At 41.9% G+C, this 57671-nt stretch carries 49 protein-coding genes (1 of these 49 running past the window's edge); 19 read left to right on the plus strand and 30 right to left on the minus strand.

The window, feature by feature from the left end; translation table 11 throughout:
* Positions 1-248: glucose-6-phosphate dehydrogenase (locus tag RMZ42_RS22460; RefSeq protein ID WP_322673491.1), on the minus strand; the 248-nt coding region annotated here is incomplete at its 3' end.
* 218 nt (positions 249-466) lie between these two features.
* On the opposite strand from RMZ42_RS22460, the gene RMZ42_RS22465 reads away from it, so the two are divergent.
* From RMZ42_RS22465 to RMZ42_RS22475, 3 genes are all read left to right on the plus strand, one after another.
* Positions 467-1048: a tyrosine-type recombinase/integrase gene (locus tag RMZ42_RS22465; RefSeq protein ID WP_322673492.1), complete on the plus strand. Its 582-nt coding sequence runs from the start codon at positions 467-469 to the stop codon at positions 1046-1048.
* On the plus strand, positions 1045-1227 hold the full coding sequence (locus tag RMZ42_RS22470) for a hypothetical protein (RefSeq protein WP_322673493.1): 183 nt from the start codon (positions 1045-1047) through the stop codon (positions 1225-1227). The genes RMZ42_RS22465 and RMZ42_RS22470 overlap by 4 nt, the downstream gene beginning before the upstream one ends.
* Before the next feature lie 88 nt (positions 1228-1315).
* The gene (locus RMZ42_RS22475) at positions 1316-1501 is read left to right on the plus strand and encodes a hypothetical protein (protein WP_322673494.1); all 186 of its coding nucleotides are present in this window, start codon (positions 1316-1318) and stop codon (positions 1499-1501) included.
* A gap of 61 nt (positions 1502-1562) precedes the next feature.
* Here the strand turns inward: RMZ42_RS22475 and RMZ42_RS22480 are convergent, their stop codons facing one another.
* Complete coding sequence (locus RMZ42_RS22480; RefSeq protein ID WP_322673495.1) at positions 1563-2177, minus strand: hypothetical protein; 615 nt, start codon at positions 2175-2177, stop codon at positions 1563-1565.
* A gap of 13 nt (positions 2178-2190) precedes the next feature.
* Positions 2191-2469: a helix-turn-helix transcriptional regulator gene (locus tag RMZ42_RS22485; protein ID WP_322673496.1), complete on the minus strand. Its 279-nt coding sequence runs from the start codon at positions 2467-2469 to the stop codon at positions 2191-2193.
* A gap of 454 nt (positions 2470-2923) precedes the next feature.
* Here RMZ42_RS22485 and RMZ42_RS22490 point away from each other — a divergent pair, with 454 nt between their 5' ends.
* The 7 genes from RMZ42_RS22490 to RMZ42_RS22520 all read left to right on the plus strand — a co-directional run bounded on the left by RMZ42_RS22490 (position 2924) and on the right by RMZ42_RS22520 (position 7284).
* A complete protein-coding gene (locus RMZ42_RS22490) occupies positions 2924-3373 on the plus strand; it encodes a hypothetical protein (RefSeq protein ID WP_322673497.1) in 450 nt (149 codons plus the stop codon).
* A gap of 394 nt (positions 3374-3767) precedes the next feature.
* A complete protein-coding gene (locus RMZ42_RS22495; RefSeq protein WP_322673498.1) occupies positions 3768-3986 on the plus strand; it encodes a hypothetical protein in 219 nt (72 codons plus the stop codon).
* A 315-nt stretch (positions 3987-4301) separates the two neighbouring features.
* On the plus strand, positions 4302-4613 hold the full coding sequence (locus RMZ42_RS22500) for a hypothetical protein (RefSeq protein WP_322673499.1): 312 nt from the start codon (positions 4302-4304) through the stop codon (positions 4611-4613).
* A 77-nt stretch (positions 4614-4690) separates the two neighbouring features.
* The gene (locus tag RMZ42_RS22505; RefSeq protein WP_322673500.1) at positions 4691-4951 is read left to right on the plus strand and encodes a hypothetical protein; all 261 of its coding nucleotides are present in this window, start codon (positions 4691-4693) and stop codon (positions 4949-4951) included.
* A gap of 9 nt (positions 4952-4960) precedes the next feature.
* Positions 4961-5368: a hypothetical protein gene (locus tag RMZ42_RS22510; RefSeq protein ID WP_322673501.1), complete on the plus strand. Its 408-nt coding sequence runs from the start codon at positions 4961-4963 to the stop codon at positions 5366-5368.
* Positions 5369-5671: 303 nt separating this feature from the next.
* Positions 5672-7051 (plus strand): transposase, encoded by a 1380-nt coding sequence (locus RMZ42_RS22515; protein ID WP_322673502.1) that lies wholly within the window; start codon positions 5672-5674, stop codon positions 7049-7051.
* Positions 7027-7284 carry a hypothetical protein gene (locus RMZ42_RS22520; protein WP_322673503.1) on the plus strand — a complete coding sequence of 86 codons (258 nt, stop codon included), beginning with the start codon at positions 7027-7029 and terminating at the stop codon, positions 7282-7284. Before RMZ42_RS22515 ends, RMZ42_RS22520 begins: the two co-directional genes overlap by 25 nt.
* Positions 7285-7564: 280 nt before the next feature.
* On the opposite strand, the gene RMZ42_RS22525 is transcribed toward RMZ42_RS22520, so the two are convergent.
* A complete protein-coding gene (locus RMZ42_RS22525) occupies positions 7565-8305 on the minus strand; it encodes a Uma2 family endonuclease (protein ID WP_322673504.1) in 741 nt (246 codons plus the stop codon).
* 50 nt (positions 8306-8355) lie between these two features.
* Entirely contained in the window at positions 8356-9153 is a 798-nt protein-coding gene (locus RMZ42_RS22530; protein ID WP_322673505.1) for an HAD family hydrolase, read from the minus strand.
* Between the two features lie 104 nt (positions 9154-9257).
* Between RMZ42_RS22530 and RMZ42_RS22535 the strand changes: the two genes are divergently transcribed.
* Both RMZ42_RS22535 and RMZ42_RS22540 read left to right on the plus strand, forming a co-directional pair.
* Positions 9258-10082, plus strand: coding sequence for a hypothetical protein (locus tag RMZ42_RS22535; RefSeq protein ID WP_322673506.1), 825 nt, complete (start codon positions 9258-9260; stop codon positions 10080-10082).
* Between the two features lie 3 nt (positions 10083-10085).
* Complete coding sequence (locus tag RMZ42_RS22540; RefSeq protein ID WP_322673507.1) at positions 10086-10262, plus strand: hypothetical protein; 177 nt, start codon at positions 10086-10088, stop codon at positions 10260-10262.
* A gap of 10 nt (positions 10263-10272) precedes the next feature.
* Here the strand turns inward: RMZ42_RS22540 and RMZ42_RS22545 are convergent, their stop codons facing one another.
* The 4 genes from RMZ42_RS22545 to RMZ42_RS22560 all read right to left on the minus strand — a co-directional run bounded on the left by RMZ42_RS22545 (position 10273) and on the right by RMZ42_RS22560 (position 15421).
* Positions 10273-10980, minus strand: a complete 708-nt coding sequence (locus tag RMZ42_RS22545; protein WP_322660100.1) for a DevA family ABC transporter ATP-binding protein — start codon at positions 10978-10980, stop codon at positions 10273-10275.
* A 128-nt stretch (positions 10981-11108) separates the two neighbouring features.
* Positions 11109-12263 (minus strand): ABC transporter permease DevC, encoded by a 1155-nt coding sequence (gene devC, locus RMZ42_RS22550; RefSeq protein ID WP_322673508.1) that lies wholly within the window; start codon positions 12261-12263, stop codon positions 11109-11111.
* A gap of 155 nt (positions 12264-12418) precedes the next feature.
* Positions 12419-13843, minus strand: coding sequence for an HlyD family efflux transporter periplasmic adaptor subunit (locus RMZ42_RS22555; protein WP_322673509.1), 1425 nt, complete (start codon positions 13841-13843; stop codon positions 12419-12421).
* A gap of 840 nt (positions 13844-14683) precedes the next feature.
* Positions 14684-15421 carry a phycocyanobilin:ferredoxin oxidoreductase gene (locus RMZ42_RS22560; protein WP_322673510.1) on the minus strand — a complete coding sequence of 246 codons (738 nt, stop codon included), beginning with the start codon at positions 15419-15421 and terminating at the stop codon, positions 14684-14686.
* Between the two features lie 201 nt (positions 15422-15622).
* Here RMZ42_RS22560 and RMZ42_RS22565 point away from each other — a divergent pair, with 201 nt between their 5' ends.
* On the plus strand, positions 15623-15850 hold the full coding sequence (locus RMZ42_RS22565; RefSeq protein ID WP_322673511.1) for a hypothetical protein: 228 nt from the start codon (positions 15623-15625) through the stop codon (positions 15848-15850).
* 91 nt (positions 15851-15941) lie between these two features.
* Here RMZ42_RS22565 and RMZ42_RS22570 read toward each other — a convergent pair whose 3' ends face one another.
* The 5 genes from RMZ42_RS22570 to RMZ42_RS22590 form a co-directional block, all read right to left on the minus strand.
* Positions 15942-16538 carry a nucleoside triphosphate pyrophosphatase gene (locus tag RMZ42_RS22570; protein WP_322673512.1) on the minus strand — a complete coding sequence of 199 codons (597 nt, stop codon included), beginning with the start codon at positions 16536-16538 and terminating at the stop codon, positions 15942-15944.
* A 108-nt stretch (positions 16539-16646) separates the two neighbouring features.
* On the minus strand, positions 16647-17192 hold the full coding sequence (gene psbP / locus RMZ42_RS22575) for a photosystem II reaction center PsbP (protein ID WP_322673513.1): 546 nt from the start codon (positions 17190-17192) through the stop codon (positions 16647-16649).
* Between the two features lie 405 nt (positions 17193-17597).
* Complete coding sequence (locus RMZ42_RS22580) at positions 17598-17927, minus strand: ribulose bisphosphate carboxylase small subunit (RefSeq protein WP_069072884.1); 330 nt, start codon at positions 17925-17927, stop codon at positions 17598-17600.
* A 45-nt stretch (positions 17928-17972) separates the two neighbouring features.
* Positions 17973-18380: a RuBisCO chaperone RbcX gene (gene rcbX / locus RMZ42_RS22585; protein ID WP_322673514.1), complete on the minus strand. Its 408-nt coding sequence runs from the start codon at positions 18378-18380 to the stop codon at positions 17973-17975.
* Positions 18381-18640: 260 nt separating this feature from the next.
* Positions 18641-20071: a form I ribulose bisphosphate carboxylase large subunit gene (locus tag RMZ42_RS22590; RefSeq protein WP_322673515.1), complete on the minus strand. Its 1431-nt coding sequence runs from the start codon at positions 20069-20071 to the stop codon at positions 18641-18643.
* A gap of 876 nt (positions 20072-20947) precedes the next feature.
* Here RMZ42_RS22590 and RMZ42_RS22595 point away from each other — a divergent pair.
* The 5 genes from RMZ42_RS22595 (at position 20948) to RMZ42_RS22615 (ending at position 25687) form a co-directional block, all read left to right on the plus strand.
* Entirely contained in the window at positions 20948-22054 is a 1107-nt protein-coding gene (locus RMZ42_RS22595) for a ligand-binding sensor domain-containing protein (RefSeq protein ID WP_322673516.1), read from the plus strand.
* A gap of 94 nt (positions 22055-22148) precedes the next feature.
* Positions 22149-22919 (plus strand): 3-methyl-2-oxobutanoate hydroxymethyltransferase, encoded by a 771-nt coding sequence (gene panB / locus RMZ42_RS22600; RefSeq protein WP_322673517.1) that lies wholly within the window; start codon positions 22149-22151, stop codon positions 22917-22919.
* Positions 22916-23551, plus strand: a complete 636-nt coding sequence (locus RMZ42_RS22605) for a hypothetical protein (RefSeq protein WP_322673518.1) — start codon at positions 22916-22918, stop codon at positions 23549-23551. The genes panB and RMZ42_RS22605 overlap by 4 nt, the downstream gene beginning before the upstream one ends.
* A 580-nt stretch (positions 23552-24131) precedes the next feature.
* Positions 24132-24968 (plus strand): 4-hydroxy-tetrahydrodipicolinate reductase, encoded by an 837-nt coding sequence (dapB, locus tag RMZ42_RS22610; protein WP_322673519.1) that lies wholly within the window; start codon positions 24132-24134, stop codon positions 24966-24968.
* A gap of 32 nt (positions 24969-25000) precedes the next feature.
* The gene (locus tag RMZ42_RS22615) at positions 25001-25687 is read left to right on the plus strand and encodes a phosphate ABC transporter permease (protein ID WP_322673520.1); all 687 of its coding nucleotides are present in this window, start codon (positions 25001-25003) and stop codon (positions 25685-25687) included.
* Between the two features lie 184 nt (positions 25688-25871).
* On the opposite strand, the gene RMZ42_RS22620 is transcribed toward RMZ42_RS22615, so the two are convergent.
* From RMZ42_RS22620 to RMZ42_RS22645, 6 genes are all read right to left on the minus strand, one after another.
* A complete protein-coding gene (locus RMZ42_RS22620) occupies positions 25872-27287 on the minus strand; it encodes a right-handed parallel beta-helix repeat-containing protein (protein WP_322673521.1) in 1416 nt (471 codons plus the stop codon).
* Between the two features lie 104 nt (positions 27288-27391).
* Entirely contained in the window at positions 27392-28021 is a 630-nt protein-coding gene (locus RMZ42_RS22625) for a precorrin-8X methylmutase (protein ID WP_322673522.1), read from the minus strand.
* A 109-nt stretch (positions 28022-28130) separates the two neighbouring features.
* Entirely contained in the window at positions 28131-28940 is an 810-nt protein-coding gene (locus tag RMZ42_RS22630; RefSeq protein WP_322673523.1) for a TPM domain-containing protein, read from the minus strand.
* A gap of 349 nt (positions 28941-29289) precedes the next feature.
* Complete coding sequence (locus RMZ42_RS22635; protein WP_322673524.1) at positions 29290-29829, minus strand: DUF948 domain-containing protein; 540 nt, start codon at positions 29827-29829, stop codon at positions 29290-29292.
* An 11-nt stretch (positions 29830-29840) separates the two neighbouring features.
* Entirely contained in the window at positions 29841-30191 is a 351-nt protein-coding gene (locus RMZ42_RS22640; protein ID WP_099101749.1) for a YtxH domain-containing protein, read from the minus strand.
* Between the two features lie 324 nt (positions 30192-30515).
* Positions 30516-30851: a hypothetical protein gene (locus RMZ42_RS22645; protein ID WP_322673525.1), complete on the minus strand. Its 336-nt coding sequence runs from the start codon at positions 30849-30851 to the stop codon at positions 30516-30518.
* A 772-nt stretch (positions 30852-31623) separates the two neighbouring features.
* On the opposite strand from RMZ42_RS22645, the gene RMZ42_RS22650 reads away from it, so the two are divergent.
* A complete protein-coding gene (locus tag RMZ42_RS22650; protein ID WP_322673526.1) occupies positions 31624-32616 on the plus strand; it encodes a metal ABC transporter solute-binding protein, Zn/Mn family in 993 nt (330 codons plus the stop codon).
* A gap of 162 nt (positions 32617-32778) precedes the next feature.
* Here the strand turns inward: RMZ42_RS22650 and RMZ42_RS22655 are convergent, their stop codons facing one another.
* From RMZ42_RS22655 to RMZ42_RS22700, 10 genes are all read right to left on the minus strand, one after another.
* The gene (locus RMZ42_RS22655; protein WP_322673553.1) at positions 32779-33276 is read right to left on the minus strand and encodes a DUF427 domain-containing protein; all 498 of its coding nucleotides are present in this window, start codon (positions 33274-33276) and stop codon (positions 32779-32781) included.
* A 109-nt stretch (positions 33277-33385) separates the two neighbouring features.
* A complete protein-coding gene (locus RMZ42_RS22660; protein ID WP_322673527.1) occupies positions 33386-34969 on the minus strand; it encodes an HlyD family efflux transporter periplasmic adaptor subunit in 1584 nt (527 codons plus the stop codon).
* 87 nt (positions 34970-35056) lie between these two features.
* A complete protein-coding gene (locus RMZ42_RS22665; RefSeq protein WP_322673528.1) occupies positions 35057-38068 on the minus strand; it encodes a peptidase domain-containing ABC transporter in 3012 nt (1003 codons plus the stop codon).
* Between the two features lie 809 nt (positions 38069-38877).
* Positions 38878-41343 carry a putative Ig domain-containing protein gene (locus RMZ42_RS22670; protein ID WP_322673529.1) on the minus strand — a complete coding sequence of 822 codons (2466 nt, stop codon included), beginning with the start codon at positions 41341-41343 and terminating at the stop codon, positions 38878-38880.
* 542 nt (positions 41344-41885) lie between these two features.
* On the minus strand, positions 41886-44324 hold the full coding sequence (locus RMZ42_RS22675) for a beta-propeller fold lactonase family protein (protein WP_322673530.1): 2439 nt from the start codon (positions 44322-44324) through the stop codon (positions 41886-41888).
* Positions 44325-44592: 268 nt separating this feature from the next.
* On the minus strand, positions 44593-48888 hold the full coding sequence (locus RMZ42_RS22680) for an amino acid adenylation domain-containing protein (RefSeq protein WP_322673531.1): 4296 nt from the start codon (positions 48886-48888) through the stop codon (positions 44593-44595).
* The gene (locus tag RMZ42_RS22685; RefSeq protein WP_322673532.1) at positions 48885-52151 is read right to left on the minus strand and encodes an amino acid adenylation domain-containing protein; all 3267 of its coding nucleotides are present in this window, start codon (positions 52149-52151) and stop codon (positions 48885-48887) included. The genes RMZ42_RS22680 and RMZ42_RS22685 overlap by 4 nt, the downstream gene beginning before the upstream one ends.
* A 66-nt stretch (positions 52152-52217) precedes the next feature.
* Positions 52218-53360, minus strand: coding sequence for an acyltransferase (locus tag RMZ42_RS22690; RefSeq protein ID WP_322673533.1), 1143 nt, complete (start codon positions 53358-53360; stop codon positions 52218-52220).
* A 225-nt stretch (positions 53361-53585) separates the two neighbouring features.
* Positions 53586-54596 (minus strand): cupin-like domain-containing protein, encoded by a 1011-nt coding sequence (locus RMZ42_RS22695; protein WP_322673534.1) that lies wholly within the window; start codon positions 54594-54596, stop codon positions 53586-53588.
* A gap of 82 nt (positions 54597-54678) precedes the next feature.
* Positions 54679-57671, minus strand: partial view of an aminotransferase class III-fold pyridoxal phosphate-dependent enzyme gene (locus RMZ42_RS22700; RefSeq protein WP_416211831.1) — the 3' portion only. 1930 nt of this gene lie beyond the right edge of the window; only the last 2993 of its 4923 coding nucleotides appear in the window; the start codon falls outside the window, past its right edge; the stop codon is at positions 54679-54681.

The raw sequence follows: 57671 nt of genomic DNA on the forward strand, positions 1-57671 counted from the left end.
CAATTTTTGTTGCTACCACTGGCTTGATCGGGGGAAACTTCCAGCGACAAACGAATGATCATACGTGTCTTTCCGTCGGCTGCCACCCAAAAATTATTCGCTTGGCAAGCCCGTTCCGTGTAACCAGGCCCTTCTACAACAGTCATTCCCGAATTGATAGTAAAAAGTGCCGATCCGAGCCATGCTGCAAGTTTTTCTAAGGTATCTATTTGAGATGGAATATCTGTTGCTGGATTAAATGCTGTCATTTTGAAGAGATTTATAAATAGTTACTCTTCAGTTTTATGGGTCAATCAAATTTGTGTAAATGTTCCACTTTTATGTAGAAGTGGTATATATCCCGATGACGTGTATTCCTTGCCAACAATAGGATTGAGCGAATATTTACTAGTAGTGAATATTTAAGAAATTCCACTTTTACCTGAAATAAAGGTGAAAGCGGAATATACAAAGTTCAAGTTCTTATATGCCTAAAAATAACAGATGCGGAAAAGCGGCGGTCATTGTCGATAGTGATTTTGCCAAAATCCGAAAGCAGATCAAAACTGATAAGTATAAATTACTTTGGGATTTGGCATGGTACACAGGTGAGCGCTGGGGGGCCCTCATTCAGTTGAAGGTAAGTGATGTTTATGATCGCAATGGTTCGCCCAAAGATGTGCTGATTTTTCCTGCCATTATCCGCAAGCATCGACCTGACGGAACAGCAGAGACGGTAGAGATTGCAGTTCACGAAAATCTACTTGAATCGCTTTCTAGATTTGAGCCATCTGACTCTGTATGGCTTTTCCCTTCCCGGTGTGGTACAAAGCCTATTACTTGGCGGAATGCTTACGATATTCTCCAGAGAGCAGCAGACAAAGCTGGAATGGCTACTAGGGGAATTTCCACTCACACTGCCCGCCGGAGTTTGGTAAATAGGTTGCGGAAAAATGGCGTTGATAAAGCTGTAATTCGTAAAATCACCGGACACCGAGACAACAAAGGGTTAGACCCATATTTAGAAGTTGACATCGATGAGGTTCGCGCCGCGATCGCAACTTTATGAAAAATACATTATTCTTGAGAGTTGAAATTTTTTACTGTCGCTTGCAGGCTGGGGAATATGACCATCCCTATGATTTGGCAGTGGCATTAGATTTATTGGCTGATGATGCCTGGGATGACGTAGACCAGCTTTATGAAACAGGATTGCAAGTGAGTGACGAATTTAATGTCTCAGGGTAAGCTCAAACCAGTAAATGTTACTCACAAGCAACTGCGATCGCACTTTCACCTCTGACCAAGTGCGATCGCATTTTCACAGGAGAAAAATATGCCTACTACAACCAAAGAACAAACTGTACAAGAACTGATTCAAGAATTACAAGACTTTCCCAGTGATGCAGTAATTTGTCTGACAGATGCCTATGGTGAAACTTTTACCATCATCGGTTTTGAGGCTGGGTCTGACTGTGTGAATGTTGTCATCTCTGCTGATGATGACGATGATGAGGGATAAACTCTTCTGAGTTTGTCATTTGTCATTTGTCATTTGTCATTGGGGAATGGGGAATTAGGAGTTAGGAGCGCCAGGAGTGAATCAACTTTTCGATCTCACTTGGCGGCTGCCCATCCGCGATCGCAATTTCAACCTCCCCCTTCCTGTGCTGCGCCAACTGCGATCGCACATTCCCCCCGGCGATATGCCGATGCTTAATCTTCCTCCCGGTCTTCCAGCAATAGCGGTAATAATGGTTATCTTTGCGTTTAGAAGGACAGTACTTTTCTACCCAGTGAAGATGTTCTGGAACGGTTTTAATGTGTTCTGGAACATCGGTATAGTCCCCGAATCCTGGGGTTTTTTGTTCTGGAACAGGATTTTTGGTATCACGTTCCAGAACAAATAGTTGGCGAGCGCCCCCGATTTTCTCCAAGTATTCAACTATTGGTAAAACTTCCCTTGTATCCTGTTCCAGAACAATGTCGCCGATTTGTTGTTCTGGAACAGCAGCAGTGCGATCGCCATTGGTTATTTCATCCCAGTAAGAATCGTAATTAGGGGGGAGGGGGGGAGCCGCAGCTTCTTCGATCGACTCCACCGCGAACAATGTCAGCTGCCTGGGGGCCGCTCCGTTGTCGGATTCCGTCATAATTAGGTTAGTGTTAATCCCCGCCACAGTGCTGTAAGCAAGCACTGTGGCGAATTTTTTAGATTTCGGACTTGTGCGATCCGTTTGTGAACGGTTCGTCGTCAGGAATACCCTCAACATCTAATCGAAAAGCTCGTGCAAGAGTTCTAAGAGAAACTCCTAACTCACGAGCCAGAGCCACTGCATTGTCAAATCGTGGTAATTTTCTACCACTCTCCCACTCAGCAATAGTCCTGTAACTCAGGTTGATACGCTGCCCAAGCTGTTCTTGTGACAAATCAAGGTTTTCCCGTAAACTTTTCAAGCTAACTTCCGTTGAGTCATGGTTTTGATTCATGTTACACCAAAGCTCAACACTTTAGTGTTGACAAGACGACCTACCAACACTATAGTGTTGAATGAAAGACAACAAAAGACCAGCCACGTTACTGGCTCGACAAAGAAACAGTTTTTTTGGCTGGTTTCACCTAAAGTGTCTCATCTCAGTAGCTTTTGCCAAATCCGGGAAAATAAGCACTTTGTGCAATAGCCGTTGAAAGCTGATGAAGAGTGTTTCAGGCTACCAGTGTCCCGTAAGTGGTGAAGTCAGCAAGTCGAGAACTGAAGTGTTTGTCTATACAAGTCGCGGCTTAGATAAAAGCTGGTGACGTGCATTTGTATGGGGCCCCAATCTGTAACCGACCTTAGTAGGGCATTCCACATTACCAATGGGCTTATGCCGACGTGGTGACACGGTGGGCTGTGGAAATTAAGACCTGGGTGAAAATCCCGTAGAGGCTGGCGTGTAGGTAATGGCTCACGCACAGATGCACGATCGCGAAATTGCTAATCACCGTGTGGTTATGCAATTGCTCACAGTTCTTATGAATTTCGCGCAAAACTGCGGCCGGTCGCACTTTTTTTATATGACTGAGATTAAGGGAAAGTATGTAACACGAAAAAAACGGATACGCCAACTAGAAACAGAAATTGAGCAGTTGAGGGCCCAGGTTAAAACCTTAACCGAACTGCTTGACGATGCCCACGGGATGATTTATCGTTCCCGCCCTGGCTTGGCGCGTGCCGTTGAGCGAGATTTCCATGAAGAGTTGCTGCCATCAGAATTACCGCCCGCAGCGCTGGTAGCGATCGCTAAAAAAAGGGTACAGCGCAAAATCCGCAATTTGTCAATTGCACCCCGCGCCGACTTGGTGATGGAGCGCGATCCAAATGGGCGTTTAGTTGCTAAACCCAAGAGGTAAAAATGCAAACTGTAATCGTGCAAATTTCAATCAGTAAATATCTGAAATTGAAACTGTTGAAACTTCAAAATTTCATAGGACGAATTAACGAGCAGGAATACGGAGAACTCATATATGACACTTTAGGTCACTTTTTAAATGACCAACTCGACTATATCGAGAGTTCAGGATGCAAAAGTGTTTACCAAATAGTATTTCTAGTATTTCATTTGAACATCCCAAAAATCAAATTTTAACGGCACGGCATATCTTCACCACCGCGCCCTCAAGCTTGACTATTTTTACAGGAGGAATATGCCTATGAAATAACTTTCATTTATATAAGCCGAAGTACTTTAAACCAGTCAATTGCTGATGCTTGACTGGTTTTACTTGTTATCAAAGTTAGGCAATTATGAGGATTACGAAACGAAAATCTGATGTGCTTCTTTCCAATGACTTCCTATCATATTTGGTTGTCGCTTATGCACTCGTCACTGACGATTTAGCAAAACATACAGGACAATCGGCGATTGAACACCGAATGAAATATATCGACGCTGGTCAAAAAAAGTTTCATAGCTTTTCTGATGAGCAACTGCACCAGTTTCTTAAAGAAAACTACCCAACATAATTTAACAACAGCATTTACCTATGACTTATCGACAACAGCTTTTTGATTGGATCGTTGTCAAACAAGTAACGCCTTGCAACTGGGTTATCTTGTCCCAATTTAGAAAACGCAGCGATGCTGATAGTTACCATCAAATGATGAAAAAATTCTCCCCAAACCCGATTGAAGTGGTTTTCCGTGACTGCCTTACAGAGTTTGGGTTGTAGTCATAATTCAAAAACGATCGCGCACCAGGAGGATAGGGCGATCGCAAATGAATTCATCTACCCAAACACTTCAAACGTGTACAAGTAAAAAATATCACATTTTCAGCAAATGCAAGTAACAACCATCACTTACCAAAGAGTTCTGAATCTTGGCGATTACAATTCGTGCAGATTAGAGAAAACTGCCGTAATACCTGATGACTATGAAGACCAAGAAATTGCGACACAGAATCTTATAGAAAGTGTTGAGCGCCAAATTCATGAGGAGAATATACACAACCAACTCGATAAAGAAATCAGAGACAGGAAGAAAGAATTAATGGCACTTAAGGTAGAGGTTGAGAATTTAAAAAATGAACTCCAAAGACTCGGAAAAATCAAGCATGAACCAGACTCAGATGATATCCCCGACGGATTTTAGCTGAAATTTTTTAGGCGAACGCCTCCCTACCAAAGAATGCGATCGCCATAGATTCATACCAAAATTAGTTTACCAAAATGCACACCATTATTAATACTCCATCCGTGTTTAGTTGCAAATTACCGGCCGCTGGCTGGATAAATCTCGCCCAAATCCGCCAAATTCAGTTTGAAGACTTGCCTACCCGGACTGCCGTAGTAACTTGGCACAACGGTGACAAGCAAACATTCTTCGGTGAAGATGCTGCAAGTCTAATCGCTGCTTGGTCAGAGGCAGTCACACTGTTAACTGAACGCCCTGGCAATCACCGCCTTAAAAATCGTAGAGATTTCTCTTAGGTAATAAACATGAAAATCAAAACAATCCATGCACACTTTCTAATTTCAATTGGTAGTTACAGCAATGAGCGAATTGGCTTTTCAGTTGAATTAGATGAAGGAGAATCTATTGAATCAACTGTAGAAGAGTTGCGAGAAAGAGCTAAAAGAATTGTCGGGAAAAAAGCTGAAGACCTTTACGATGAGAGGAGTAAAATTTGGCGCGAATGTACTGAATTAGAAAAGAAGCTCAATACATTGCGTAAAGAATGGGATGCTACGGCTGAATTTTTAAAAGCCCAAGGGCTAAATCCTGCTGCTCCTTCAATGCCTCAATTTAGAAATTTGCTTACTGCTGTCACTGTTGAATCTGAAGTTGTCACACAAACCGAAGATGAGGAAGACGACAATTATGACGAAGATGATGAGGATTATTAAACGCCTGATGATGGCTAGCTGACACACTAGCCGAAACGGTGGCATCGTTGCCACCGTCGCGGATTGTGTCCAAAGCATCCGCAAGTTAATTAGAGAAAGTGCGGCGTTCAGATTGAATTGCGCCCCTTTTCGTGAGGCGTTCCGCGTTTCATGCGCAACACTTTTTCAGTTAACTCCCCGAATGCGTTTACTCCTGAATCGCGCCCCTCAAGCGTGGGGCGTTAGGGTGATTCGTGCGCTATTAAGTTCGGGTAAGTCAAAGGATGCCAGTCCTTGAAAACCACCATTAAGCTACGCAGAACCATGACAATAGAATTAATAATTCTGGGAATTGATGTTAGCAAATCGAGTATAACCACTCATATTTTAACACAATATCCCAAGGGCGGATTACAGGCATATTGGAATAAAACAAGAAATAAAGCATCTACTTTATATCCGGCTTTTTACTCCAATCCTGATGTTAAAAAGAAGCAAAAATCAGCTTTTGACTTTGCTGATTACCTAGCAGAAATCAAGCCAGATTATGCAATCTTAGAGCCAACTGGAAATCATTATTCAAGACTGTGGGCATCTATCCTTAAAAAGCTAGAAATTAAAATTCTCTGGGTTGGTCACGTCGAGCTACGGCGTTACCGTGGAGGTAAAAACCTCCCGAATAAAAGCGATCCAGCTGATGCTTTAGCGATGGCCGCCTACGGTCACGATCCAGATCACCGACTGGAGACTGGGGAATTAAACATGAGATATTTCCTCATGCACCGCCCTGAACCCATAGATGAACTCCGCGACCTCTGCCAACAGCTAGAACATCTCAACCGGGTGCAATCGCCAATTGTGAATTATGCCCGTCAGCTTCTGGCTTGGCAGTTTCCAGAAATGGCGCACACCAAGAGCGCGTCTAGTAAGCCAGGATTGCTACCGCCCCTGTGGGCATGGTTAGCTAAGAGGCTGGAGATTTCGCCCGCCGGGAAAACCAGAATCGAAAATCGCTATAAAATCTCCATTGCCAAGGACTACGAGATTGAGTTTGACCCGATTCTAGAACTACACGCTGGCTGGATGTGCGATATCTCACTTTTTGAGCAGCACTTAGAGGCAAGAATCACTCAAATGCTCTCCGAAGATGAATTTAAGCCTTACATGAGCGTGTTTGATAAGTTTGGTTTTGGGTTACGAGTGCGATCGCGACTCCTGACGAGAATTTATCCCTTTGAGTCGTTCCTGGGTGTCAACGGCAAGCCAGTCATTGAATATGAGGTGCGGGAGGTCAAGAAAACTGAGCGCGATCGCAAAAATGGAGAAACCACCGTCAGACGTTTGGCTGGCGACACCAAACGAATTAAACGCAACCGCAGCCGCGACACTTTCAAAATGCGTTTGGGGATGGGAACAGTTTTAGAGCAGTCAGGAGATGGTTTAGTTGAAAAAGCTAGTGGTTCATCCTTATGCCGAATTAGCCTTTGGCAGTACGTCTTAACCGGCGTTGAAACGGGAAGGCTACCAAAAAACGAACTAACCAAGGAGTTGATTGATTACCGCGACTCACTCAAAGCTAATGTTAGCGAACAGGGTGAAAAATTACTCGGCGGTAAGCACATACAAGGAAAGCTAATGAGTAAGGTAGTTAACCTACTGTTTCAACAATTATGTCAAATATGTTTAATCGATACTACAAATTAGAGGGTCATACACCCGTTGCCGTCAACTTTGAAGAATGGGCAATCTGGAGAACAGAGGCTAACACGCAAGTTATTCTTTCTGTTTTGAGTGGCTATATCAGCGTTTCAACCGTGTTTCTTGGGGTAAATCTAAATATTGGAACTGCTGATAAACCTCAGATTTTTGAGACGTTAGTAACCGGAGGTAGCTGTAATGGTGAAAGCGCCTTTACTCAACTTGGGACGAGGCGATAGCTGGTCATTACGACCTAATTATCAAGTCCATAGCTACCACACCGCCAACTAACTTGTCTCTAAGTTAACTATGACTTGTCTCTAAGTTAACTCTGAGCTTATGTGACGGTTATGTGACTACCATTCCGCAAAACTTTCAGTTACCCTGAAACGCGCTAGAGATTCATCTATTGTATTCTGTCTCAGGTAATAAATGTGGCAAAGACACAGGTAACAAATTGTCTACTTGTTTGTAACAAGTCCTGTAGCTACAGGAACTTCTAGAATTACACCCTGTATATTACTGAATAGTATCGGGGTCTATATTGAGCGATCGCAACCTTGCCTTTAACTGTTCTATCTGCAATTCTGCTTGTTCTGCTCGTTGGCGTTCTTGTTCTGCTCGTTGGCGTTCCTGTTCTACCAGTTCTTCTGCCTGCTGCCTTGCTAAAACTTCCTGCCCCAAAGCCTCTGCCAGTTCATTAGGGATGAGTAATTTTTCCCCAGTATCTTCTCGATAAAACCCAATTAGCCTTCCCTCAACCACCAAACGCAGTTGTAGCGGTTCACTGCGTCCATCCTCTATAGGTTCATAGATTTCTCCCCGCAGACGATAGCCACGTAGCTGTTGTTCCACCCACTCGCCTTTAGGATCAAATAGCCAGTATTCCTTGACACCCAACTGCTCATAGAGGGTCTTTTTGAAGATTTCGTCTTGTCCTTTAGTACCAAAGGATGTCATTTCAAAAATAACTCTGGGTACTTGACCCTCTTCCCAAATTTTATAGTTGTCTCGACCACCGGGTGCAACATCAAAAATGACCATCACATCTGGGGCTACCCGCAACTTAGGAAAGCCCTGTGCATAGTAAAGGAATTGATTTCCTAATACTGTTGCCTGACGATTTGCCAAATACTGTTTCAGGACTTCTAAGGTAGTTAGTAAGGCATAAAGGTGGTCGTAAGTTTCTGCCACTGGTTGACCATCAGCACTGGGGTAGAAGATTTCTGATTCGACACTAGCAGGTAAAGTAGCCGTCATGGTTGTAAAATCAGTGCTACAAGATTATTGTAGAACAACTCTACTTCTCTCTAAGTTGAGATGTGCAAGCTTTTCAAAATATAACTAGATAACTCACAAAATCCTTCCCCTTCGGCAGCTGCGGTCATATAAGCCGGCTGATGTTGCAATTTATCTGCATATTCCAACACGTTTGCCACGCCTACAGAAACAGGAAAATAACGTCGATCGAATAAACTTTCATCATTAGGACTATCGCCGACAGTGACAATTTGTTCTGATGAATACTGGGGCAAATATTCGCGCAATACTTGCAACAATCCCACAGCTTTATCTTGTCCTTGGGGTTTAATGTGACACTGCACGTTGCTATAGGTAAATCCCCAGCCCATTTGTTGACAGAGATTATCTAGGGTTTGTAGTTCATCTTCACACAAACCAGCTACATCAAAAGTCCAGTCGGTGATGCGAAAGCGATTATCAGCAGATTCTTGGATTTGGGGAAATTTAGTTTGTAAATTCTCAAAAGTCATAGCCAAGTGCTGGCGATGTTGAGCTAAATCAGGAATGGGTGTTAAGACTATTGGTTTCTGATTTCCAGGTGGAAAGTACAAACCGCCATTTTCTGCCATCGCACCTGCCACTGGCATCAAACTACTCAATCCACTTACCCACCCAGCAGAACGTCCGGTGACAATTAGCACTTGAATGTCAGCTGCGGCTAAATCCTCTAAAGCTTGTAGCAGTACGGGAGTAAATTTTCCTCGTCTAGTCAGGGTGCCATCCATATCTGTGGCTATCAGACGAATCTTGCTCAAGCTTGTAGATGAAACCTCAGATAGGGGAGCGAGGCTCAAATGTCTGGACATATACGGTTTGTAAAATGCTGTAAAAAATATTAATCATACAGCAAGATGACCTTGAAGATTTGGGCATCCTAAACATCAGGAGTCAAGTTTTTCAGTTTCCCACCATGTCCACTTCAATGTTTCTTGCCCAATCCTCTGGGAAAAAGGCTACTAAAAAGGCATCCCAGGAAGTACCAGCAAGTAATCCTCAAATACCACCATTATTGTTGGTAACTTCTGGAGGACTGGCTTTAGTGGTGATTGCTTTGATTGTGTATATTAAACTCCAGAAGGATAGGCTGGAGAAAAAACTTAAGTTTGAACAATTCCGCGCGCGAGAACTAGAGAAAAAGTTTAAGCTGGCGCTGGAAACAATTCGCAAAATGGAAACTAATCCCGATTTGGTGAACTCACGGGACTTTAACCTGGATTATCTGCGAATGCGGATGTCAGAGGAGGTGTTTCATTTTGCAATTCTTAATCAAATAAAGATTCAGATCAAAGAAAAAATTTCTCAAGCCTTGCGTCCAAGTCAAGCCCAACAAGGATCGGTTGGAATTGCTAATAGTGCTGGACGGCAAGTAGATGAAATTTTTGATGTCGAGTACGAAACTGGTAGTCCGGGGAATTCTGCTAAACGGGTGCTGTTTCGGATTCAAATCAAATTAATGAAGTTACCGACGCAAGCAACTTCTGCGACTATTAGTCAAATTATTGATTGTATAGAAACTTACCTAAGCCCGATAGAAGACGAAGATAGTTGGCAACCAATAATTCAAGGTCGGATTGCTACTATGCATTGGGATCAAAAGGCTAAACCTACGCCTCTACTAGTGCTAGAACAATCGAATGAAGGGGTGAATGTAACTTTCCGTACTACTCGCCAACCAAATACTCCAACTCCACCAAAGTCATCTGGAATTAAAAAATCAGGCTCGGCTAGACAATAAATTATGGTTGTCATTGGTCATTGGTCATTGGTCATTGGTTATTGGTTATTGGTCACTTGTACAGAGTTTCAACTGCGCGGTAATCGAGCGAAGTCGAGATTCAACTACCGCGTAGTCGCTGGCGTAGCCTCTCCAAAAGTTGTATTGGTCATTCACAAAGGACAAAGGACAAATGACTAATGACTAAAAATCATGACTGAATAACTGTATTGGGGGAATTACGGGTTAAAAGACCATCTTCCATTTCGACGATGCGATCGGCTATGTCTAAAATGCGGTTGTCGTGCGTAACTAACAAGATTGTAGTTCCCTGATTTTTGGCTAGACTCTGCATTATTTCCACGACATCGCGTCCTGATTGTTTGTCTAATGCTGCTGTTGGTTCGTCTGCTAGCACCAAGGGAGGACGATTCACCAAGGCGCGGGCGATCGCAATTCTTTGTTTTTGTCCACCAGAAAGATTGTCTGGGTAGTAATCAACTCGTTCTTCTAGACCGACAGACCCCAGCATAGCTTTTGATTTAGCCACTGCTTCTGTTTGAGAAATATTATCGTTCAATTCTACTGCCATTTGCACATTTTGCTTGGCTGTCAAGAACCCTAGTAAATTGTGAGCTTGGAAAATATAACCAATGTTGCGTCGCATCTGCACTAATTTGTTTTGACTGACGCCAATAAGTTCTTCACCTAAAAATTTTAAACTTCCTTCTTGTACAGACCGCAAACCACCAATTAAGCTCAGTAATGTTGTTTTACCTGAACCCGATGGCCCGGTCATAATCACAATCTCACCTGGATAAATGTCTAGGTTGATATCAAATAATATCTGTTTTCTCAGTGCGCCTTTGCCATAGAAGTGATTGAGATTTTTAATGGCGATTACAGGTTCTTTTTCCATGATATTTTTGTTATTTATAAATTAGTAGTTCCAAACTTTAACTGTAGGGACTTTCAGAAATTAAATTTGCTTGTTTTTTATCATAAGCTAAAATTATTATTCATATTTTTTAATTAACATTGTATTAATTAAAAGATATCTGCTGGATCGGCAGAGCGTAATTTTCTCACTGCGATCGCACCAGAAATAATGCACATTAGCATAGTCAAAATTAATACCATTACCGCTCGCTCAAAACTCATAAAAACTGGTAAAAGTGTTGCATTTCTGGCGCTGCTATACATAAATAAGGCAAAAACTATCCCAGGTAAATAGCCTAAAACTGCTAATAATAAGGCTTCTTGAAGAATGACTGTCAATAAATAGTTTTGTGTGTAACCTATCGCCTTGAGAGTAGCATACTCAGCTAAGTGGTCTGCAACTTCTGTATAAAGAATTTGATAAACAATCACAGTTCCCACAATGAAACCCATGACAGTCCCTAATGTGAAAATAAAGCCAATAGCTGTACTATTCGCCCAGTAACTCCGCTCAAAATCAATAAACTCTTGTTTAGTTAAAACATTCACTTCATTAGGTAAATACTTTCGTAATTGTTGGGCAACAACATTAGCATCGGCTCCTGGTTTTAATCTAATTAGCCCAATATCAATTAATCCTTTTTGACGATTGCTGAATATTCGGAAAAAGTTGAGATCGCTTGTAATTAAATTACCATCTGCACCAAATGATGCACCTAACGTAAATAGTCCTTCTACTTTAATTCGCCGCCTTCGTACTTCTGCTGTTACAGTCTTTCCTTGGTCATAATTAGCAGCGATCGGCCCATACTCTACCCTAGAAGAACGGTCAAAGAGAACTACATCAGGTAGTTTAAGTTTATCTAAATTTTCCTGAACTCCAGGTAAATTAACTAGGTTAGTTTCTGGGTTCATTCCAAAAATTAGGATACTCCGAGGACGCCCGGTTACAGGATTTTTCCAGATTGTAAAGTCCAAATAGATCGGATGTACAGATTGAACTGCGGGTAATTCTAAAGCTTTATATAACCGTCGCTGAGAAAAGCTTCTCATCGCCAATATAGCGTTAGATTGACTATTAATTAAAACAATATCGCCTTGCAAACTATTATGGAATCTAACGTTACTATAATACAGAGCATCTCGAAAGCCGAGTTGCATAAACATTAAAATATCGGCAAAAGCAATTCCTGCTAACGCCACAGCTAGACGAGTTTTTTCCCTTGTCAGTTGTAGCCATGACAGAGGTATTTTTTGATTCATTTTATAAGCATCTCAGCAAGTTTAGCAATTTTAGACTTTAAACTCATTATGATGACATCTAGAATGTTTAAAATTGATTAAACAGACTATTAACGAATATTTTTAATCCAAAATATCAAATCATGGATTAGGGTTACTGCTCATATACAACTTAATTAATTATTAATATCAACAAGAACTTTGGCGTAAGTTAAACCAGAAACTTTCTGGCTATCTTCTGGAGACAGAGCAATTTTAACTTCTACAACTCTGGCATCCACATCTGCGGCTGGATCTGTATTCAGCACATCTTTTTTACCAATTTTTCTGCCAATTTCAGTGACAGTCCCTTTTAATTCACCGTTAAATGCGCCGTTATCACTGGTGATAGTAGCATTTTGACCAAGACGCACTTTACCAATGCTGTCTTCAGCGACTTCAGCAATTACAAACATTTGGTTAGTTTGGCCAAGTTCAGCAATGCCATTTGCGCCGATCGCTTCGCCTGATTTGGCGTAAACTTTTAAAATTTCTCCAGCAATTGGTGCTTGAACATAGCTTAACCTCAGTTCTGCTTCGGCTTTTCTGACATTTGCGATCGCATTGCTAACTTGGGCTTGCGCTACTTGCACATCGGTAGGACTAACATCTAAAATTCTGCTTAGTTTGGCCTTTTCTTCATCGATTTGTCTTTGCAAAGTTGCTAAAGTCTTGTCACGATTAACTCTGGCTTCGATTAACTGCTGTTGCAAAGTTGCTAAATTTTGTATTTGGGTAGCTCTGGCTTCGGCAAGTTGCTGTCGCAAAGTTGCCAATGTCTGCTTTAGGGTAGCTTGGCTTTCAGCCACCTGTTGATTAGAAGTTACTGCACTCAAGCGTCTTCTGTCCCGCTCTTGCTGAGAAATAGCACCTTCTTTGTATAAATAATCATAGCGTCCGGCATCGACTTGAGCATTGCGCTGTTCGGCTTGAATACGTGCAAGCGTTGCTCTGAGAGCATCTCTTTGCCCACTAAGTTCAGCTTCTAGGCGATTCACGGTTGCTTGTTGGACAAGTTTATCACCACTTAACTGAGCTGCAATCCGCGCGATCGTTGCTTGCCCTGCATTCCTTTCGCCAATTAACTGCGCTTGTAGGCGAGCAATAACTGCTCTTTGAGCTTGAATATCTCTGGGAGAGCCAGCCCTGACTTGCGCTAAATTCGCACTGGCTTCTTGGACTTTCGCTTTTGCCTCTTGTAGTCCGGCTACTTGGGTATCGCGGTTGTCCAAAATTGCCACAATTTGACCTTGCTTTACCCGTTCACCCTCTCTCACTAGAAGTTGCTGAATTCGTGACGATGGCGCTAATCCTGATGATGGGGCGGACAATTTAACAACTTCGCCTCGCGGTTCCAAACGCCCTACAGCACTAATGCTATTGGTAGATGGCATTACGGGTGCGGATGTAGTTAGTTTTCTTAACTGCTCGATTTTGGCCGTACCTAGTATCCCAGCAGCGATTACTACTGGCACGGCTACAGCGATACCCCACCAAATCTTAGGTTGTTCATGATTTAGTGTCTGTTCACTTGGTTTCGGCTTTTCAGTCACCCTTGACATAGTATGTTGCCCATTTACCTGAATTGTGCTGATGGAAGTAAAAATAAAAAGGTTTTTAATCAACAGCCAGCTGTTAGGACAAACAACAGTGGTTTCAAGCTGGGTATGGCTTAAAAATCCATTGTGTGATGAACGTTCAACACTATGGCTTTACAAAATGGTGTTTTCTATAGCCGCTCATTATGTATGCAATACACTTTGCTCTCTCCAAACCTCTCTTTTAAAACGAGAGAGGCTTGGAGGCGCTTACTAGGGCGCGGGGTTAGGTCTGTATTGAAACTGAGAAACGCTATAGTAGCTGACTATTTAATAACTTTGAGTATTATTGAGACATGAGTGCAATGGAAGTTAGCTGAATTCACAAGCAGTATGAATTTAGATATAGAGACGCGATATATCAGGTCTCTATAAAAAATTCTAAATTGGTATGATGCGCTACTTTACTGCTACATTTACTACGGCTATAGTTGGTCACAAAATTGAAAAGAAATATCAAAAATAGACTGTTGCCTTTGTTGGACACAATCTTGCTAAAAAAGTTAGTCTTCCTTAAGTCAATCAACGATTAACTAACTAAAAAATGTCTGTCAATTTGAGCATTCCTAACATCACATCAGAGTTTCCTTAACTTTCTGGTCAATGAGTTAGCTGTCTCTAGTTGTTTGCACCTACCAAGACAACAAACCATTTTGTGATATTCGCTTCAAAGACCTTACTATTCTCCTTGTTGCTGTTTTGGAACTCCATAAAACTCTCGTTGAATGAATTCTACATTTATCCATTAGCTGAAAACGTAGCAGAGCCTACAGATGGGAGAGATGAGGGTGATGGAGGAGATGATTAAGTTGGCAGGTCGAATAAAACTGTGGTCATATAATTTTCTGCCCAAGCTGGGCCAAAGGCTTTTTCAAGTACGCGGCGGGTTTTATCGTTTTGCTGCTGTTTAGTGCAGTAGTTGTGTTGTCCGGCAAGATTTTGGGTGACTTGTTCAACTGAAACAGGATGTGACGCGATCGCTTGGATGCAATGAATGTCTAAAAATTCTCGCACCCGCGAGAGAAACATTGTTTCTTCTTCAGGGGAACTGGGGCGGACAAAGATGCAAAAATCAGAAAAAATATTTCCCCATTCTGGTAATTCACGGGGTTGGGAAAAGTTAAGCACTGTTAGCTGTGTCAGCGCCGAAGTATAAGATTCTGGTAAGGTGCGTTCTGCTTGAATAGGAGAAAGGTCTGCGATCGCTGCACTAATTTGACCTCTACCCCCAACTAAATCGCAACCAAACATCGGCAGGTTGTATTCTGGGCGAGGAAACATAACGCAGTGCAAAATATCCAGCATATTTCCGATTTTTGCCAGTTCCAAGTGCATTTTCCGAAACTGGGGCGTTTGATAGCAACGGTTTTCAATCGTCAGTTTTTCGCCTTCTAGTCTACCTTCCACATACCCCAACTCATTAGGCAAATGGTAAGGGGATAAATCCAGGTGCTGATGCCAAGCTGCCTCAATACAATCAGCTAGCTGACGAATTAGGGGATGTTGTTGCTCACGCAGCGAGGGCATAGAAGTAAATGACATATTCTAGTTGGGAATGCGATCTAGTGGCCAGTCTACAACCTGTCGTGCCATACCTGTTGTGGTCTGCAATATAAGCAAACACTTACACCCAGCCAACGTAAATTTATAAGACAGATACTTTTCACAAGGATTATTTATTTTGTAGTCTAGGTTACAGAATTAATTTTGGATTAGCCCATTCGTAAAGGCTAATAGAAAGCTATGAAACTAGATTCTCGTAGACCAGATTTTGCTGTGCAACCAAGAAGGCCGAATCTGGAAGGTTTGCAGCAGTTAAGAGCTTCTACTTGGGTAAAGCTTTTGCAACTTCCCAACCCCTTTAGTTTTGACGAAGCACTTTTATTGTGTCCGGTTTCAGCAGATGAGTGGCTAGCCTGGATTCCAGATCATGGCGAAGCAATACTTAATATCAGGCAATTTAGTTATTAGTTATAGGTCATTGGGCATTGGGCACTGGGCATTGGACACTGGGTATTGGTTATTCACTTTGGACAAATGACAAATGACAAATGACAAATGACTATTGCTGCCAGAAATCAGTGACATCGTATCCCAATTCACTTAACATCTGCCGCAGCAGGGGTAAACTAAGTCCAATTACATTGCTGTGGCAGCCTTCAATTTTTTCCACGAAGAAACTTCCAAAACCTTCAATGGCAAAAGCACCAGCACACTTGAGCGGTTCACCCGTGGCAACATAAGCTTTAATTGCCTTCTCGCTCATTTGAGCAAAGTAAACTCTTGTAACTTGTGACTTGACTAAAGTACGATTTTGCTGGTGGTCAATTAAGGCGTGACCTGTGTACAAGTCGCCAAAGTTACCTTGCATTATCTGCCAACGAGCGATCGCTTCAGAGAAGTCTGCCGGTTTGCCGTAAATTTCACCATTGATGGACAAAACTGAATCACAACCAATAACCAAAGCTGATTGAAACTGTGGGGCTACAGTTTCCGCTTTATACTGGGCAAGAGTTTTGACCAATTCTGCTGGTTCACTTAGTTCAATTTGCGACTCATCAAAGTCACTAGGTTGAACTATTGGTTCAATACCAACAGTTTGCAGTAAGCGGCGTCGGGCTGGAGAAGCTGAAGCAAGTACAAAAGGTGGAATTTTCATGAGATTTTAGAAAAATTATTAATTGGGCATTGGGCATTGGGCATTGTAATTAAGTTTCTTTCTTATTCCCCATTCCCAATTCCCCATTCCCTATTTCCTACTCCCTAATTAATAAACAGAAAAAGAATTAACAACCTCATCAATCATTCGTTTAACTTTTTGCCAGCGTTTTTCAGGAATTGAGGCGTTGAAGGTAAAAAGTTTACCACGGCTCACAGCAACGCTGGCGATGTTGTGTCGTTCCTGTTGATTGGGGAGTTTAACCTCATACTCTAAAAGGTAGTATGTTTTACCGTCTACTTCTCGCTGGGCAGCATTGACTAATTCAGCCGAACGACCAGAATCAGGAGGCGCAAGAGCTGCTTTTCCTAATTTGTATCCTACTTCTGTTGGGGTTCCCAATTCTGACAAAGTTTTGCCTTCAGGAACTGGGCTAATCACAACCGAAACATTTTCAGACACCTCAATCAAATCGTGGAAAACCACATCTGGCCCATCGGCAACTTTAACTGGCAGCCAGCCGTTAGGATATAAAAACTGATAGCCATCACCACTGTCTACAAAGCTTTTGAGTCCAGCCGCAGCCGCAACATCCGAATTACTCAGACTGAAGCTCAACACCAATAGCAAAATTAATACAATTCGTTTCCACATTTCTACAGATTCCTTTGGGCTGGAGATAACACAAGGCTTGCATCATTTCTCGTCTTTATTCTCCCACCAACCGGGACGCTTCGGATAATGTATTAGATGGTGAAGTATAAATGCTTATGTTCCCTAACGTCTAATTTTGAAGAAGAATTCAAAAGTCAAAATTCAGTAGTCATCAAGACGCTTCTGGTAGAAAAGCATCTCCGACAGGAGAAGGCTTTACGCTACGCTATCCGTCAGTTTACAGAATTCCCAACTGAATCCTGGCTCACCTTGACTGCGCTTCGCGGATCGCCTGACTCCTGAATTCTGTTTGAAAAAAAAGGAGAGGCAGATAATTCTACCTCTCCTATACAGGGACAAACAAATGACTTGAACTATCCCATGATTAATTCCAACTGACTAGACTTAGTATCTGTTGGGTTTGTGAACAAGAAAGCTGAGAACTTGGCACTGCTTGATGTTGTCAAAACCCACAACACGGATATAGCTGTTGTTAAATTGAGAACGGCATCCTTGAACTTCGCTCAATACTTCTTGAGTAGATTTAGCACCGAACAAAGGCAACTTCCACATTGTCCAATATAATTCTGTTGGCTCAGAAGTTTCGTTAAACTCGATCGCAGGAATGTAACCTTGATTCAAGATGTACTGGACTTGTTTAGCGATTTGAGCATCAGACAGAGGGGGAAGATAAGAAAGGGTTTCGTAACGACGCTCTTTTGGTAAAGTTTGCATAGCTTTTGATAATGGGTTGCGATTTTTACTAGTAGATTGACCGAACTAATTGGATAAGTTATCCAAATCCCGATCTGAAGGTGTTTGCTGTTCTGGTTGCAGACTGGGGTTAGATGTGTCTATTAGTGTGATGCGTTCTAAATGCTGGCGACGCTGCTCCATATTGGCTTGCTGAATGCCAGTGCGAACCATTTCCGGTAAAAATTCTGCAATTTCTTCCGCAATATGTTCTCTGACAGTCATGATTCGCAAAGCCAAATCTGGTTTTTCTCGCAACAGTTGCTCAATGAATGACTCACCATTTTGAATTTTGCCAGACGAAAAGTTATGCAACCAAAGTTCTAATGGCGGATTAGTTTCACCTAGCTGTGCCAATACTGTCCTTAGAGCCTGATAAGTCAGATAGCTTTGGAGAGTTTTGGCTGTGTCCTTCGCAATTTGCTTAAGATTCATGCTTGACCCCAGCCCTGAAGAGTTATGAGTTATGAGTTACGAGTTATGAATTAATGCAAATCCTAACTCTTGTACAGACGCGATTAATGAGCCAGCGCGTTGCGGTGAATCCAGCGCTGTAGGCAACTGGTGACATCCAAAAGAGGGTTTCCAAGGCAGCCGCTCATGGGGGAAGCCCCCAAAACCGCGCTGCCTTACCGTTGTAGCGACTGGCGTCGCGTCTTTACTTCTAACTCTTAACTCTTAACTGTTAACCCAGATCAGACGGTATCCATTGCTTCAAACTCGAACTTGATTTCTTTCCACAGTTCGCAAGCAGCAGCCAGTTCAGGAGACCACTTGGCAGCTTCGCGGATGATATCGTTACCTTCACGAGCCAAGTTGCGGCCTTCGTTACGAGCTTGAACAACGGCTTCTAAGGCGACGCGGTTAGCGGTTGCACCAGGAGCGTTACCCCAAGGGTGTCCCAGAGTACCACCACCGAATTGTAGTACGGAGTCATCACCAAAGATTTCTACTAGCGCGGGCATGTGCCATACGTGGATACCACCAGAAGCAACTGCCATTACACCAGGTAGAGAAGCCCAGTCTTGGGTAAAGTAAATACCACGAGACTTGTCTTGCTCAATGTAGTTTTCACGCAACAGGTCAACGAAGCCCATTGTGATGCCGCGTTCACCTTCTAATTTACCAACTACTGTACCAGTGTGGATGTGGTCACCACCAGACAAACGTAGAGCTTTAGCCAATACACGGAAGTGAATACCGTGGTTCTTTTGACGGTCAATTACAGCGTGCATAGCACGGTGAATGTGCAGCAAGATACCGTTATCGCGGCACCAACGAGCCAATGTAGTGTTGGCGGTGAAACCTGCGGTGAGGTAGTCATGCATGATGATGGGCATTTTGAGTTCTTTAGCGTACTCAGCCCGCTTCAGCATTTCTTCACAGGTAGGAGCGGTGACGTTTAGGTAGTGACCTTTAATTTCACCGGTTTCTGCTTGAGATTTGTTGATAGCTTCAGCGACGAACAAGAAGCGATCGCGCCATCTTTGGAATGGTGCGGAGTTAATGTTTTCGTCGTCTTTGGTGAAGTCCAAACCACCGCGTAAGCACTCGTATACAGCGCGTCCGTAGTTCTTAGCGGAAAGACCCAATTTGGGCTTAATGGTACAACCCAACAAAGGACGACCGTATTTGTTTAACTTATCGCGCTCAACTTGGATACCGTGAGGAGGCCCTTGGAAGGTCTTGATGTAAGCTACTGGGAAACGGATGTCTTCTAGACGCAGTGCCCGTAGCGCTTTGAAACCAAATACGTTACCGACAATTGAGGTTAATACGTTGGTTACAGAGCCTTCTTCAAATAAGTCCAAAGGATAGGCAACGTAACAAATGTACTGGTTGTCTTCGCCCCGAACTGGTTCGATGTCGTAGCAACGACCTTTGTAGCGATCGAGGTCGGTGAGCAAATCTGTCCACACAGTTGTCCAAGTACCTGTGGAGGATTCAGCCGCAACAGCCGCACCTGCTTCTTCGGGAGGAACACCAGGCTGAGGTGTCATACGGAACGCAGCTAGAAGATCGGTATCTTTTGGTGTGTAATCCGGTGTGTAATAAGTTAGTCTGTAATCTTTAACCCCGGCTTGATACCCAGATTTGCTCTGAGTCTTCGTTTGAGCGTAAGACATAATTTTATCCTTCCCTGAAATCACTCTTTTTAATTATCAAATCACGTTTTGTGCAACTTCCCCTCACCCCGCTCTTGCCCCCCTTGAGCGAGGGGAAGATCGGAAAAATTTTTTGTTAGGAGTTGCCTTTGGCAAAGGTTAGCAGTTTTTTTGCGGCGGACACAATGGATAGCGGTGGTAGCCCTCCTCACCAGTGTTTTCCCCTTCTAGGGGTACACGACCTAGCGCTTCTACTGTTCCCTCTTGCTAAAAATCAAAATTCTTTTTTACCTCTTCTTCGCACCCAACTAAACCTTCTCTTCTCAATTTCACCAAAACTTCCGCACTTTGCGGCTTGATTTAGATAATTCCCCCATAAATTCGGGTATTTAGGGGATTGGGCTGGCTGGCACACATTCCCGCCTTTACACTCCTTATATCTTTCCCTTTGATGGAAAAGACACCAGAAAAGAATTTACTTGACAGAGATTTAGCAGAGTGGTGAGCAAAAGATAAAAGAATTGCACACCACGTAATTTGTAACTTGTTTCACAATATATCAAGAATTCGATAAGTTATTCTTTGAAAGTTTTTAACTTATCTATTTAATTTTGTTATTACATAAAAATTTAAACTTTTTGTTACAAATACTTTACAAAATGTCATTAATGATATCCGGGGACTGGGTATTGGGTAATGAGAAAGTATTCCTAAATATTTATTTCCTAGTTCCCAGTCCCCAGTCCCCAATCCCCAATCCCCAGTCCCCAATCCCCAGTCCCCAGTCCCCAGTCCCCAGTCCCCAGTCCCCAATCCCCAATCCCCAATCCCCAATGTTTAAAAAATCCCAGCTAGGGGAACACTGAAATTAACCCAAAGCCAGTTTAGGTAAATGCTATGGGTACTGTCTCCAAAGGAAATGTCACCGTGGTATTGTTTTACAAGCGTACTAGTTTATTAATTACTTCTATCTTGCTGGGGTTGATAGCTTTGCCAAATATGGGATGGGCGCAAAAAACCCCTGACATTAATTCATCTGATGTAACCCCCGCTTACCCAGCTTCCGCACCGCCACCGCGAGTAGAATCTTTGCCTAATGAGCGGGGAGTTGAAGAAAATTCGCCAAAAACTGATTATCGTGTTGGTAATTTATTGGGAGATGTTACAGGTAATCTTTGGGTAGGTTCTTGGCGGGGATTATCGCGGATCGATCCTAAAACCGGCAAGATTATTTCTCGTGTTAGCTTACCGAATGTTGCCATTGGTGCTTTAGCCCAAGACAAAGTAGGACGTTTGTGGGTAGGAAGTTATGAGGGACTAGTTCGAGTTGACCCCCGCACTAACGAAATCACCGCGCAAAATTTATTTTTGCCTTCTAAACGCGTGTTGTCACTGTTACTTGACAAACGGGGTTATTTGTGGACTGGAACCGATAGCGGTTTAGCTCTCATTAGTCCCGACCAAGGCTTGATTATGACAACATTAAAAAATCTGCCTGGTGTCAGTGCTAATGCCCTGACTTTAGATGCTGAAGGTCAATTGTGGGTTGGTACTCTGGATGGATTGGTACGGGTAAATACTGCTAGTGCTGTGGTTATGAAGCGAATAGCCGATTTACCAGGGACAACTGTACAAGCTTTAGCTATTAGTCCAGAAGGGTTAATTTGGGCGGGAATGCCGAATAATTTGCTAGTTATTAACCCAAAAACTGGTGCAGTGTTGCGGTCTGTAACTCGTCTGCGTGGGCGTGACGTGACAGCAGTACGTTTTGCGAAAGATGGTAGTGTCTGGGTCGGGACTAATAATGGTTTGTTACGATTAAATCCAAATACAGGAGCTGTATTAGACTCAGAAGTTGCTGGACTTCCTTCTAGTCGGGTTCTTACCCTTGCACCTGACATCGGCAATAAATTATGGATTGGTACTAGTGAAGGTCTAGCGTGGTTAATGCCCAAAACGGACAGTGCAAAACCCCATATTGCTTTCAGTCGCGCCGTTAAATGATTAGTCATTTGTCCTTTGTCATTAGTCATTTGCTAAGGACAGAAGACAAAGGACAAAAAATCCAAAATCTAAAATCTAAAATCTAAAATTGGCAATGGCAATCACTACCCAGCAATTAATTCAATGGAAACAACAGGGACGTTCAATTGTGGCGTTGACTGCCTGGGATTATGCGATCGCTCAACTCCTGGACGCAGCTGGTGTAGACTTAATCCTTGTGGGTGATTCTATGGCAGTAGTTCTTGGGTATGAAACAACACTGCCGATAACTTTGGATGAGATTATATATCACGCCAAAGCTGTGCGTCGTGGGGTTAAACGGGCATTAGTAGTTGTAGATTTACCTTTTTTGACGTATCAAGAAAGTCTCCAACAAGCGATGCACTCAGCTGGGCGGGTACTAAAGGAAACGGGCGCTCAAGCGGTAAAATTAGAAGGTGGCTATCCAGCAATGGCCGAAACTGTGGCTCGTTTAGTAGAAGCCGGAATTCCGGTAATGGGTCATGTGGGTTTGACACCACAATCGATACATCAACTGGGTTTGCGACAACAAGGTAAAACACAAGAAGCCAGTGAGAGGATTTTACTTGAAGCGATCGCTCTGGAACAAGCAGGTGTATTTTCTTTAGTGTTGGAGCATATCCCCGCAGATTTAGCAATGCAGATTTCACAAAAATTAAGTATTCCCACAATTGGTATCGGTGCGGGAATTCACTGTGATGGACAAGTTTTAGTTACTTCAGATGTCCTTGGACTTGCCCAAAAGCATCCACCATTCGCCAAAGTTTACACGAATTTGCGCGAGACGATTACCAAAGCCGTGCAAGATTATGCCGCAGAAGTGCGAGAGCGGAAGTTTCCTTGACTTCATCATTAACTATGGCTGAAACTGAAGCAACAAATTTCTTAAGAGTTCTACTTCAACAAGATGCAGAGCATATACAAACTTGGTTGAGAATGGTTTGGGCAGAGCAACAGCAATTACCAGAAAAATTTAACTGGCTTGGTTTGGCTCAAATCTCTACTTTCAATGCTCAAGAACTAGCCGATGAACAATCTAATGAATCTCATTCAAAGAGCCTTGCTTGGGCAGAGATAGCAACTTCAGTTTACGAATTTTTAGCTGAAAATAATCCTAGTTTTTCTGAACGATATCTAGATTCTTTAATGCTATTACGAGCTTACATGATCCTAAAATTTGGTGCTATTCCAGGAAATCCAGTTCTCGATATACATTTAATTATTAATTGGTTTTTCGATAATTTACACATTTCCTACCAAGAAGCATTAATTAAAGCAGCAGATTGGAGAAAAGCTTTAGCAGCCAATAATCCAGAAGAAACTCAAAAAAAGTTTGATAGCGAACTGGAAGATTTCAGAAAATTAAGGTTGATTAAGAGTCGTTTAAGAATCATTAAATATTTATCTAATAGTAAAGATTTTTTTCCAAACGAGGAACTCAATATTTGGATTTCACTTTGGGAGAAATTGCCCTGAGTCTTGCTGCCTAAGTACTTTTAAATCCTTTAATATGCGCAGTAGTACCGCAACCTAAATGATTAAATCAACAATAACTAATAAATAAAAGTTAAACAAAGGGCTATCGAGAACATAAAAAACCCCGACTTGATAGCCGAGGTAAATGGGAGAAGTCCAAATGTCGATGGGATATTGCAAAACCGAAGTCTGTTTTTCTTAGTTAACACCCAATGCAACCAAAACTATATAGGTAATAGACAAGGTGCAATTTTAGCTATGCAGCTTACTCTAGGGCTTTACTAAGCTATGTAAATAAATATAACAATAATATTACAAATGGTCAATTAGACTTGACAAACAAAGGCTAATATAATTTATAAGGAATACTTATCAAAACAGTACGATCGGCAAATAAAACGGGTTACTGGGTGGATAGTGCAATGAAAGCGAGAACCGATGTTTTGGGGAGTAGAAAAACTAAGCGATTAGTTGCACAATTCAGGGTAGGTGGAATTAAGCCAGAGATTTGAGAAGCTAGCTACTAGATCGCGAAAGTCTTTACAATTCCTTTGTTGACTCAAAAAGTATTTCTCGACCTATGACGAATCAAGCTCCTATCCCGGTTATTGTCAACGGTGCTGCTGGCAAAATGGGCCGTGAAGTGGTTAAGGCGGTGGCACAAGCGCCTGATTTAAACCTAGTGGGTGCAATTGACTACAGTTTAGAACATCAAGATAAAGATGCCGGGGAGTTGGCGGGTTTAAGCGAACCTCTGGAAGTGCCAATTACCAATCAATTAGAACCGATGTTGGGATATGTGGCTGGTGACAGACAGTCTCCTCCAGGGGTGATTGTAGACTTTACCCATCCCGATTCAGTTTATGACAATATTCGCAGTGCGATCGCTTACGGTATTCGTCCTGTAGTCGGCACTACTGGGTTAAGTCCAGAACAAATTCAAGACTTGGCAGATTTTGCCGACAAAGCTAGCACTGGTTGTCTAATTATTCCTAATTTTTCCATTGGCATGGTACTGTTGCAACAAGCTGCGATCGCAGCCTCAAAATATTTTGACCATGTGGAAATTATCGAACTGCATCACAACCAAAAAGCTGATGCTCCGAGCGGTACTGCCATTCAAACAGCGCAGTTATTAGGAGAATTGGGTAAAACTTTTAATTCTGCTGTTGTAGAAGAAACGGAGAAATTACCAGGAGCCAGGGGTAGTATCGCAGATGAAGGAATTAGAATTCATAGCGTCCGCTTGCCGGGATTGATTGCCCACCAGGAGGTGATTTTTGGCGCAGCAGGACAGATTTATACTTTACGACATGATACGAGCGATCGCGCTTGTTATATGCCAGGAGTGCTACTAGCGATTCGCAAAGTCTTAGCGCTAAAGTCGTTAGTATATGGATTAGAAAAGATACTTTAAACTCACTATTGGGCATTCATTACTTAGCACTCATGTTAGTACCACTGACTCGCCAGAAATTTGAACAAGTTGTCCCCCTAATTGCCACTGGTTTGCAGTACAAGTACTACTGGGGGAAATTCTCAAATTTTTTGCAACGGCTGTTAATTTCTGTAGTTGCGGTAGTTGTTATTTTGCTTGTAACAGTTATTTTCAAGCTTGAGTTTGCTTCAATAGTATTTGTACTAGGGGTAATTAGCGCTTTTTTTTGGCTGTGGTATCCAGTGTTTCAAGCAAGTATGCGGAATTTACAATGCCGTCGTTATAAGTACGGCGGCTTTTTCCGTGGTCGAGTCCTAGATTGGTGGATTACAGACCAGTTGATAGGTAAAACCGAAACAGTCAACAACAAAGGCGAATTGGTGATTGTAGAAAACCGAGAAAAACAGATAAATTTAGAGGTAGGTGATGACACAGGATTTAGCATTGAGTTTGTAGCGCCATTACGTCCTGCCCACAAAGTTATTACTCGCGGTCAAATTGCAGAAATGGTAGTGATGTCAAATCGCCCAGATTTGAGCAGTATTGATGAATTTAGCGATATATACTTTCCCAATCGTGACCTGTGGGTTAGCGATTATCCTTATCTGCGTCGGGATTTCTTTAACGAAGTCGGTCGTCGCTTGCGTGAAGACCAACAACAAAAGCCGCGTCGGCGGCGTCGTAGAGTAGAGGATTGAAGAAGTGATTACTAGACGACCTACACCTTGCATCTATGTAGGGTTCAAATCATTTAATAATTACGAGATTACGAGCTAAATATCGCCAATATCTCGGCAGGTTGCTCTCAACCGCAAAAATTCTCAATGGTTGTCCAAGAGGTTAGAGCATTTAAATTCGGGATAAATCTTTCCTGCCTGATTGCTAACGAGAGCATCCCACTTTGATGAGTTTTCCTTGCAAGCGATAAGTCACTGTCCCACAGGCAAAACCTGCCGACTTAGATTCTACATAAGGCCGTGTCGGCGGATTTTGTCTATCTAACCGCGATTTCCAATTGCCAGATATTTTTTTTAGAGTGGGATACTTGCTTAAAAATTGTGAGCCTGCAACAATATCGTGAGGCCCTTTAACATTTATTTTAGAGCTATTCATGTAAATATTATAATCATAAACAGCGTTTTTATTTTTAGTCTTATTATTAATATTTTTTCCAGGGAAAGCATAAAGAATGTTCCTAAGAATTCTGACATCAGATGATGTATAAGCAAATATTTGCCCGCCATTAAGTTCTGGACTTTGATTATTTAAAACAGCTGTGTTATTTACAATATCAACATGCTCGCTTAAAAATGCATGAATACCCGATCCACCATTATTAAATGCAAGATTATTTTGAACTAAAGTGTATCCTTTATATGCATCCAATTTGGAGTTATTTTGATCGTTTCTAGAACTATCGATAATAATACCATTACCGTCTGTGATCTTTCCGACTGCAATCCAAGGGATGTACATACGATTGTTGTAGGTTTTGTTGTTAGTAACAAACATCTTGTATCCCCGCTTATTGTCAGAGTTCCAACTATTCAAAATTGAAATGCCACTGTTACCATAAACGCTATACCAGGCATTATCGAACACTTCGTTATTATCTATTGTCACATAGTCCGATTGAATAGCGGAAATGCCTGCTCCTCCACACTTATGTACTTTGTTGTTGACAATACGTATATGGTGACTATGACCATTTGTTCGTCCATCCACACTGATGCAGTTTCCATTTGTTAGCGGGTTTTGTTTGTTAGTCTTCTGACTCATCGCATAATCAAGGGTTATATTGGCATTATTTCCTATTACCTCCAGCCCATTTATCTCGATATATGAAGCTCCATTTGAAATCGAGATACCGTTCCATGTATTGTGCTGAATTTTTGGGAAATGACCGGGATATGCTTTATACTTAATCCATGCATTTGCAGTTCCAGAACGTCTAATACTTACTGCACTACCAGCTTTTCTTAAATTTGTGTACACTCCGTTCATAATCAATACTGTATCGCCAGGGTTAGTCAGATTTGCTGCCTTTTGAATTGTTCTAAAGGCGGATGAAATAGAGAGTCCGCTATTTGTGTCATTTCCAACACCACTAACATAGTATGTTTTTGGAGTTGCCCTAATACTGATTAGCTGACGGTTGGATAAAATAATTTCCTTGTTAGTAGATACCTGACGAACGTTTTTAACTAAAGATACTTTTATTCCCTCTCCATCAGCCAAAAGACTTAATACCACAGGAATTGTAAGATATGCACTTAAATTGAAACCTTGAATTACCACAAGAAAAGGCTCCTTGAACGGCACGACTTCAGAAAAATATCAGGATATTCAATGATTGATGAATACTCTTTTGGATACAAAATATAATAATAGAGTCGACTTTCCTAGCTCCCCCGATTTCCATCTTGTCCATAAGCTTGCCAAGCTAAGTCTACCAACCCATCAACGATCGCAGCTGCTACAACTGCATTTCCTTTGCGGCCGTCAATTATAATGTGAGGTACTAGAGAGTCTTGTAAACGCTCCTTAGCTTCATCAACATTTACAAATCCCACTGGAGTTGCGATCGTTAAAGCAGGTCTAATTTCCTCAAGTTCAATTAAATCCAGCAGTGCAGTCAGGGCCGTTTGTGCTTGACCCACCACAAAAATTCCCTCTGGATAACGCTTTGCTAAGGTTTCTATTCCCCACGCTGCGCGAGTCTTTTCTTTTTGAGGGCGTGTGAGAGCTTCCATGCTGCAATACACTGGATTCGCAAAGGTATTTTGAATATCGTAGGCAATACCTACTTGTACCATCGGGACATCTACCACAATCGTGGTACGTGCGGCTAGCGCTGCTGCTCCAGCTTGCAAGGCACGCTCAGAAAAGCGAATCAAAGACTTATACTCAAAGTCAGCCGTGGCGTAGATTACCCGACGCACAATCTCATACTCTGCGGGTGAAAAGACATGATCGCCAATTTCACTATCAATGATTGCTAAACTTTGAGCATCAGTTACGTGCCATTCCATTTTTGTTGAGCTTCTCAAATATTAGCTTTCAGCTTATCAGCTTCAGAGAGTTAAGAGTTAGGAGTTAAGAGTTATAAGTTAATTAAACTACTCATTCCTAACTACTCACTCATAACTCATTACTAGAAGAAGACCGGCTGAAAATAGGAGATAGGTAGGCAACCAAGACGCCAATGAGAAACCCAGAGATATTGCGAACTAAAGGCAACCAGTCGCTTGTACGTGTCACAACTGGCCCAATGCCGAAGGCAATAAACAAGATTCCCCATAAAGGTGAGAAAATTAAAGCCCATTGCCAAGCAAAAACTTGTCCTTTTTGGCGGGGTTGAGCTGCAAACCCACAAATCACCCCACCAATAACTGAGGTAATCAAGGTGAGAATCCACTGCTCTCGTGGTAATCCGGGGACAACATTGCAACCCCCTTTGAGCAAACAGCCTTTAACCGATTCTAAGGCTTGGAGAATGGCTTGGTCTTCGCCTTGCTCGCGGACAAAATACAAATTACCGAAGCGAGTTTGCAGTTCTATCCAAAAAGTCCGGGGTAAAAGTTTATAAACAGCATCGCCGACGCTAAAACTGAGGATGTTACCGCCGCGAGAATCGGCAACGAGTAGAATACTTTTGTCATCCAAACCCCAATATTTGATCACCGCGCGACCTGGGGTGCGGTCATATTGGGTTAAGACTCGCAATTTCCAGCCCGTGTCGGCTTCAAACTGCTCTAAATCTTTGACAAGCTTTTCTTCTTGCAGTACAGGCAGAGATTTAGCTAAATCTACAACTGGGGTAAAGGTGTCAGGAAGTAACTCAGGATTGTCATAAGCCAATGCTGGGGGAGAATGCATCACCCAAATTGACCCAGCCAGGAAAAATACTGCAATAGATACTAGAATTCGTCGCCAAAAACAAGATTGCATGGACGTTTTTATACAAATATTAACGGTAAAAGCGAACAAGTTGTTTTAAAAGAGTACTAGAAAAATGATAGTCCTTTACACTTGTTTACTTTACTCTAATCTAGGGGATCAAAGCAAAAGGTTTTTGAGTATTGGGCATGGGGCAGGAAACGTAGATTCGGTTAACCGTTCGCGTAGTGTCCCTGTAGGGAAGAGCAACCCAACAAAACAATGTCAATGTTGGGTTGAGGAACAAAACCCAACCTACAATTAAGTCTAATTTGGGGTTTGAAAACACGCTCTAGGGACTAGGAAAAAGTTTTCAAATACCAATGCCCAATGCCCTATGCCCTATGCCCTATGCCCTAATTCAATCTTCGTCATCAAAATTGTTTTCCCAGCTAGTGGCATCGTTATAACCGTCATTAGCGCGGTACACTTCTGCTTTGATTCGGCGATTTTCTTGCCTTAACACTTCTCGTTCTCGCAACGTTAGAGGTGGTTTTTCATTGGTTGGTAAGCGATCGCTCGTCCGCCTTACGGGTTTTTGGCGCGTGAAGTTTTTCCAAGCAGCTTTCGCGCCAATAAAAATGCTGCGCGTACCTACTTGCAGATTTTGAGCCTGTTTTCTTGCAGTATCAAGACTTTGGTCAACTTGCTTCGCGACTTGACTAGCACTTTTTACGCCCTCACTGACATCATCAGTTAAGTCAGTGATTTCTAAGCCAGTCACGCGGATAGCTTCTAGAGTGGGTGGTAACTCCCGCGAGAGAGTATCAAATAGCTTTTCTGCACTGCGAGCCGCGCGTGCTAACTCCTGCAAAGCCGGTATCGCCGCCACTAAAACCGCAGTCAAGCTTGTAGCGACTAAAAGTAAGGAAAGTCCCAACCAAAACAGGGGTTCAATCACGGTTATGTCATTTATGAGCGTTCTAATGGCTGGGGAAGCGAATCTGAGTCTTCAACAGATGTTTGTCGCTTCAAGACTTGGCTTTCTCGCTGGCTGGCATCTACACCTGCTGCGATCGCTTCCCGTAATCGATCTAAAGTCTCATCCCAGTTTCGCAGTGCACTAGCAGAGAGACGATCTGCCTGAATTTGCACACTCATTGATAAATCTTCTGCCAATTCTGGGATAGCATTAGCAGATTTTTTCAAAATTTTACGCGTTTCGCGCCCTGTGCGTGGAGCCACGAGTAAACCAGTCAAAGCACCGATTGTAGCTCCCAGCATCAAACCGCCAAAAAATACTCCAGAACGGTTATTAGACATGTTATTGTTTCTCTCCTTACACCCATTTTAGGTGGGTTTTCTCTCCTTGTAAGACTCAACCGATTTTATTCAGTTAATCTATGGTGACAAAATATCAGCCAGAAATGTTGCTTTTATTCATTAATATCAAAACTATTAATTACTTATAATTTAAAACTCCACACCACTTGCGGGATGGAGTTTTTGGGCATGGGGCATGGGGAAGAGTCTTCAATGCCCAATGCCCAATGCCCCAAGCGGCGGGGCGGCTATCCCTCTCCACGCCACTTGCGGGATAGAGTTTCCCGCCGCTTTCAATAAATGTTCGTGTGAACCTGACATAACTCATTTTGCAACTGTTCTTTTCCGAGATATTAACTCTAGCTTCAGAAAATAACGCTGCCAGATTTGCCGTCCTAGCAAAAGTAGACTGATAATTTGCCGCACTTGTTGAATTTGTATTTGTAGTGCTTGATTTCTCTGCCGTAAGTTATAAATATTCTGTTGGCTGAGATAAATATTTTCGGGTGCTTTATTCAGTGCTGCATTGGTACAACTTTCATAGGCGGTTAACCTATCTGCTATATATGCTAACTGCTGCTTAAGTTGCCACACCCGCCAAGCCACATAGAGTAGTACCAGTGAAATCAGGGTGTTAATTATGACAACTAAAATTACCATTGTTTATCTTGACCAATATTAGCTTTGAGGAATTGTTCTATATACTTGATTTCGCTCTTATTTAATGATGAAGAAACTAAAGGATAAAATTTATGGCACCAAGTACATCCTGAATTCTGGCAATAAAAAGTAGTTAGATGATGCTCTAAGCGATATTGAAAGACTTGACTACGTGAAAATTAGTGTAACAAAGGCTGATAGCTAAAAAATCGCCAATTTGCCAATTTTGTAACAATGATATGTCCACACCTCGCAAAACCACAGCTACAATTGCCTTAGATTCACAACTCGGTTTGCGAAATCAACCCGTATGCTCCATAAGCCCCATCATTACTACTTCCCACTCCTTAACCTGATAATCCTAGTCAATTTGCGAGCTTTGTGGGATGTAAGCACAATGGTATAGACCCTTCAACAGATGGTGAGAGAACTACACTACACTCCTTGGAGACTCCCCAGCATTGCCTTTATTATTGTGCTCCTACCTTTACCAGTTTTCCAGTCTGTCGTGTGCAGTTAACTAATATTTTGCCTGTAAAAACCTCACTAGTGGATCGCCAACCAAAAATTGCTGGGTGTGGACTTGGGAAACAGATAAGTGATAAAGGAGAAAGTCTATTAATTCCTCTTCCCTTAACCTTTACCCCTTTCTTTGCCGAAGGCTTTCCCCTCAGCCCTTAATCTCTTCCCCGCTGAAGACTTTCCCTTGGTATTTTACTAATACTTTACCAATAATGATTATCTTTTTTTATACATCCAGTAGGAGTTGAGGATGTCAAAAAAATCACCATTGAATAATTTCTTCCCAACTATTCTTGCTGCTTTGACAATTGGATTTGTTGGGTGTGGAAATCAAGCTGTAAGAACTACATTCACTCAGACTAACACCCAGATAAATGAGAATCTTCCCCAAGTTGTAGCGACTACAAGCGTACTGTGTGACTTAACCAGGCAGGTTGCTGGAAATACAGTTAACCTCACCTGCTTAATTTCCCCTTCTACCAACCCCCAATTTTATAAACCAAAACCGGAAGATCGTAAAGCCATTGAACAAGCTAATCTTATTCTTTATAATGGTTACAATTTGGAACCAAATCTGATCGAGTTAATTAAAGCGACTAAAAACCCTACACCAAAAATAGCCGTCGCTCAACTGGCAGTACCTAAGCCACAAAAATTTCAGGTAGATGGTAAGAATGTAAGCGATCCTCATATTTGGCACAATACCAAAAATGCTATCAGAATGGTGGAGGTAATTAATAGTAATTTGAGAAAATTACAATCTAGTGATGCAGAGGCTTATAGCAGTAATACTAAAAAAATTACCAATGAACTCACTCAACTAGATAGCTGGATTAAGTCAAGAATTGCCAGTATTCCTACCAAAGAACGTAAGTTGGTTACAACCTCTGATGCACTGAGTTATTACGCCAAAGCATACCGTATTTCATTGACAGGAGGATTGCAAAGTATTAGTACTAAAGAAAAGCTGACAACCGAACGAGTCAATAAGTTAGCTACAAACATCAAACGGGCTAAAGTATCAACAATTTTTGCTGAAGTGGAAATTAATCCTAATTTGATTCAATCTGTAGCCACAGAAGCTGAAGTGAACATTTCTGACAGAAAGCTGTATGCTGAGGGACTTGGTGAACCAGGAAGCGACGCAGACACTTATCAGAAAATGATGATTGCCAATACACGCACAATTGTGGAAGGATTAGGAGGCACGTATTTGATGTTTGAAAGAAAAGCTTCTAGGTAGCCAGAACATCAATTTAGTAATCCGAAAAACTCAGTTTATTAGTAGTAAGTTGGGTTGAACTGCCGTTCAACCCAACCTACATTGATAGATTTTATTATTTAAAATTTAAAATCGTTAGACTGAACCTCACGACAAGTCCAAAATCCAAAATCCAAAATTGACTCACCATCCCCAAGTACCAGGAGCGCCTTTAAATGGCCCAACAATATCACTGGTTATCCAACCGCCATAGAAGTTACCTGGTTGTGGTTGAACCTCTTCGTCATTAACGTAGCATTTATCCATTAAATGAGCATAAAAAGCTACATAGTCCTTCATAGATTCAAAGGCTGGTGTGGGTTTGGGGTAGAACCAAGCAGCATTATGGACTTGTTTATCACCAACTCGGATTGTGTAGTAACCAGCACTTCCTTTCCACTCACAAAAGCTAGATTGCGGAGTCATCTGTAGATATTCCATTTTGATATCCGCTGGGGGAATGTAGTAAGAAGGAGGATGACTAGTTTCTAAAACACGTTTGGCGCTGTGAGTATCTACAATTACTACTCCATTAAAGATTATTTGGATATGTTTGGTTGTGTCCTCCAAAAGAGGAGGACGGGGGTAATCCCAAACTGATTCTTGTCCGGGAGCGGGTTCGATGCGTTGAAAATTAACCATCATCAAGAGTATTGAGTGCTGAGAGAGGAAAAATTACTTAGTACTAATGTAGTTAGTAAAGCAGCAACTCTCCTTGTGAAGTCACTGCGATTTTTTAACTCAACCCTCTTCATCGTACCTGTTTAAGAGCATCAACTTGCTTGGTAAACATTTCAGTGAATAAACTAAGCACAGTCCGTTCTTCGCGCACTTTTATATTGGCACTGATAGACATACCTGATTGCAAGTTAACTTTTTTATCCTTAATCACTAGGGATTGTTTGTCTAATGAGACTTTTGCCGGAAACCTGTAAAACTGATGGGTTTGGTCTGGCGGTAATGCGTCTGAAGCTATCTCAGTCACTTTTCCCTTAATATCGCCAAACTCGCTGTAAGGAAAGGAGTCAATTCTGACATCTACTTTCATACCTTTTCGCACAAATCCAATATCTTTGTTAGTGATAAAAACTTCAGCAATATAGTTTTCTTTGGGGACAATTTGCAACAGTTTTGTAGTTGGAGTTGCGACAAATCCGGGATTTTTTGCTTGCAAATCGAAAATTGTTCCAGCTACAGGTGCGCGGAGTTCTTGATATTTAACGTTTAACTGTGATTGAGATATTTTACTATTGACATCTGCCAAACGCTGCTCATTTTCCAGCACAACTTTCATGAATTGGCTATCGATTGTAGCAATCTGCTGTTTGTTCTGGGCTATCTTATCCAAAATGTTTTTATCAGAAACAGCCACCGTATTGCTTAACTCTTGTTGTCCTTTTTCTATATCAAACTGAAGGCGTTTTAGTTCTTCACCTAGTTGCGCTACTTCTGCCGTGCGGTTTTGAACTTCTTGTTGCTGATTGAGATACTGAAGTTGAGAAATTCCACCTTCTTCTGCTAATATCTTCAGCTTATTTAAAATCCCCTCTTGAATGGCTAAACTTGATTTACTATCTTCCAGCTTAATTTGATTTTGAAGCAGTTGTTTTTTTGTCTTTTCTACTTCTAATCGCGCTGCGGAAGACCGAGAGTCTAATTCTTGTTTGGCAACTCGTAGAAGTTGTTGTTCATCAATCCCTACTCTAGAATCTTGACCAGAATTTTTTAATTGAGTGCGGAATAATTCATTTTCTGCTACTAATGCTGCCCGACTTTTCAACAGAAAAGCAGTTTCTTGTGGCAAGTTACTGCGCAAATATAACATTTCCGAGCCATTGGCAGTACTTGCATTCATCAATCGCCGATAAATTTGATTTTCTTTCATTAATGCAAGGCGAATTTTATTCAAAGAATTTAATTCGGCAACAGAGGCTATGGAATCAAAAGTTAGCAGTAAATCACCTGGCTTCACTTCTTGTCCATCTTTTACATTAACTGTTTTCACCACTCCACTCACAGGAGCTTGAACTTCTTTGACTGTTCCTTGGGGTTTTAATTGCCCGGTTGCTGGCACTACTTGCTCAATTTTTGCAAAATAAGTCCAACCAATACCAAAGCAGGCTAGCCCCACTAGTGTAATCATGATTGTACGCGACCAAATGGGAGATTGGCGCAAGACAATAGATTGCTCAAATTCCAGATTGTTTAAGCTAGTTAAAGACTCTTGAGCAGCTTTTTGTTGTTTTGTCAGTATCTGTGAATCGTGCTTCACTCCATTTTTGTGATTGCCGTTTTTGTGATTGCCGTTGAGGTGATTCCCATTAAGTTGAGTCATAACGATTTTGGGTTTTGGATTTTGAATTTTTTGTGGGTTGGGCAATGTTTCCCGATGCCAAAAACCTTTGCCCTCAAGAATGACTAATTACAAGTTTACATCTTGTTGCTGATACAGGTAATAATAATGACCCTTAGTAGCCATTAATTCTTGATGGCTACCTTGTTCTATAACTCTGCTATTATCCATCACAACAATCATATCTGCATTACTGACAGTATTCAGTCGGTGGGTAATAAAAAATACTGTATCACCCTTGAATGCTTTGGCTAAGTTGAGACATATTTGCCGTTCTGTGGGATAATCTAATGCACTAGTTGCCTCATCTAAAACTAATAATTTTGGTCGTTGTAAAACTGAACGAGCGATCGCAATTCTTTGTCGTTGTCCACCTGAAAGTGCAGAACCCCGTTCTCCCACCCGCGTGTTGTAACCGTTTGGTAAGTTCATGATAAACTCGTGGGCGCACGCAACCTGAGCCGCTTCGATAATTTCTTCGGTTGTGGCATCGGGATTAGTTAGGGCAATATTTTCCTGAACGCTGCCGTCAAACAATAATGTCTCTTGAGGAACTACACCAATTTGTCGTCGCAACGAATAAAGTTCCACTTTGGCGATATCATAACCATCAATCAAAATTCTGCCGGACTCCGTTTCGTAAAGTCTCAGCAGTAATTTCATCATCGTACTTTTACCAGACCCACTTTGCCCGACAATGCCGATAAATTTACCTGGCTCAAATTCCAGGTTGACGTTAGAAAGTTGTAGAGGGCCGCTTGTGCCAAACCGGAAGGAAACATTTTCATATTTCACTGCTCCCTTAATCGTAGGTAAGGGTATATTGTAGCGGTCTGTTTCTCCTTCTTGTGGGGTATCGACAATATCGCTTAAACGCTCTAGAGACAAGGCTGTTTCTTGGAAGCTTTGCCAGAGTTGAGCTAAACGTAATATTGGGCTGGTGACATAACCCGATATAATCCTAAAGGCAATTAATTCGCCTAAAGTTAATTCTTGTTGCAGTACTAAATAAGCTCCTACCCACAAAACTAGTAAGCTGCTGAGTTTGTTGAGAAAGTTGCTGGTAGAGTTAGCGAGGGTAGAAGTAACAACGGTTTTAAAACCAGCAGCGACAAACCGGGCGTAACGTTCTTGCCAGGAAAAGCGCGATCGCAATTCGATATTTTGTGCTTTTACTGTTTGAATTCCTGACATCACCTCCACTAGATAAGATTGAGTTTCGGCGTTGCGTTCGGCTTTACCACGTAACTGTCTGCTAATGGTGGGAGAAGCAACTAAAGTGATAATCACAAATATTGGAATTGTGCTTAAGCCTACTAAGGTGAGTTGCCAACTGTAAATCAGCATTACACCGATATAGACCAGCGAAAACAAAGCATCTAATCCGACTGTTAAAGCAGTACCAGTCAAGAATTGGCGGATATTTTCTAGTTCGTTGATGCGAGTGGAAAGTTCACCCACCGGTCGGCGTTCAAAGTAGCGCAGTGGTAAACGTAGTAAGTGGTCAATAATTTGCGACCCTAAACCCATATCGATCCGGTTAGTGGTATCGACAAATAAGTAGGTTCGTAAGGTAGTCAATACTGCTTCAAATAGCCCGACAACTAAGAGCAAAACCCCCAAAATATGTAGTGTACCAATACTATTTTGAGTGATAACTTTGTCGATAATTAACTGAACGACTAAAGGATTTGCCAACGCTGCCAACTGCACGAAAAAAGAAGCGATAAAGACCTCTATTAGGACTCGACGGTGCTTTGACAAGTAGGGTAGAAACCACCGTAAACTAAAACGTTCTTGGGGTGTTTGGTTGGTCGCAGTCAGCAGTAATACCCGAACTTTGGGCGGAAAGTCAGTTGGATCGACATCTAATTGTTCAACCAATTGAGCGGGTTTGCAGCGCACAATTCCTTTGGATGGAACACCCACAACCACGGTATTGGCATCTACTTGATATAAAACGGCAAAATTATCACCGTAGCGAATCAGCGCAGGTGTCGGAATGCGCGTGACTGAAGCGACTGGTAACTCTATCAACTGCGCCTTCAGTCCAATTAACTCTGCCAGGTAAGCAGTAACTTGAAACGATATAGTCCCTTGACGTTTGATTTGCTCAGTTAAGATGCGGCGAACCACCTCTCGACGAAACGGCATTTCTAGGTGCTTCGCGATCATTTGGAAGCAGGCGAAGGCTGAATTTAGTTCTCCTTTACCGCCAAAAAATGGATATTTTTGTTTTGACGCATTCTTTGAGTTTTGGGGGGCTGGCTGTGGAACTATTTCGTCTGATGCGTAGGGAATAATATCTAAGTCGTCAGCGCTATCTCTATCTACTCTGGTTTCAGTTATTGCAAGTTCTATCTCATGACTATCTTCTAAGATCAAATCTGACGGATGTATACCAAGCAAGCGTGCGGGGTTTTGACCGATGACCTGAATTTTATCTCTGTCATCGTCTGGTTCTAGGCGATCGCCAGGTGAAAAATTCGTGACTGTACCACCGCCACTCACAAACCAAACGCTTTTGCTATCCAGTTGGTTAAATGGAGTTTTTCCTGAAGGTAGATAATATATTTTCGCTTGGGGTAAGGCTTTTTCTGCCAATTCTCTGAAATTTAAAGTGGCGATCGCTTGCTTTTGCCAATAGGAAGCGAGAATATCGAAAACTTCTACCAAATAAATGCGGTTCTTCCGAGCTTCCGCAAAAGCTGGGTATGAAGCCAGAAAGCTAAAATATGCCGATGCACTCAAGGTTAAACATACTACTTCGGTAGAAGCGATCGCTGTTTCACAGGCGACATCGCGTAACAAACCAATTTCACCGATAATTTCCCCCGGTTGTAGTAATTTTAGGGTGATTGGCAATTGCGTCTGGGGATCGTATCCCAACAGCCGCACTTGTCCCTCATAAATGATGGTGATGTTTTCCGGGAGACTTTCTTTACCGATGATTTTCTGGCCTATGCGATAGCGCCAGGCTTGCAGTTGTTCTGATAAATTAGCGATCGCTCCATCTGGCAATTTCTCAAACCCTTCTAGGGTGGTGAGAAATTCGGGAAAAGTGTTCTTAATATAAGTCATATAAAACAAGTTAAAGTGAGGAATTAAGTCGAAAATATTAGGGAGTATCTCTTTTACTAACAGTGGCAGTGTTTGGTTTTATGCCAGCAGTGACAAGACTTCTGTGGAATTCAGGTGTTTAAATGTGTAAAAGCACAGAGGGCAAGTTCGTCTAATTGCAGACCTGTATTTATATCACACGGGGACGATTGTTATGCGTTTTTCAAAATAAAGCATACTATAAATAGATCGAGGACAAGTTATCACTTGGTTAACGCTACATAATTTATACAAATAAAATCAATCTTTATTGCAACTATGCAAGATGGATACTTATCATCAAATCAAAATACATAAACGTGGTTGTTAAATTTAGCGCTGTATATTTCACTTTATGATAGTCAACATGAAAATATCACAGATGCTTTTCTAAGTAAATACCCTAATTAAGAATTATGTAATAAAAAAAACTTTAAATTTCTGAATTATTTTTTACAAATTCTCGAATACAGGGATTGACAATATCATTTATGGCGAAAAAACAGGAGTTTTCCTTGTTAAACATCACCTATACCTAATTATGAAATAATTCTCCATCACTTTTTTGCTAGCTTAATTTAATAAAAATTAACTTGAAAAGTAAAGCGGAAGATTTTTTCACCCTAGAGGAATCAACTATTAAATTTATGAAGGAAAGACAATAACTGCCTTCAGTAAATTTACTAGTTTAATTAATAGCGAGTCCATTTAATCACTACGCATAAAACAACCTCATCCCGGTTGCGGCATGAGGTTGTTTTATTTTTCTAAGTAATTACTCGCCTTCAATACTAGGCAAGATTGGCACTCAAATTGACCTGCACAATCACATCGTTGTAATCTTTGTCACCACCATTTGGTAAATCCTCAAAACCAAAGGTGTTATTTCCCAATAGTCGAATGTGATCTACCTTATCTGAATTAGCACCTAAAAATGTGAAGTAAACATTCTTATTGCTATTGCCATTGAGAATCGTATCGGGTCTGCCATCCACAATAATAAATGGTGCAAACAAAGAATTCGGCTCGAAAGTGCCAGTGTAATTTGCACTGCCTTGGTTGCCTACCGTCAAGTCAATGCCTGCAACACGCCCACGCACAGCAGCTTCGGCGTAGCCAGCCTGGCCAACGAGAATATCTGCCGTACCATCGCCATTGGTGTCAATACCACCATTTTCATCAGCCACCTGATAAAAGCCGACAAAGTTATTGTAAGATGCCTCTCTGTTGACTTGAAACTCAGCTGTTACCGATTGTGTCACACTCCGTAAATCAATCAGTTCGCCTTGATATTCGCCTTGCAGACCAGTACCTAAAGATACCTCTTGATTGGTTGGCTGAATATCCACTACCAAATTCTGAAAATTAAGAGAAAATCCTTGAGCTTCTATGTTGTTATTTGTACCTGAGGAAAAAAGCACACTTGAGAAGGGGGTTTTTCCAGACACTACAGCTTGAGTAGTACTGTTGGATACTAGATAAAATCTGAGTTTAGTATCAGAGTTGAATTCTAATATGTTTTTCAGGTCGGCGGGATTAAAACCATTAGGCAAATTGGCAAGAGTGGAGAAAACCACCTTTGAACGCAAAAGAGCCGCTTGTGTATAGCCTTCTGCACCAGGAGCTATGCCGTTAATCCTACCTTCTTCATCGTCAACAGTAAATACATTTAGTTCATTCACCTCTTTAGAGGTGTTGTTTTTAATCTTGACTGAGAGTTTTGCTTTATCATCTTTAATGTTCAGCTTAGTCTTGACACTAAAGATATCACCTGTAATTGTCACTACAGGAGTATTGTCAGCAACCGTAAGTTGAAACACATCACTGGCTTCCTCTCCAGCAATATCCTTAGCTGTGACTTTGATATTCAAACTACCTACGTCCTCATTCTCAGGAGTACCACTGAAGGTAAAGGTAGTAGGATTGAAGTTCAACCAAGTGGGTAGTAGCTCATCATTTTCCAGGGTTGCAGTGTAGGTGAGGATGTCTCCAGCATCCACATCGCTAAAGGTGTCAGCTGGGAGAGTGAAGTTGAAAAGTGTGTCTTCGGTAACTTGTTGGTCTGCAATTTCTTTTACTAAGACTGGAGGATCGTTGACATTATTAATCGTGATTTTAAACACATCACTGGCTTGCTCTCCTGCAAAATCTTGAGCGGTAACTTTGATGTTTATACTACCTACGTCTTGATTTTCAGGAGTGCCACTGAAAGTCCTAGTAGCAGCATCGAACTTCAACCCTGTCGGCAAAGGCGTATCGTCGGGCAGAGTTGCAGTGTAGGTAAGGGTATTTCCGACATCTGGGTCAGTAAAAGTGTCATCTGGTACAGTGAAGCTGAAGAGAATACCTTGAGTGGCTTGTTGGTCTACGATCGCCTTGGACAAGACTGGAGGAGTATCAACAGTGAGTTTAAACACATCACTGGCTGTTTCTCCACCAACATCCTTAGCGGTAACTTTGATGTTTAGACTACCTACGTCCCCATTATCGGGAGTACCACTGAAAGTCTTGGTAGCAGCATCGAACTTCAACCCTGTCGGCAAAGGCGTATCGTTGTCCAGAGTTGCAGTGTAGGTAAGGCTATCTCCGACATCTGGATCGGTGAAAATGTCATCTGGTACAGCGAAGCTGAAGAGAATACCTGGGGTGGCTTTTTGGTCTGCGATCGCCTTGGACAAGAGTGGAGCAGTTAGTACTGAAGCGTAAACTGCCATTACTTCTGGCTGAAATGCCAGAGTTGGAACAATTGTCCCCGTAGAAACTTCCAGTTCCCAGTCACCACCTAATGCAGTACTCCCCGTTAAGTTATCAGACGCCGCTACTACTGCACCTGTCAATTCACTCAGACGTTGTACAAATGCTTTACCTTGCTCTGTTTGCCCGACTTCGCAACCATACAACAGCAGTTGTGCATCTGCACTCAAAACATTTGCCCAGTCCATGAGTTGCCGAGCATAATGGTTAAGGGTTTGGTAGCTGAGTTGACTGTTCCCCAGATAAACTTGCCCTGGTGCGCCGTGAGAAACAATGTGTAGGCTGTTGATTTCCCGATGAGTTCCCAGCACTTGGCTAATTTGTTCAATGCCATTCTGGTCAGGGTCTAAGACTACAACAGAGGTGTTCGGCAATACACCTGCTACCAGACTTTGGTAGTTCTCAACCTGTGAGTCGATGAAAACTAAGTGAGTAGCAGGTATTGGCTCATACAAGTCTTGAGTTGATTGGGTAGCGATCGCCATCGAGATGGTGTCTGACATAATTACTCTTATTAATTAATAGTTTTTTCGTTGCAGCCGTTGTGTGCTATATCCTGGAAATCACGTAGAAGCAGGATTTTTTTGGCATAGCCAAGGAGTCAATTATTAAACTGATATAAGAATCATATTTGATATCTGAACAAGATTTTAGATAAAATCCTGATAAAACCGGCTTTTCAGTCTCAGGATGTTTTCAAAAATTAAATTGGAATCTTAATATAAATATAAAAAGCTAATGGTAAACTTCAGTAAATATACTGCCTAAACTTTCGGCTCGATATTACCATACCATCAATAATAATAAATGGCGCAAACAGAGAATCAGCTTTGAAAGTCGCGGTGTAATTAACTGTCTTTTGGTTATTCACCGTCAAAAAATGCCTGTAACACGCTGATGCACAGGTTTAGGACTGATGCAAAGGTTTTATTGGCGATCGCATTTATACATATATGATCCCATGTAATCGCCATGCAGAAAACAACCTCACCCCGCAACCGGGATGAGGTTGTATTATTTTTCTAAGTAATTACTCGCCTTCGAGCTAGGCAATATTGACACTCAAATTGATCTGCACAATCATATCGTTATAATCTTTATCACCACCATTGGCTAAATCTTCAAAACCAAAGGTGTTATTTCCCAACAGTCGAATGTGATCTACCTTATCTGAGTTAGCACCCAAAAATGAGAAGTAAATCTTCGGATCGTTATTGGCATTATTATCAAGAAACTTATCCGCTTTACCATTGATAATAATAAAGGGTGCAAATAGCGAATCAGTTCCGAAAGTGCTGGTAGATGTTGCCGAACCTTGATTGCTTACCGTCAAGTCAACGCCTGTAACACGTTTACGCACAGCGGCTTCGGCATAACCTGCTTGTCCAACGAGAATATCTGCTTTACCATCGCTATTGGTGTCAATGCCACCATTCTCATCAGCCACCTGATAAAAACCGACAAAGTTATTCAATGCAGCTTCTCTATAAACCTTAAAGTCAGCCTTTACCGATTGTCCTACACCCCGTAAATCAATCAGTTCGCCTTCCTTTTTGCCTTGCAAATTTGTACCCAAAGATATTTCTTGATTTGTTGCCTGAACCGTTACAGCGAAATCTTGGAAGTTGAGAGAAAACCCTTCCTCTTGTGTGTTGGTATTTGTGGCTGAGGAAAAAACGACACTTGAAAAAGAGGCTTTTCCAGACAGTACAGCCTGAGTAGTACTGTTGGATACGCTATAGAATCGGAGTTTGGTATCAGAGTCAAATTCTAAGACGTTATTCACATCGTCATGCTTGAAACCCTTGGGCATATTAGCAAGGGAGAAGAAAATCACCTTGGAGCGTAAAAGAGCAGCTTTTGTATAGCCTTCTGCACCAGGAGCTATGCCATCAATCTTACCTTCATCATCATCAACATTAAATACACACAGTTCATTCACCTGTTTAAAAGTGCTGGTTTTAATTTTGATGGAGATTTTTGCTTTATTGCCTTTAGTCTTCAGCTTAGTCTTGACACTAAAGATATCGCCTGTAATTAATGTGAATAGAGTAGTAGGAGTATTTTTATCGGCAACTCCAAGTGTAAATATATCACTAGCTTCCTCTCCAGCAATATCTTTAGCAGTGACTTTGATGTTTAGATTACCTACATCCTTTTTTGTCGGAGTCCCACTGAAGGTAAGGGTAGCAGGATCGAACTTTAACCAAGTAGGCAGTAGGTCATCATTTTCTAGAGTTGCAGTGTAAGTCAGGGTATCTTCAACATCTGCATCGCTAAAGGTGTCAACTGGAAGGGTGAAATTGAAGACACTATCTTCGGTGGTTTCTTGGTCAAGAATTTCATTTGCCACCTCTGGCGCATGATTGAAAGGCGTACTAAACAGCGCCACCGCCGAGTCATCATATCCAGCAGTATAAAGGTATTTGCCATCGGAGCTGAGAGTTACAGAAGCCGCACCACCAAGTCCATCGACACCATCTGTATCATCTTTTTGAACTTCAACAAAACTTAGTTTGCCTGTGGTTGTATCCCGTTCAAACACAGCTACGGCCGAGTCATCATATCCAGCAGCATAGAGGTATTTTCCATCGGGGCTGACTGTGACAGAATAGATACCACCAAGCCCATCGACACTACTGATACCATCTTTTTGAACTTCCACAAAACTCAGTTTGCCTGTGGTTGTATCCCGCTCAAACACAGCTACAGCCGAGTCATCATATCCAGCAGCATAGAGGAATTTTCCATCGGGGCTGACTGTGAGGAATTCAGCACCACCAAGTCCATCGACACCATTTGTATCATCTTGTTGAACTTCTACAAAACTTAGTGCGCCTGTGGTTGTATCCCGCTCAAACACAGCTACAGCCGAGTCATCATATCCAGCAGCATAGAGGAATTTTCCATCGGGGCTGACTGTGAGGAATTCAGCACCACCAAGTCCATCGACACCATTTGTATCATCTTGTTGAACTTCTACAAAACTTAGTGCGCCTGTGGTTGTATCCCGCTCAAACACAGCTACAGCCGAGTCATCATATCCAGCAGCATAGAGGAATTTTCCATCGGGGCTGACTGTGAGGAATTCAGCACCACCAAGTCCATCGACACCATTTGTATCATCTTGTTGAACTTCTACAAAACTTAGTGCGCCTGTGGTTGTATCCCGCTCAAACACAGCTACAGCCGAGTCATCATATCCAGCAGCATAGAGGAATTTTCCATCGGGGCTGACGGTGAGGGATTTAGCACCACCAAGCCCATCGACACCATTTGTATTATCTTTTTGAACTTCCACAAAACTTAGTTTGCCTGTGGTTGTATCCCGCTCAAATACCGCTACAGCCGAGCCACTATATCCAGATGCATAGAGGAATTTTCCATCGGGGCTGACGGTGAGGGATTTAGCACCACCAAGCCCATCGACACCATTTGTATTATCTTTTTGAACTTCTACAAAATTCAAGATTTTCTGCGTCATATTTCCCTTGAGATTGCAAAATAGTTTGTAAAAGTAATATTCTTTTCTAGTAAAAGAGAAGAATGTACTATATAGCTTATTGTCTGATTTTTATTCAAGCCTCAGTAGATATACTAAGTATTTTCCAGATTGCGACTGATGTCAGGGCTTGAATGGCGATTGAATTTATACATAGATAGTTAAAGTTATTCCCCACAAATAAAACAACCCCATCCCGGAAGCGAGATGAGGTTGAAAGTTATAACTATTTCTGCAAATTAAATGAATTTCAGATGTCTACAATAGCTCGATCTATACAAGCCCTCATCTTTTCAGCTAGAGTTCGGGCATGGGGTTCTCTAAAAATAGAGTCGTGGTTTCCTGGGACATTTTGAATATCCAAATCTCCCAAGACCATTTCACTCCAACCCATTTTGGGGTCAACCTCCCGTTTTTCCAATGCATTGCGCTCATCTGCTCGGAATACAGTGACTCGACCTGGATAAGCTTTTAGAACGTATTCTCTAGCTGCCTGTTTATTGGCCTCTTCGATTGTTAATTTCCGGTAGTTATAAGGTACAGTCCGCCAGATTCTTAAGGAAAATTTAAAGATAAATTTTCGGAACTTCTCTTGAAGTTTATACTTCAGCCAAGAACTTTTATTTCTTATTTGCTCAAGTACGTAATTAGTCCCAAGTTTTGTCAGGTTGTCCCAATGCTGAGAAACTCGCTTTTCTAATGGCGCTTGTTTAATATAATTTGGGCCAGTGGTATCAAATAAAGCTAACAAAGCTACTTTTTGACCTTGCTTTACGAGTTGTTGAGCCATTTCCCAAGCTACTAGTCCGCCAAAGGAGGAGCCACCCAAAAAATAAGGGCCTTCAGGTTGAATAGTTTGTATTTCTTTGATGTAATGAGCCGCCATTTGTGCAAGCTTGGTAAAGGGAGCTTCTTTGCCGTTTAATCCTCGTGCTTGTAGTGCATAAAATGGCTGATTTTCACCTAAATGAAGTGATAAATCTCGGTAGTAGAGAACACTTAAACCAATTGCATGGATGCAAAACAGAGGTGGCTTAGAACCGTTGGGCTGCATTGGTACTAGTGATGACCAAGGCATCGGTTTTTCTGAGTTGATACTAGTATTACTCTCAACCTGATTATGGCTTTCTGGCAAAAACCCTTGCTGGCGAATAAAATTAGTTAATTGCTCAATGGTTGAAGATTGCAAGAGAATAGCTAAGGGCAGATTTAAACCAAATGTCTTTTCAATCTGAGAAAACAGGTGTACTGCAAGTAGTGAGTTTCCACCCAAATCAAAAAAGTTGTCTTTTATGCCAATAGGATGAATACCTAAAAGATTTTCCCAGATTTTAGTTAACTGAAGTTGTAATGGATCTTCTGCTGTGGCAAATATTTTTTCTATTTTAGAATTAGTTAGATTCAGCGCAGATAAGGCTTTGCGATTGACTTGGTTATTAGCATTCAATGGCAGAGAATCAACTATGAAAAAGGCAGAAGGCAACAAATGTTCAGGTAACTTTTGCTGGAGAAAACTCCGCAGTTGCTCACTTCCAAAAGTCTCTCCTTGTTCGGGGACAACATAAGCAACTAAACTTTTATCTCCAAGAACATCTTCTTTGGCAATCACCACAGTTTTTTGTACGCCTGGATATTGACCCAAAATTGTTTCAATTTCAGCCAACTCAATGCGAAAGCCGCGAATTTTTACCTGATTGTCTAAGCGGCCTAAAAACTCAATATTGCCGTCACTTAAGTAGCGTCCTAAATCACCAGTTCTGTAAAGGTATGCTCCAGATTCGCTGCTAAAGGGATTGGGGATAAATTTCTCAGATGTTAATTCGGGACGCTTAAAGTAGCCTTGGGTAACACCGATACTGCTGATGTAGATTTCACCAGTTACACCAATAGGGAGGAATTGCGATCGCCGATCGAGGATGTAGATTTGGGTATTGGCGATCGCTTTTCCTATGGGAATTTCTGACCGAGTGTTACTGGCTTCGGTGGCAGTTTCCGGATCGTAAACCGTGGCTGTTAAAGTTGTTTCTAGCGCTCCATAAGCATTCAGCCAGCGTACTTGCTTGCCAACTTTTTCTACCCAAGTTAGATAAGCATGGCGTGAGACTTTTTCACCACCAACCATAACTAAGCGCAAGCTGGCTGGTAAGCTTTGGGGAGACACAGATAGCTCCTTGACTAACTCATACCAAAAAGACGTGGCTAGATTAACAACAGTAATTTGTTGTTGAGCAATGAATGGGAAAAACTGCGTCGTCGATTGCATCTCCTGAGATTGGAGAATTGCAGTAGCACCAGTAATCCAAGTGGGAAAGAGTGATTCAATGAAAGTATCGCAACTGATATTAGGTATGAGTAGTAGGCGATCGCTCTGGGTCAACTCCCAAGTTTCGCTAATTGCTAAGCTGTGGCTGACAAGATTATCGTGGGTAATAGCTATACCGTTGGGTTTTCCATTGGAGCCGGACACATACATTACACAAGCGAGAGTCCGATCTGTGCCATAACTTTCTGGATTTTCAGTCACGTGTACGGCAATAACTTCCCAATCACTATCCAAACAGATAGCTTGTGCTTGATGCTCAGAGAGCTTCTTAACTAATGAGCTTTGGGTTAACACCAAAGATATTTGGGCATCTTCTAAAATGACAGTCAGACCATCTTGCCCAGATGTTGGAGCGATCGGTACGTAAGTTCCACCGACTTTCAAAATACCCAACAGCCCCACAATCATCTCCAGGGAAGGCTCTAGATAAAGACCAATGAGTACCCCCGATTCTACCCCTAAAGTTTGCAAATAGTAGGCTAGTTGATTTGCCCGGTGGTTAAGTTCCTGATAAGTTAATTGCTGATTTTTAAAACTGACTGCAATATTATTTGGAGTTCTTTTAGCTTGAGTTTCAAACCACTGATGTATACAAGTATGCTGGGGATAATCAGCTAGTTTGCTATTCCACTCAACTAACAATTGATGTTGTTCGGGTGCTGTCAACAGGGGTAATTCAGCAATCGGGCGATCGGGATTAGCAACAATACCTTCGAGTAAAGTTTTGAAGTGTCCCAACATCCGCTCTATGGTACTGGCATCAAACATCTCGGCATTGTAATCAAATACCATGCCTAGACCATTATCCTGTTCCCGCAAGACCAATGTTAAATCGTATTTGGTTTTGCCATGATAGATGTAGCCAAATAAAGAAGTGATAGTCAAATCAGGTAGTTGCACTGATGCCATGCCACGACCATTCGACCAAGGAGGATTGAGGGAGAATTTTACTTGAAACAGTGGCGAACTATTGCGACTTCGCTGTTCTGGTTTAAGTTCTTCAATTAGCTTCTCAAAGGGTAGGTCTTGATGGGTATAAGCTTCTAAACAATCCTTACGCACTCGCTCTAATAATTCTCGGAAAGTTGGATTTCCTGCAAAGTTACTCCGCAGTACAAGAGTATTAGAAAAAAATCCAATCAGCCCCTCGGTTTCAACTTGTCCTCGACCTGCACTTGCAAAGTTAATTAGTAGGTCTTCTTGTCCAGAATAACGGTAGAGCAATAGCTCGAATGCTGCCAATAGAGTCATGAACAGGGTGACACTCCATTTTTGACTCAGGTCTGTCAGGGCATGGTTCAGCGCCTTTGATAGCAGCAAGGCAGCGCGATCGCCTCGATAGGTTTGCACTCCTTGAGGACGGGGGCGATCGTAAGGTAAATCAATGATCGGTAAATTGCCTTCTAGCTTTTGCTTCCAGTAATTTACCTGTGACTCTAAAACCTCTCCCTGGAGCCATTGATATTGCCAATTGGTAAAATCAGCATACTGCACTGGTAAGGGAGTTAAAGGAGAAACCTTTCCTGCTGATAATGCTTTATAGATGGTAGTGAGGTCTTGATAGAACAGATCGGACGAAGCTCCATCACAAACTATGCAGTGCATATTCCAAATTAGCAGATGTTCGCGATCGCTCAATCGCAGCAGTAACACCCGCAAAATTGGCCCATTGGCTAAATCAAAAGGTTGATGAGCTTCTTTAGTTGCCAGTAGGTGAGCTTCCGCCTCTCGTTGTTCATCTGGTACTTGCCGCAAGTCAATTATTGGCAGTGTCAAGGAAACATCGGTGGCGATGACTTGAGTGGGTTTTCCATTCACTGCTGGAAAAGTTGTCCGCAGAACTTCATGGCGACGGACGACTTCTCTTAAACTTTTCTCTAAGACAGCAACATTCAGATTCCCCGTAAAACGCACCACAACTGGCATATTATTTGAGGAACTATCAGGTTCAAACTGATGGAGGAACCATATCCGTTGCTGACCAAAGGAAAGCGGCAAGTTGCCATTCCGTTCACAAGCGACAATTGGGGGAATCTGTGAACTGGCGGCTGTGTTAATTTGTCGGAGAAAGTTGATGATTTCGGCTTTTTGAGTTTTTAACTCGGTTAGCAATTCTGGTGTGAGACTATCTTTTGCCGCCCGATAGCGTAAGCGTTCGCCCTCTAGCCAAAGTTTGACATCGCGCTGACGTAGCTCAGATAGTAGTTCATCTAATGTTTTCATAGCTCACCTTCCTCGTAATCATCAGCTGTTTCACTCTCAGCAGCCTGAACACCTTGGGCTGCCCACCGCAGAGTTTCCACTCGTTCAGCCAAATCTGCTACCGTTGGTAATTCAAATAAATTGGACATCAAAATTTCTGCTTGCAACGCTTGGCGCATTCGAGAAATCACTTGAATTCCTAGTAGAGAATACCCACCTAATTCAAAAAAGTTGTCGTTAATCCCAACCTGCTTGACATTAAGAACTTGTGCCCAGATATCTGCAATCTGCTGTTCAATGGGAGTGCGAGGCGCTACATAATTTGCCTCCAGTTCCGGGCGGGAAGCATCAGGCTGCGGCAATGCCTTGCGATCGACTTTGCCATTGGGGGTTAACGGCATCGCTTCTAGTGCCATAAAAATCGTTGGCACCATAAAGTCAGGAAGTTGTTGTTTCAAGAATCGACGCAATTGCGAAATCACTTCCAAGCTATCTTGACCAGTTTCGGCAACAATATAACCGACTAAACTAGTCTCATTCGGAATGTCTTCTCGAACAATTACAACAGCTTCTTTTACGCCTGGATGTTGCAGGAGTGCGGTTTCAATTTCACCCAATTCTATGCGGAAACCACGCAATTTTACCTGATAGTCGATACGACCCAAGTATTCAATATGTCCATCTGGTAAATAGCGAGCTAAATCCCCAGTTTTGTATAAGCGCGATTCAGGGTTTGGGCTGAAGGGATTAGAAATAAATCTTTCAGCAGTCAGTTCGGGACGATTTAGATATCCCCTTGCTAGTCCTTCGCCACCAATATACAACTCACCTGATATACCAATGGGAACGGGTTGTAAATGGGAGTCTAAAATGTAGATTTGCGTATTAGCTAGAGGGCAACCAATGCCTATAGGTTTATTTGCCGTTGTCACCTTGTAGCCTGTTGACCAAATCGTTGTTTCTGTAGGCCCGTACAGGTTCCACAGACAAGCTCCCTTGGGTAATAATTGATTTGCGAGGTCTTTAGGTAAGGCTTCACCTGTGGAAATCATCTTGAGTTGAGGACTACCTTGCCATCCGGCTGCCAGTAGTAGCCGCCAAGTAACTGGTGTCGGTTGCATAAAGGTTGCCCCGGAGGTGGTTAGCGCTTTTAACAGTTGTGTCCCGTCAGCCGCAACTTCACGGCTTACCAATACCAACTTCGCACCTACAGACAGGGGTAGAAAAATTTCTGAAACGGCAATATCAAAGGATAGGCTAGTAACAGAGAGGAGAGTATCTTCAGCAGTTAAACCGGGTTCTTGAGCGATCGCATTCAGCAGATTAACAGCACTTTGATGTTGAATTTGAACGCCTTTCGGTTGACCTGTCGAGCCAGATGTATAGATGACGTAGGCTAAGTTATTAGCAGTGACGTTAGGTGTTGGGTTATCTAACCCGTAATCTGTGGATTGCCAGTTGCTATCAAGGCAAACAATCTTTGCGTGATGATTGGGTAGCCCCGACTTTAGCTTCTCTTGCGTTAGTAGCACTGACACCTGAGCATCTTGCAGCATGAAAGCTAAACGTTCTTGAGGATAAGCATAATCTAATGGTACGTAGGCTCCCCCGGCTTTGAGAATGCCTAAAACTCCTACAACCATTTCCAAGCTGCGATCGACACACAGACCAACCAGAACTTCTGAGCCGACTCCTAAGCTTTGGAGATAATGGGCTAGTTGATTGGCTCGCTGATTGAGTTCGCGGTAGCTAATTTGTTCATTTTCAAAAACTACAGCGATCGCATCTGGAGTCTTTTCCACTTGAGTTTCAAACAGCTGGTGAATGCAGATATCTTGGGGATAAGCTGTTTGAGTATTGTTCCATGCTGCTAATAACTGTTGCTCGACTGCTGGCAAAATTGGCAATTTAGCAATAATTTGATTAGGGTTAGCAACTATACCAAATAACAAAGTTTCAAACTCTGCCATCCGGCGGCGGATAGTATCAGCGTCAAATAAATTAGTGTTGTACTGACATTCCAGAATAAGTTCACCATGCGATTCCGTAGCATTGATAAACAGTTCAAAATTCTCGAAGGCGCGGGGATTGGAGAAAAATTCTACTTCTAAATCGATAAACGGAAGTCGATCGCTGTCTAAGGCTTGATCGACATTAAATATAATTGGTACTAAGGGAATGCGGCTGGAATCCCGTGGCAATACTAATTTTTTGACCAGACTGCCAAAGGTAAATTGTTGATGGTCATAAGCATCTAAGACAGCCGATCGCCGCGTTTGCAAGTAGTCGCTGAAAGATTTTTCGCCATTAATCTGGCTACGCAATGGTAGTAAATTTACACAGTGACCTACAAGATTATATTGCCCTAAAGCAGCTTGTCCGGCGGCTGGAATACCTACAACTAAATCGTTTTGTCCTGTTAATCGGTGCAGCCAGACCTCGAATCCTCCCAGGATCGTAGTCATAAAGCTACAACCGAGTTTTGTTCCTAGTTGTTTCAGGTTGGCAACTAATTCGGGATTTAAATGCCAATCTTCGCGGGCGGCATTAAAGGTTCTGAGTGGGGGACGGGGGCGATCGCTAGGGAAATCCAGTACAGGTACAGAGTCAGCGAATTGTTGTAACCAGTATTGTTCTGTGGCGATCGCTTCTGCACTATCCGCCTCTTCTTCCTGCAAAATCGCATATTCACTTAAGTAGTCTGGTTCTTCTAATTCAGGAACAATACCCTGTTGCAAGCCAGAATAAAATTTACCCAAATCTGGCATCAGTACTGCCCAAGACCAACCATCACAAATAATATGATGGGCTGTCAAAATAGCTAGATGCTCCTGCGGCTGCAATTTGACAATTTTTGCCCGAAATAGAGGCCCATGTTCCAAATCAAAAGGTTGCTCTACCTCTTGTCGCAAGATACTAGCTAATTTTTCCTGTTTTTGCTGTGGTTCTAGGTTAGACAGTTCAATAATAGGAATTTCAATTTGCCGAGAAGCAACAATGCAGAGTGTATTGCCATCGGTACTAAAAGTTGTCCGTAGTGCTTCATGACGTTGTACTAACTTTTCCACCGCAGATTGGAAAAGTTTGACATCAAGTTTGCCTTTTAGTCGCAGAGATTGAGACTCATTATAAGCACAATTAGCAGCATCACCCATTTGCACAGAAGCCCAAATTTCTTTTTGTGATTCTGTGGCGGGGGCGGTTAGAAGTAATTCTCCATCTGCAAATGGATCAAAATCAACCGCAGTTAATGTCGATTGGTAATCTACAGGTGATAAGGTCATAAAACTCTATTATTTTCTCAGTTTATTGAATGTGGATAAATCTAAATCTTTTTTAGATTCCTGACTTTAAATACCTTGTTTAGCTAAGATTGTAGATTTTAAATAATTACGTGCGGGGACTTCTACGTATCTATATGTCAATGATGCAGCCAATAAAACAATCATAAGAAATACTCCTAAAGATGTCAACGATTGATATTCTGTGAATTCTTTGCCAAAAACATCGTGAAATTTATAAAGCCAGAAAAATTTTAACAATTCTTGAACAAACCAATGAACCATATAAATTGAGTAAGAGATAGTGCCGATATATAGCATTAACTGGGAATTGAGAAACTTTGAAATTATACTTTTATTGTTGATAGATACAGATAAAATCAGTAGAGAAAAAGCTGGTAAAATTAGCCAATCATGAATGTTACGAGAATGATGCCAGTAGTAATGCATAATCAAAATTATCCAAGTTATAGCTATAACTGCCAGGAAATTAAGATTAAAATACTTTTGATAATTACCTCTATGATAAATTTTATAGGTTATAATACCAAGGATGCATTCTAGCCCACATCTAGCTATCGAAGGTATACCAATAATCGTATCTAAATTTCCACGGGTAAAGGTGATTAGTAGTAATATACAAAAAAGAGTAGAAATATAAATTATCAAATCGTTTTTGAATTTATTTTTTAATAAAAGTAATAATAAAAATGGAAATATACAGTAAATGAAAAACTCTACACTTATTGACCAAGCTGGCTCATTCCAATAGGTGTTACACCATAATAAAGGTAAGCACTTGAAGTCAAATGCTTGGAGAAAAAAAATATTGGAAAAAAGAGCCGTTAAGTTAAATTTACCAGTAAAAGCAGAAGTGTTTAGGAAAAGTAATTTTACAACCTCTAATCCAACAAATAGAAAAATAATAAATATATGCAGAGGATAAATTCTCGCAAAACGCGAGAATAAATATGAACGATAGTTCTTTAAACTGACTTTCAAACAAAAAGTATCGGCATAAACGTGGGTCATGATAAAACCACTCAGAATAAAGAAAAAATCAACCCATAAATATCCATTTTGAAAAAAATTAGTATAGGTTGACAAAGTTGAACCTGTTATCGGTAAACCGTAGTAAGAAAAATGGTGTACAACAACAACCAAGGCTGCAATACCGCGTAAAGAAGTGAGCGATTTGATGTGTTTATACATTGAGATTTTTGGTTTTAGTTTCTATCTATAGCAATTTTATTTAAATTGTAAATTCTTTTTTTAAATTAGATGCGTAGTTGATTTATTTTGGTTAACCGAGGATGTAAAAAGCACTTATTTCGGTATAAAAACAAGCTACGCAAAGTATCTAGAAGAAAAGATTTCACAAATGAGTTAGAATGGCTATAGAACACCAATTCATTATTCAGGCTAGTTAATAATTAGTCATTTGAGAAAATTAGATTTTTTCACAATCTTGTTGATAAATTGCTTTAACTTCCCCTCAATAGATTTTAGTTTTAATACACCAGAGCGCAGGATCATAAATTTACTTTTCGGTCGGCGATCGGATAGAAGACCCAGAGCAAAAATTTTGAGCCGATCTTTCAAAGCAGATTTATCTGGTGGAGTGGGTTTTAATCCCAGTCTGCGTAAGTAGCTGTTGACCTGATATATTCTGGCTTTGAGATCGTAAGGTCGCAGATAAAAGAGGATACTCAAAGCTACAGAAACATTATTACCATTTTTGGCCCAATGGGGTGCCAATATCGGATGATGGAGTCCCTTACCTGGTTGCAAATGATAAACAGTCGCTTTACTCTGATTCTCCTCTTTATAATTTGCTACGTTCAGGTCGCCTACATAAAATTTTTCAATTTCCTCTTCGCTCAGTACAGAACGATCGCTTTGATTGAAGAGGCTCATATCTTTCTTGCCCTGAATTTGAAACAGGAAATTCAACTCACTATCGATATGATAAGGTGTAATAGAATTTGGGGAACCAATAAAGATGTAAGCACCTAGCCACGTCATCTGCTGCCGAAGGGGTTTACCTGTAAGAGTTTCGAGTTCAGTTATAATCTGGTTGACCAAGGCAGCATATTCTGGGTCTACTTGAACATCTTCAAGCATGACCCAAGAATCCGATTCACCGATATGTGCGATCGCCTCGTTAATTTGCTTGATTCCAGGTCGCTGATTCCACTTTTGCTCAACAGGGACTTTGCTGATATAAGACTGGATTTTATTTGTTCTACCCTGACTTAGCATGGTATTTGCAAGCTCAACTAAGCGGGGGATCTCAAATAAAGGATGTCCTGCAAGGTTGTGCGAAAACATGAAGTGAGAAGAGTTGAAGTTTTCCCGGAAGTTTGAAACATCAGTTTCAATGATTTGTTCGGGAAGCTTCGGATCGGACTTAATAGAACTCGGTTCAAGTAGATTATCAACTGACATACAAAAATGGATGAGTATTTACTATTTGCAAAAATTACTAACGCTTACTACACTTTCTATGCACTTGATTTTTTAAAGTACTTCAGGAAACACTTGCGACTTGTAAATATTTCCCAGGACGCTCAATATCGGGAATATACCAGGCTGGATTTCCTTGAGGATCTCGTCCTAATTTGGCATCAGGTTGCGGAGGACGATTACGTAAACTGTTATTGGTTTCGCGGTTTGTTACTTCTATAGGCGGTGCAGACAAGAAGCCAGCAGACTGCATTTCGGCAATACTTTCTTTAAAGGCTGCCATTACGCAAGCCAGATCGGCTTCGGAATGGGCTGTTGTCAAGAAGCAAGGACGGTGATCCCAAGTATGCACTCCCTTATCCCGCAACAAGTAAAACAGTAAATCTCCGTAGGGAAACTCTGGTAAAGACTTCACCATGAACAGGGAGCCGAAATTATAAGCTGTAAACGGAGCCTGAACTTGCTGGAAATAACCCATGAGTTCCGCTACAAACTTATCGGTTCTGGCATTTAGATTTTGCTGCAAGCTGGGGCCACTCTGTTTTAAATGTTGAAGTACTGCTTTGGCGGCTGCTAGTGCTAAAGGATGGCGGACGAAAGTGCCGGCGAAGTAAGTCACGCCTACTTCTGGAACGGAGTCATCGCCAAACTGCCAAAAGCCACCATCTAAAGCATCCATATATTGTGATTTGCCAGCAATGACTCCAATTGGTAGCCCACCGCCCACAATCTTACCGTAGGTCGCTATGTCCGCCTTGATACCGAAATGTGCTTGAGCGCCACCTGGATGAATTCTGAATCCGGTAACGATTTCATCAAAAATCAGGGCAATACCAGCTTCTTCCGTGAAATCACGCAATTGCTGAAGGAATTCTTTAGGCTGGTATTCAGGACGACGGCTTTGCACAGATTCCACCATCACTGCTGCTAACTCATCAGCCCGACTTCTGAGGATTTCTAGAGACTCAGGCGAATCATAGTCCACCACCAAAATGTTCTCTACCATTTCCGGTGGGATACCAGGAGCAGCAGGAATTGACCGGAGTTTCTTTGTACCTCGAACAATTACTTCATCCAAAATACCGTGATAAGCTCCAGAAAATATGGCAATCAAGTTACGTCCTGTGATGGTGCGTGCCATCCGCATCGCTCCTAGAACCGCTTCCGAACCTGTGTTGCAAAAAGCTGCTCGGTCAAAGTTGGTCAACTCACACATCAGCTTTGCCACTTCTCCAACTAAGGGAGTTTGCGGCCCAATTTCCATACCGAGTTTCAGTTGTGCTTCAATTGCTTCAGTAATGAAAGGTGGCGACCAACCAAACAAATTCAAGCCAAAGCCATTGCTTAAATCGACATATTCATTGCCATCAACATCCCAAAGTTTAGAACCTGAAGAACGAGACGCCACGATGGGGTAAACCATCTCTTTCATCGTCGGGTTAAACCCGGAAACAGTTCTTGGGTCTGCCAGATAAGGGCGATGAGTTTGAGTATATTCTTTGGATTTTTGAGTCCGTTTTGTATATCTTTGGATAATTTTATCTAGATGAGTGCGTTGTTGGGCTGTCAAAGTTTTAGTCTGGGTCTTTTCAATTCGAGCAGCCGCACCAAATGCCTTTTTAGCACCATTTGACTCTGTTTCTACTGATGCTGATTCTTTGCTGGTTTGGGTTGAGGGGACAGATACAGCATTTTGTGGCTTGACACCATTATTTTGAGATATCGCCGCAGGTACAACTGGGACTGTTACAGATTGACTGCTATTCCCCAATAGCGCCAATTGCTGGCTCATAATTTGTAGCTGCTGATTAATCACACTTTCTAGGATGCTACTAGATGCAGCAGGTTGTAGGGAAATCTTAGGTGCAGATCCATTCGATCCATTTGTATGAACTTCATGAACTACCAAAGTGCTTGTAGGTGTAGGTTCTGACAAGGGTACTTCTGGAACGATATCTGCAACGGTTTCTGTTAATCCTAATGCGGATAAAGTTTCGGGAGACAAGGCTGAATTGATAAAGTCAGCCAGTGTTCCTAAATTGGGGTAAATTTCTAGTAACTGCCTAAGTGTGACTTTGACTTGAAATTTTTTCTTTAACGCTAGCCCGACTTGTGTCAGAGATAAGGAATCTAATCCCATTTCTAAAAATGTTATCGAGTCGTCAACACTAGCAATTTCCAATCCTGAAGTTTCTTCGATAATTTGTTTGAGCAGAGGAATAAGTTTTTGCTGAGGAGATGTTGTCATAATTTGGGTCTTTTCTAATAATTGAGGATTTAAAAGTTTGGGAGTTGCTGCACGATTGCGATGAGGTGGAGGATCGATCCAGAAGCGTTGGCGTTCAAAGGGATAAGTAGGTAGAGGAATTCGTTGTCGCGTTTCCCTTTGATAGAAGTTGCTCCAGTCAATAGATACTCCTGCTAACCACAGTTGTCCTACTGCTTTGAGTAATGCCGTCCATTCGGCTTCGTTTTCGGCGTTATCACCTAAAGAAGGAATCGCAATCTGTTGTTTAATATCTTTTGCTTGTTGGCGGGCTAAGGTCGTAGTTGTGATTCGCGGCCCCACCTCTAACAGTAGGCGTTCTGGCTGCTGCCATAGAGTTTGTACGCCCTCTGCAAATCGCACAGTCTGACGTAGATGTGTAGCCCAATACATCGGATCGGTTGCTTGCTGGGTTGTAATCCAGTCGGCGGTAACTGTGGATACAAAGGGAATTTGGGGTGGCGATAATTTAACTTTCCTAACTACCTCAGCAAAAGGGGCTATGATGCTATCCATCATTGGGGAGTGGAAAGCGTGGGAAGTGTGTAAATGGCGACAGATAACTTCTTCGCTTTCTAATTGTTTTTGAAGAGATGCGATCGCCTCTGTGGGGCCAGAAACTACACACAGAGAAGGGCCATTAATTGCAGCGATCGCTAGTTCTGCACTCAATCGCGGCTCTACCTCTTTGGCTGGTAAGCGCACTGAGAGCATAGCTCCTGCCGGTAACTCCCACATTAAGCGACCGCGAGTTGCAACCAACATCAGCGCATCTTCTAAGGTGAATACAC

Origin of the sequence: Nostoc sp. DedQUE05, from assembly GCF_034530955.1 — a bacterium.
In the GTDB taxonomy this organism is placed as follows: Bacteria; Cyanobacteriota; Cyanobacteriia; order Cyanobacteriales; family Nostocaceae; genus Nostoc.

Excerpts from the sequence above, each read along its gene's own strand:
- RMZ42_RS22465 (WP_322673492.1), top strand. The coding sequence starts at position 467 with ATGCCTAAAAATAACAGATGCGGAAAAGCGGCGGTCATTGTCGATAGT.
- RMZ42_RS22525 (WP_322673504.1), bottom strand. The coding sequence starts at position 8,305 with ATGACGGCTACTTTACCTGCTAGTGTCGAATCAGAAATCTTCTACCCC.
- rcbX (WP_322673514.1), bottom strand. The coding sequence starts at position 18,380 with ATGAATCTTAAGCAAATTGCGAAGGACACAGCCAAAACTCTCCAAAGC.
- RMZ42_RS22565 (WP_322673511.1), top strand. The coding sequence starts at position 15,623 with ATGAAACTAGATTCTCGTAGACCAGATTTTGCTGTGCAACCAAGAAGG.
- RMZ42_RS22530 (WP_322673505.1), bottom strand. The coding sequence starts at position 9,153 with ATGTCCAGACATTTGAGCCTCGCTCCCCTATCTGAGGTTTCATCTACA.
- panB (WP_322673517.1), top strand. The coding sequence starts at position 22,149 with ATGGCAATCACTACCCAGCAATTAATTCAATGGAAACAACAGGGACGT.
- psbP (WP_322673513.1), bottom strand. The coding sequence starts at position 17,192 with ATGTGGAAACGAATTGTATTAATTTTGCTATTGGTGTTGAGCTTCAGT.
- RMZ42_RS22695 (WP_322673534.1), bottom strand. The coding sequence starts at position 54,596 with ATGTCAGTTGATAATCTACTTGAACCGAGTTCTATTAAGTCCGATCCG.
- RMZ42_RS22500 (WP_322673499.1), top strand. The coding sequence starts at position 4,302 with ATGCAAGTAACAACCATCACTTACCAAAGAGTTCTGAATCTTGGCGAT.
- RMZ42_RS22690 (WP_322673533.1), bottom strand. The coding sequence starts at position 53,360 with ATGTATAAACACATCAAATCGCTCACTTCTTTACGCGGTATTGCAGCC.
- RMZ42_RS22560 (WP_322673510.1), bottom strand. The coding sequence starts at position 15,421 with ATGTCATTTACTTCTATGCCCTCGCTGCGTGAGCAACAACATCCCCTA.
- RMZ42_RS22615 (WP_322673520.1), top strand. The coding sequence starts at position 25,001 with ATGTTAGTACCACTGACTCGCCAGAAATTTGAACAAGTTGTCCCCCTA.
- RMZ42_RS22665 (WP_322673528.1), bottom strand. The coding sequence starts at position 38,068 with ATGACTTATATTAAGAACACTTTTCCCGAATTTCTCACCACCCTAGAA.
- RMZ42_RS22475 (WP_322673494.1), top strand. The coding sequence starts at position 1,316 with ATGCCTACTACAACCAAAGAACAAACTGTACAAGAACTGATTCAAGAA.
- RMZ42_RS22650 (WP_322673526.1), top strand. The coding sequence starts at position 31,624 with ATGTCAAAAAAATCACCATTGAATAATTTCTTCCCAACTATTCTTGCT.
- RMZ42_RS22685 (WP_322673532.1), bottom strand. The coding sequence starts at position 52,151 with ATGACCTTATCACCTGTAGATTACCAATCGACATTAACTGCGGTTGAT.
- RMZ42_RS22485 (WP_322673496.1), bottom strand. The coding sequence starts at position 2,469 with ATGAATCAAAACCATGACTCAACGGAAGTTAGCTTGAAAAGTTTACGG.
- RMZ42_RS22640 (WP_099101749.1), bottom strand. The coding sequence starts at position 30,191 with ATGTCTAATAACCGTTCTGGAGTATTTTTTGGCGGTTTGATGCTGGGA.
- RMZ42_RS22520 (WP_322673503.1), top strand. The coding sequence starts at position 7,027 with ATGTTTAATCGATACTACAAATTAGAGGGTCATACACCCGTTGCCGTC.
- RMZ42_RS22595 (WP_322673516.1), top strand. The coding sequence starts at position 20,948 with ATGGGTACTGTCTCCAAAGGAAATGTCACCGTGGTATTGTTTTACAAG.
- RMZ42_RS22590 (WP_322673515.1), bottom strand. The coding sequence starts at position 20,071 with ATGTCTTACGCTCAAACGAAGACTCAGAGCAAATCTGGGTATCAAGCC.
- dapB (WP_322673519.1), top strand. The coding sequence starts at position 24,132 with ATGACGAATCAAGCTCCTATCCCGGTTATTGTCAACGGTGCTGCTGGC.
- RMZ42_RS22580 (WP_069072884.1), bottom strand. The coding sequence starts at position 17,927 with ATGCAAACTTTACCAAAAGAGCGTCGTTACGAAACCCTTTCTTATCTT.
- RMZ42_RS22625 (WP_322673522.1), bottom strand. The coding sequence starts at position 28,021 with ATGGAATGGCACGTAACTGATGCTCAAAGTTTAGCAATCATTGATAGT.
- RMZ42_RS22680 (WP_322673531.1), bottom strand. The coding sequence starts at position 48,888 with ATGAAAACATTAGATGAACTACTATCTGAGCTACGTCAGCGCGATGTC.
- RMZ42_RS22545 (WP_322660100.1), bottom strand. The coding sequence starts at position 10,980 with ATGGAAAAAGAACCTGTAATCGCCATTAAAAATCTCAATCACTTCTAT.
- RMZ42_RS22660 (WP_322673527.1), bottom strand. The coding sequence starts at position 34,969 with ATGACTCAACTTAATGGGAATCACCTCAACGGCAATCACAAAAACGGC.
- RMZ42_RS22535 (WP_322673506.1), top strand. The coding sequence starts at position 9,258 with ATGTCCACTTCAATGTTTCTTGCCCAATCCTCTGGGAAAAAGGCTACT.
- RMZ42_RS22495 (WP_322673498.1), top strand. The coding sequence starts at position 3,768 with ATGAGGATTACGAAACGAAAATCTGATGTGCTTCTTTCCAATGACTTC.
- RMZ42_RS22630 (WP_322673523.1), bottom strand. The coding sequence starts at position 28,940 with ATGCAATCTTGTTTTTGGCGACGAATTCTAGTATCTATTGCAGTATTT.
- RMZ42_RS22505 (WP_322673500.1), top strand. The coding sequence starts at position 4,691 with ATGCACACCATTATTAATACTCCATCCGTGTTTAGTTGCAAATTACCG.
- RMZ42_RS22555 (WP_322673509.1), bottom strand. The coding sequence starts at position 13,843 with ATGTCAAGGGTGACTGAAAAGCCGAAACCAAGTGAACAGACACTAAAT.
- RMZ42_RS22645 (WP_322673525.1), bottom strand. The coding sequence starts at position 30,851 with ATGGTAATTTTAGTTGTCATAATTAACACCCTGATTTCACTGGTACTA.
- RMZ42_RS22675 (WP_322673530.1), bottom strand. The coding sequence starts at position 44,324 with ATGACGCAGAAAATCTTGAATTTTGTAGAAGTTCAAAAAGATAATACA.
- RMZ42_RS22510 (WP_322673501.1), top strand. The coding sequence starts at position 4,961 with ATGAAAATCAAAACAATCCATGCACACTTTCTAATTTCAATTGGTAGT.
- RMZ42_RS22490 (WP_322673497.1), top strand. The coding sequence starts at position 2,924 with ATGGCTCACGCACAGATGCACGATCGCGAAATTGCTAATCACCGTGTG.
- RMZ42_RS22670 (WP_322673529.1), bottom strand. The coding sequence starts at position 41,343 with ATGTCAGACACCATCTCGATGGCGATCGCTACCCAATCAACTCAAGAC.
- RMZ42_RS22655 (WP_322673553.1), bottom strand. The coding sequence starts at position 33,276 with ATGGTTAATTTTCAACGCATCGAACCCGCTCCCGGACAAGAATCAGTT.
- RMZ42_RS22540 (WP_322673507.1), top strand. The coding sequence starts at position 10,086 with ATGGTTGTCATTGGTCATTGGTCATTGGTCATTGGTTATTGGTTATTG.
- RMZ42_RS22515 (WP_322673502.1), top strand. The coding sequence starts at position 5,672 with ATGACAATAGAATTAATAATTCTGGGAATTGATGTTAGCAAATCGAGT.
- RMZ42_RS22570 (WP_322673512.1), bottom strand. The coding sequence starts at position 16,538 with ATGAAAATTCCACCTTTTGTACTTGCTTCAGCTTCTCCAGCCCGACGC.
- RMZ42_RS22470 (WP_322673493.1), top strand. The coding sequence starts at position 1,045 with ATGAAAAATACATTATTCTTGAGAGTTGAAATTTTTTACTGTCGCTTG.
- devC (WP_322673508.1), bottom strand. The coding sequence starts at position 12,263 with ATGAATCAAAAAATACCTCTGTCATGGCTACAACTGACAAGGGAAAAA.